The organism is Pseudomonas fluorescens (genome assembly GCF_001307155.1).
In the GTDB taxonomy this organism is placed as follows: Bacteria; Pseudomonadota; Gammaproteobacteria; order Pseudomonadales; family Pseudomonadaceae; genus Aquipseudomonas; species Aquipseudomonas helvetica.
This window is the reverse complement of sequence record NZ_CP012830.1, coordinates 4,306,968-4,364,638: the sequence shown is the minus strand read 5'-3', so window position 1 is coordinate 4,364,638 and position 57,671 is coordinate 4,306,968. Positions and strand designations below refer to the sequence as shown.

Below are 57,671 nucleotides of genomic sequence, written 5' to 3'. Positions count from 1 at the left end.
CGTTGATAATGACCCATCACACACCTCGGCTCGGCGCCGGTCGATCCCGCCGGCATGTTCCTAGACTGCGCTCATTGCCCCCAACGTGGTTGATTTACATCAAATCCGGGCCTTTGAGGACGCCTGTGCCGAGTGTCTGATCCAGATCAGATTCGAGTGCCGCCGTTGGCGTAAAAAGGTATGAACCGCGTGACCTTCTGCTACACGCGGACCTTTTTTCCATCAGAGGGAGGATTGCACCATGCTCACTGTCAAGGACCACAACGAACGGGCTGCCGCCGCCTATGCCGCGGTCTCCGGGCAATACTGGATCGAAGCACTCAGGGACGGTCGGCATGTACTGATCCGGCCATTGACGGATAAAGACCGCGAGCGCGAATACGCATTCATCAAACGCCTGTCCCCGGAATCCCGTCATATGCGCTTTCTGGCGCAAATCAACGAACCCGGCAAGGCCATGCTCGACCAGTTGATGGACATCGACGGCAAGAAGCGCATGGCTTACATCGCGCTGGTCCACGAAGACGGTAAATTGATCGAAATCGGCGTCAGTCGTTATGCCGCCACTGCCGAACATGAATGCGAATGCGCGATCACCGTCGCCGATGAATGGCAGCACCTGGGGCTGGGTACGCTGTTGATGGAGCATTTGATCAAAGCAGCCCGCAAGAACGGCTTTCATCAGATGTATTCCATTGATGCCTCAAGCAATGCCCCCATGCGCGATTTGGCAAAAGCCCTGGGATTTGAAGTCCATAACGATCCAGACGATGCCCGCCAGGTCATTCATCGCCTCATGCTGTAAGAAAAATTCCCCTTGGAGCACCAGACACTGGCGCGCCAAGGGGTAATTCAACACTACTGCAGCCGCTCGCCCGGCTTGATCGCCAGCACACTGCACGGCGCCCGATGCAAGAGATGTTCGGCGGTGCTGCCCAAGAGTTTGTTCAAACCCTTATGGTGTACCGTTCCCATGACGATGACATCGATCTGATGATCAGTCGCAAACTCGCAGATACTCTGCAGGGGCGCGCCTTCAATGAAGTGGCGATGATCGGCCGGCACGCCGTGGCGCTCGGCCAGGGCCGCAAATGCCTCATGTTGCGCCTCGCCCAATGCTTCGTAGATGCCGGTGGCGAGGGGCAATGCACCAACGCCCATGTCCGTGGCGTACACCGCTGCCCAGTCATACACATGGACCAAATCAAGCTCGGCGTTGCACTGTTCGGCCAGCTTCACTGCCGCGTCGACAATCTGATCGTTGAACACCAGGTCCTGGTCTTCACTGCGCAACACATCGATAATTGCCAGAATCTTGTGCGGCCGTGCGTAGCTGGCGTTGGTGACCAGATGCACCGGCACCGGGCAATCGCGCAGCAACTGCCAGTCCAGCGGAGTAAAGAAGATCCGCTTCAACGCGGACTCCTCCTGGGCGTCCTTGATGATCAGGGCCAGAGGCATCTCGTTGACGAAGTGAAGGATCTCTTCATAGGGGTGCTGGACCCAGACCACCTCACTGGTGACCTCGACCCCGTGCTTCTTCGCCAAACCGGCTTGCTGCTCAAGCCATTGTCGATGGTTTTCCAGGTAGCCATCACGGGCTTGCCGGATTTGCTCGGGGGCGAACAGACCGGCCACCGCCAAGGCTTCGCTGTAATCGAACGCCACGATATGCAACGGTAGTTGCGCCGCCAGAGCCAGCGCCGTAGCGCGCTCGAACGCCGGAGTACGGGTCATCGCGGGCGGGGCAATCAGCAATAAACGTTGAGTCTGAGACATAAGGCACCTCGGCGCTCGGCCATTTCAATGCTATCGGTAAGGCTACAGATTGAACGTTCCGGGTGCAGGCGACTTGATCTTTATCAGCTCTATGCACTGTTTGCAGGAGCTCGATTGATACGAGCCGCATCGAACGCTTCAGTGCAGCAAGGTGCCCGCCCACATCGCCGCCGTCATCAATACCTGACCCGGGATGACATAAGTGGCGAACGGCCGACCGCCGCTAACCCATGCCACCACACATTTGCTCAGCGAGTTGCTGCTCACCGCCATCAGCACGGGGCCGGCAATGGCGTCGAAAGGCAACTGACCGGCCTTGGCCAGAGAAGCAATGGATGCCGTTGAAGAGTGAGCATCGGCAAAACCGCCGAGGGCCGTCGTCAGCATCACACCCACCTGGCCAAAATGACTCAGCATTGCAGAAGACAGGAAGGTAATGCCGGTCATGGCCAGTACCACGATCAAGGCCAGTCTGAGATTGAACGCACCACCGACCTTGATCGGCTCGTTGCCGTCCCCCGTCGATCTTGGAAACATCAAGCAAACACCATACAACCCCGTGACGAAGAGTCCGGATAGCAACGGCCCCCACATGCTGCGCAACAGGCCGGGATCGACTGTTCCCAGGATCAGGCCCACCTGAATCACAGTCGCCAGATTGGACAGCATCGCAGCGCTGCTCAGGACTTTGATGTGCGCCGGCTCCTTGGCACTGATATGCCCCATGGCCGCAATGGTCACCGTACCGGAAACGAACCCCGAAGCGATCGCACTGATCGGATAACCGTAGCGGGTGCCCAGGGTGCGAACCGCGATATGCCCCACCGCCCCTATCGTCATCAACAGTACGGTCAAGGTACAAATGGTGCGCAAATTGATTGCAGCATAGGGCCCGATAAAGCGATCCGGCGCCAGGGGCAGCACCACCAATGCGGCGACCAGCAGCACCAGACCGTCGCGAATTTCCGCGTCGGTCAACTGATTGTGCGCAAAGTGATGCAACCGCTGACGATAAGTCAGCAACCCCGCCATCACCACGCCAATCGCAATGGCCAACTCCGGCGCGGTGCCACACAACGCCCCCAGTACCAACACCGTGAGCAAAGCCACTTCACTGGTAATGCCAGGATCCTTTTCAAGGTTTCGCCAATAAGCCACGGTGAGCAGCAGCGCCACACAGATCGCGATGATCCCCACCAGCAGACCGCCACCAACCTGGGGGGAGATATAGCCCAATAGCGCGGTGATCGCGAATGTCCGCAACCCGGCACAGGCGCGGCTGTCGCCCCCGCCCTTGTGGCGCTCGCGCTCAAGACCGACCAGCATGCCGATGCCCAGCGCAGCGGCTGCATTGGTCAGGCCGAAGGTTTCACTCATTGGGTACGCACCCGGTCATCCCCCTCCTGACCTCGGCGCTTATCTCGCGAGATCCGCCAGCACCCGTTGCTCGACCGCCGGGTCGGATCGAGAACCGGCGGGCTGTCGGGGCAATGGCTTGGTGACGGTGTTTGCCGGCCAGGCATGCGGCGCATTGATACGCGCCTTGAGCTGCCTGACGAACGCCTCAGCTTCATCCCGACTGTCGAAACCCACCTCCCACACATCCATCTGTACGAGCCAACGGTGTCTTGCCAGTTGTTCCGTTATTTCAATAATCATAGCCGGCCTCGGATCAAGCCTCGCAATCGGGTCTGTGGGCGATGCATCCTGGCGTGAAGCGCGCACCAGTTTCAGACTGCGCCGGGTTCGCGGACGAGAGATTGATCATGGTCAATAATCAGCAGATTGGAGGCGCAGCAAACGACCGTATGTCGGACGACAAGACTGGCCTCTCGCCGGTTTGACACAGATCAAGCTCGGGCACTTGGCCAGCGACACGATCAGGCCATGGTTTCAGGAGCTGACAACTCATCGTGCCAACCGTACAGCCGCCGACTTTGTGTCTACCCAGGAGAGATTTGTCATGTCTGATCAATCACGTTTCATGCTGATCGTCTCGCCGCTGATGGAGCACAGCCCGGCCTTCGACAGGGCCGCCGCACTGGCCAAGGCCGAGGGCGCGGCGTTGCACATCGTGGCTTTCGACTACCTGGAAGGCTTGGCGACTGCCAGCCTGGTCAACGACCAGGCCCGCGAAGAGATGCGCCTGGGTTATATCGAACGTCACCGCCTGTGGCTGGAGGAGCAGGCCAGGCCTCTGCGCAAGATTGGCCTGGAAGTCACCACCGAGGTGACCTGGGTCGAACGCCCGCTGCAGGAAATTCTGATCCACCTCAAAGAACAGCCGATCGAGTTGCTGATCAAAGCACTGCAACACGAATCGCTGCTCTCGCGGCTGATGTTCACACCGCTCGACGTGCATTTGCTGCGCGAATGTCCAGTACCGCTGCATTTCGTCAGTAACGCCATCCATGCGTTGCCTCGCAAGGTTGTTGCAGCGGTCGACCCCTTCCATCGCGATAAACAGTACCAAGGCTTGAACGACCGGATACTCCACGAAGCGGTCAAACTGGCGAGCGCCTGCAATGCCGAGGTCGACGTCGTCTATGCCTATGACCTTTCCTCCATCAGTGCCGACGAATTCGACTTCAACAACGTTTCGACCTTCTTCTCTTCAGGCAAAGCCAAGACCCTGTTCGACGCTCAGGGGGATGCATTCAACGAACTTGCCGAGCGCAACGGCATCCCGCCGCAACAGCGTCACATGATCATGGGCAACCCCGGCAAGGTCCTGGTCAACTATGCCGAGGTCAATCAGGTCGATGTGATTGTCATGGGCCGGATCAGCCATCGAGGGCTGGACCGGCTGGTCGGCAGCACGGCAGAAAGCCTGTTGTACAAAATGCCCTGCAGTGTCTGGATCGTATCGCCCGAAAAACTTGCTGAGTGAGGTATACGGCACGCTCTACGATAGCGAGCCGAGGGCGAGAATAACCGTGCCGCCATCAGAAGATTGAGCAACAGTGCGCTAAGATTGCCGCACTCGCCTCCTCCGACGAGGTTCTGCGTCAAACAGAACGACGGAAAGGAGAGCGATCTGACCCACAAACAAGGGTCTGTTGCTAAATTAGGGAGTCAACAATGGAAGATACGGTTAGCAAGGGCCCGGAAAGCATGAGCGCAGAGCCAGAGACGTCCACCGATGCACTGCAACTGAGCAGCACGGAGCTGCGCATTCTCGGCTCGTTGATCGAAAAACAGGCGACCAGCCCGGAGACCTATCCGCTGACCCTTAATGCACTGGTCATCGCCTGTAACCAGAAAACCAGCCGGGAACCGGTGATGAACCTCAGCCAGGGCCAGGTCGGGCAAAGCTTGCGCGCCCTGGAAGGTCGAGGCTTTACCAAACTGGTCATGGGCAGCCGCGCCGATCGCTGGGAGCATCGGCTCGACAAGGCGCTGGAGCTGGTCCCGGCCCAGGTTATTCTGAGCGGCTTGCTGTTTCTGCGCGGTCCGCAGACGGTCAACGAACTGCTGACACGCAGCGGCCGCATGCACGACTTCGAAGATGCCGAACAGGTTGTGCATCAGCTGGAGCGCTTGATTGCCCGCGGGCTCGCGATGTTGCTGCCGCGCCAGTCGGGCCAGCGCGAAGACCGCTACATGCACGCACTGGGCGACCCGGCAGATATCGAAGCGATCCTCGCCGCCCGCCAGAACCCGGCGGAGCGTGGCGCCAGCGGCGGCGTGTCGGTGGAGCGCATCGAAGAACTCGAAGCGCGGATTGCGGCGCTCGAAGAGCGTCTGGCGCGCCTCGAGTAACCTGGCCACCCTGGCCCGCAGCGCCTGATCAGCTGCGGGCGAACGCCACGGCCTTGTGGAACTGCTCATCGCTGGGACGCACGCCGGTGTACAGCACAAACTGCTCAAGCGCTTGAATGGCGATGACTTCAAGCCCGGTGATGACCCGTTTCCCTGCGGCTCGAGCATGCACGATCAGTGGTGTTTCCGAGGGGATCGCCACCACATCAAAGACAGTTTCTGCGTAATCGATGGCATCAGCGTCAAAAGCCAGCTGATCGGCCTCCGCGCCACCGCTCATGCCAATCGGCGTGACATTGACCAACATCCGCGGACGCTCACTGCCCAGTTCTGCTTGCCAGCGATATCCCAGCGAGTCGGCCAAGGCGCGACCCGCGCTTTCGTTACGCGCCACGATCAGGCCGTTTTGATAGCCACCGTCGCGCAAGGCACTGGCCACCGCCTTGGCCATCCCGCCGCTGCCGCGCAAGGCGAACGTCGAGTCCTGCGGCACCGCATGGGTTTTCAACAGTTGCTCGATAGCGATGTAATCGGTGTTGTACGCCTTGAGGCGACCGTTGGTGTTAACGATGGTATTGATCGAGGCAATGGCTTGCGCCGACGCGTCCAGCTCATCAACCAGTGCGATGCAGGCTTCCTTGAAGGGCATCGATACGCCGCAGCCGCGAATACCCAGGGCACGAATCCCGCCAATCGCCCCCGGCAGATCCTGACTGCTGAACGCCTTGTAATAGAAATTCAGGCCCAGTTGCTCATACAGATGGTTGTGGAAACGCAGGCCGAAATTCCCGGGGCGCCCAGACAGTGACATGCACAGTTGGGTGTCTTTATTCGGGTTCATCAGCATGTGGATCTCCTTCAAATTGCACTTTCAGATGGACGGGATTGGCCATGGCATCGGGTTTATCCGATCATAACGAGGCCTCTGGCCCGGCGGGTAGGTAAAGGTAAAGAAGCCGGTACAGACCTTACACAATATTTACTCTGACGCGTCGCAGATTCGCCAAAAAACGCTGTCTTAGAGTTATCCCCGCAACTATCCTTGGATCTATTGAAGGCTCAAGCGCGTTGGGGCGAAAACACGAGGAATTATCATGATCCGCAAACTCCCTGTAATAGCCTTGCTGATCGGTGCATTTGCTGTCGCAGGACAGGCACAAGCCCATGGCTACTATTATGGTCATGGCCGTGGCGGCGGCTGGGGCTGGGGTGCACCGCTCGCCGTCGGCGCGGTGGTAGGCGCGGTGGTCGCGGGATCAGTCATGTCCAACGAGCGTCCGGTTTACGTACAACAACAACCGGTCTACGTTCAACCGCAGCCAGTCTACGTTCAACCGCAGCCGGTGTATGTCCAGCCAGCACCGGTTTACGTCCCGCCACAACCGGGGTACTACATTCAGCCTCGCTACTAAGGCTCCGGCTGGTCATCACTGCAGATTACACAACACAGGCCCCGCCTCGAAACGGGGCCTGTTTTCGTTTTAGCCGTCGAACCATGTCTGAATAAATCTCGCCAAGGTCGCTACCGGGACAGTGACTGCGGTTAAATTTGGCATGATTGATCCGACGAATGCCCTGGCTTGCGCGCAACAACCGTCATATTTATGTCATGACAGTTCCGCAAGCTTTGAATTGTCCGTAATAAACGGTTCATAAAAACAAGGACGCCCTTATGCCCACGCAAAACCCGCACCGCATTGTAGGACTCTGTACCTCAAGCAAGGTCTATAACGCACTGACCGAGCTCAAACACCTGGAAGGCCATCGCAGCGCCAAGTTTCTCTCGCTGCTCGCCGAAAACCTGGTGCGTAAAGGCCTGCTCAATGATCATGAAGTGATGAACATGCTCGACCAGGTCGTCGACTGACAGCGGCCATTCGCCACGTTGTTGTCAATGTCCACTATCGAGCGCGTTGATTTTCCGTTGAACTGTCGGGTCAGTAAGGTAGCTCCATAGATTGATGGAGGTACTTATGCCCAAGGTTCAGATCATGTCCGTTATCGGCAGCGCCGTTCCCGCACCGCTCAGAGAGCTGGGATTGCTCGCCTGTTGGTATCTGGTTCAGGACGGCGTCGCGATCAGCGGCCCGCTCACTTCACTGCCCGCCGCTCAGGCCCTGTCACAACGTATCGGCACCTACGCGCTGGGCGCTTAAGGCAACTGCACGCGTGGCCTGGTTTCGATGTACAAGTCCCAACTCGACATGAACAGCGCGGCAATCAACGGCCCAATGACAAAACCATTGAGACCGAAGATCGCCAGACCGCCCAAGGTCGAAACCAGGACCAGGTAATCCGGCATCCTGGTGTCCTTGCCCACCAGGGTCGGACGCAGAATGTTGTCTACCAGACCGATCACGAACACCCCGAACAGCCCCAGCACCACGCCCTGCCAGATCGCGCCGCTGAGCAGGAACCAGGCTGTCACCGGCGCCCAGACAATCCCCGCCCCCACTGCGGGTAGCAGCGATAGAAACGCCATAACCACCGCCCAGAGCAATGCACTGGGAATATCCAGAAACCAGAAAATCAACCCACCCAGCGCGCCTTGCGTAATCGCCATCAGCAGGTTGCCTTTGACCGTGGCTCGCACCACGCGGTTGAACTTGAGCTGCAAGCAGCGCTTTTGGTGTTCCGCCAATGGCACGGCAGCACGAACCTTGCGCGACAGTTCGGCACCGTCACGCAGAAAGAAGAACAACAGGTAGAGCATGATGAAAAAGCTCACCAAGAACTCGAACGTGCCCTGGCCGAAGCTGAACGCCTGACTGGCGAAAAACTCGCTGCCCTGCATCGCGCTCTTGACGATCTTCTCGCGCAAAGTGCTCAGATCACCCATGCCAAAGCGGTCCAGCAGGTGCTGAAAATACGGCGGCAGGCTGTGTTTGAACTGCGCCAGATAGCCGGCGATGTCCAACTGGCCACTCTCGATATTCTTGTAGAGGGTCGCCCCCTCTTGTACCAACAGGACGCTGGTAATGATCACCGGCAAAATGGCAATGACCAGGCAGATGCCCAGGGTGGAGAGCGCCGTCAGGTTGCGGTGCCAGCCAAACTTCACTTGCAGCCGGCGCTGCAAGGGCGCGAAGACAATCCCGAGAATCACCGCCCAGAACACCGCGCCGTAGAACGGCAGCAGAATCCAGATGAAAGCGGCGGTCACCAATACCAGCAGCACCAGCAGCGATCTGTCTCGCACAACGGTTTGGTTCATGTCCGCTCCCCGCCAGTAACCCGCAGACACTGACTGCCTGTTCTACGTTAGTCAGCCACCACGCGCCCGAGTGCCCTGCTTTTTTCACCCGACATAGATCCAGATCAATAAACGCTTCACACGACTGCTCTACCCTCGCGAGCTTTTGTGATCGAGCCCCTCATGCCCCTCGCCACGCCTGAACTGCTTGCCCCTGCCGGCACCCTGAAAAACATGCGTTACGCCTTCGCCTACGGCGCCGATGCGGTCTACGCCGGCCAGCCGCGCTACAGCTTGCGTGTGCGCAATAACGAGTTCGATCATGCCAACCTGGCCCTCGGTATCCGCGAGGCCCAGGCCCAGGGCAAGCGTTTCTATGTGGTGGTGAACATCGCCCCGCACAATGCCAAGCTGAAAACCTTCCTCAAGGATCTTGAGCCGGTCATCGCCATGGCTCCGGACGCGTTGATCATGTCCGACCCGGGGTTGATCATGCTGGTGCGCCGGCATTTCCCGCAGATGCCGATTCACCTCTCGGTGCAAGCCAACACAGTGAACTGGGCCAGCGTCGAGTTCTGGCAGCAGCAAGGTCTGAGCCGGATCATCCTGTCGCGGGAGCTGTCGCTGGAAGAAATCGCCGAGATTCGCCAGCAAGTCCCCGCCATGGAGCTGGAAGTGTTCGTTCATGGCGCGCTATGCATGGCCTATTCCGGGCGCTGCCTGCTGTCGGGTTACATGAACAAGCGTGATGCCAATCAGGGCACCTGCACCAACGCCTGTCGCTGGAAATACTCCGCACAGCCGGCCACGGAAAACGTCGTGGGCGAGATCGTTCAGGCGTTCATCCCGGAGCCAACGCTGGGCATCGGCACGCCTACTGATCAAGTGTTTTTGCTCCAGGAAGCCAACCGCCCCGATGAACTGATGCCGGCCTTCGAGGACGAGCACGGCACCTACATCATGAACGCCAAGGACCTGCGCGCGGTGCAACATGTCGCTCGCTTGACGCAGATGGGCGTCCACTCGTTGAAGATCGAGGGCCGGACCAAATCGCACTTCTACTGCGCCCGGACCACTCAGGTCTACCGCCGCGCCATCGACGATGCCGTGGCCGGCCGCGAGTTCGATCGCAGCCTGATGACCGACCTTGAATCCCTGGCCCAGCGTGGCTACACCGAAGGTTTCCTGCGCCGCCATGTGCATGACGAATATCAGAACTACCAGAACGGCAGCTCGGTGTCGGAGCGTCAGCAGTTCGTCGGTGAGCTGACCGGTGAGCGCCGTGATCGGCTGGCCGAGGTCAAGGTGAAGAACCGCTTTGGTTTGGGCGATCACATGGAATTGATGACGCCCAAAGGCAATTTCCACTTCGACTTGCATCAATTGCAAAGCGCCAAAGGCGAAGCAATTGAAGTGGCACCGGGGGACGGGCACACCGTGTATCTGCCGATTCCGGATGCGGTGGATCTGAAGTTCGGGTTGTTGATGCGCGATGTCCGTGGGGATTAACCCGCAATTGAGGGTGCCTGAGCGGGCCTCATCGCGGGCAAGCCTTGCTCCTACAGATATCACACAACCGTAGGAGCAAAGCTTGCTCGCGATAGCGGTCTGTCAGGCGCTTAGATCCTGAACTGCCCGACCAATTTACCCAACCGCTGGCCCAAATCCGCCAGGCTGCGGGAGGTTTGTGCGCCGAGCTGGGTTTCGTCGGCGACGCTGTCCACGGCGACGGCGATCTGATGCACGCTGCGGTTGATCTCTTCGGCCACCGCGGTTTGCTCTTCGGCGGCGCTGGCGATCTGCGCGTTCATCGAATTGATGGTGCCGATCAACTGGGCCATGGTGTCCAGCGAAGCGCCCGCCTGATTGGCCTGCGCCGAGGTGCCGTCACCAGCTTCGCTGGAGCGGCGCATGGCATCGACCGCCGACTGGGTGCCGGCCTGCAAGCGGTCGATCATGCCCTGAATTTCCTGAGTGCTTTGCTGCGTGCGACTGGCCAGCGCGCGCACCTCATCGGCGACCACCGCAAAACCTCGCCCGGCCTCACCGGCGCGAGCGGCTTCGATGGCAGCGTTCAGCGCCAGCAGGTTGGTCTGGTCGGCAATCGAACGGATCACCCCCAGCACGCTGACAATCGACGACACGTCCTGCTGCAAACTGTCGAGAGAAACCCCGCTGCTGCGAATATCTTTCACCAGCGCATGGATCTGCGAAATACTCCCGGCCACCACGCGTTTGGCCGCCTGACCTTCTTCGTCGGTTTGCTGGGCCGCCACCGCAGCGCCCTGGGCGCTTTTCGCCACTTCCTGCGCTGCCGCCGACATTTCGTTGATCGCCGTGGCCACCTGATCCGTCTCGTGACGTTGGCGCTCCATGGCCTGATCCGAACGCTGGGCCTGATCGGAGACCTGATTGACCAGCCCGGTCAGCTGCGACGTCATCTCGGTAATCTGCCGCACCAGGCTGTGAATCTTGTCGACAAAACGGTTGAACGAACCGGCCAGCTCGCCCAGTTCATCTTGAGAGGTAATCGCCAGACGCCGCGTCAAATCGCCCTCGCCTGCCGCGATGTCGTCCAGATTGGCCTTCATCAGGTGCAACGGACGCAAAATGGTATTGGCCACAAACAGACCGACCGCCGCGATCACCAGCAGCACCACCGCTGCGACGCCGACGATGCTCAGCAGCACGCCTTCCATGCGCTCGCGAACCTCGGTCTGGACCACGGCGACCTGGGCTTCGACACCATCGAGATTCACCGAGGTACCAATAGCCATGTCCCACTTGGACAGGTATTCGGTGTAACCCAGCTTGGGCACCAGTACTTTGCTGTCGCCAGGCAACGGCGAGCTGTATTGCAGGTAGTGCGTACCGTCCTTGGCGACTTTCACCAGGTCGCGGTTGACGTACACGCCGTTCGGATCGCGATTGTCCTTGAAGCTCTGGCCGACGCCTTCCGGGCTGTTGGCCTTGAACAGGCGCACGGTATTGGAGTCGTAGCCGAAGAAGTAACCGTCCTTGCCGTAGCTGATGCTCGAGAGCAATTTGACCACTTGCGCGCGAGCCGCCTCATCGCCAGGCGCTGCGGCGTCATACAGCGGCTTGATCGCCGTCATCGCCACCGCAACGTAACTTTGCAGGGTGGCCTTGGCATCGTTCATCAAACGCTGACGGGTTTCTTCAACTTCTTTGCGGGCCTGCTCTTGCAAAATGAAGGCAGTGGTCAGACTGATCACCAACGCAAAGAGCAACACCGGAAGGACGGAGAGGGACAAGACTTTGGCTTTAAGGCTCAGGCGCATGTGTTGTTCACTCTGGATATTATTGGCGTGGTTAAAGCATTAACGGCACGTCAACGCAAAACTGTAGGAGCAAAGCTTGCTCGCGATGGTGTCCGTGAGATCGCTATCGCTAGCAAGCTATGCTCCTACAGGGGCAGAGGGCTTGACGGGGGATCAGAGGATCATCGCTGCTACCCAGCCAAACGCCAGCAGCGGCAGGTTGTAGTGCAGGAACGTCGGGACCACGGTGTCCCAGATATGGTGATGCTGACCGTCGATATTCAGACCAGAGGTCGGGCCCAGGGTCGAATCGGACGCTGGCGAACCGGCATCGCCCAAGGCACCGGCAGTCCCGACGATGCAGACGATCGCCAACGGGCTGAAACCCAGTTGCACGCACAACGGCACGAAGATCGCCGCGAGAATCGGCACCGTGGAAAACGATGAACCGATGCCCATGGTCACCAGCAGCCCGACCAGCAACATCAGTAATGCACCGACACCTTTGCTGTGACCGATCCACGACGCCGAGGCCTCGACCAGGGTTTTCACGTCGCCGGTGGCCTTCATGACCTCGGCGAAACCCGAGGCGGCGATCATGATGAAACCGATCATCGCCATCATCTTCATGCCTTCGGTGAACAGGTCATCAGTCTCGCGCCAGCGTACGACGCCTGATACCGAGAAGATCAGAAACCCGGCCAGCGCACCGATAATCATCGAGTCCAGCAGCAACTGAATGATGAACGCAGCGGCAATCGCCAGCCCCGCGACCATCAAGGTCAACGGGTTGTACTGCACCGCGACCTGCTCGACCCGCTCGATTTTCTCCAGGTCATACACGCGCTTCTTACGGTAGCTGACGAACGCCATCAACAACCCGAACACCATGCCCAACGCAGGAATCCCCATGGCATGAGTGACGTTGACACCACTGATGTCCACCCCGCTTCTACTGACGTTGGCCAGCAGGATTTCATTCAGGAAGATGTTGCCAAAGCCCACCGGCAAGAACATGTACGGCGTGATCAGGCCGAAGGTCATGACGCAGGCAATCAGTCGGCGATCCATTTGCAGCTTGGTCAATACATAAAGCAGTGGCGGCACCAGCAGCGGAATGAAAGCGATGTGGATCGGCAGGACATTCTGTGAAGCGATGGCCACGACCCAGAGCAACGCGATCAGCAGCCATTTGACCTGCCCGCCACCCGCGGCGTCCTGCCGGTCGACCAGCAGCAAAGCTTTGTCCGCCAAGGCGTGGGCCAGGCCGGATTTGGCAATCGCCACCGCGAAAGCGCCGAGCAACGCGTAGGACAAGGCCACGGTCGCACCGCCACCCAGGCCACTGTTGAAGGCCTTGAGCGTGGCATCGATGCCCAGGCCGCCGGTCAAACCGCCCACCAACGCGCCGACGATCAGCGCGATCACCACATGCACGCGGGACAGGCTGAGCACCAGCATGATGCCGACCGCGGCAATTACTGCATTAATCATCGTTACCTCAAAACAGGGCGACGGGTAAATCCGGCGCAAACAGGATGAGTCCGTCCAGCCAGCTGCATGAGCCGACGGCGGATTAAAGAGAGGGTTTTATTAGAGGGCACGCACTGTGCAACAGCAGGCCTGGCTTGTCAAAACCAACACCGATCCCTGTAGCAGCTGGCGCAGCCTGCGTTCGAGTGCGCAGCAGTCGTGAATCCAGGCGATGCGGTGTTTCAGGAATACCATGCAGGCAGGGTTTACGACTGCTGCGCACTCGAACGCAGCCTTCGGCAGCTGCTACGGATTTATGTCGTTTTTTATTGGCTTCCATGGATAAAGAAAGTCGAATCGACGCCGTTACAGTGCAAAGTCTCAAATAAATATCGAATAAGGACATCTCCATGCAGCTCCGACAACTTTCCATTCAATGGAAAATCACCCTGCTCGCCGGGCTGTGCCTGGCCGGCATTGTCACCTTGCTGGTCGGTCTTTCGCTGTATCGCATGGAGCACAGTTCGCAGCTGGTCAAAGCCTCGAGCATGGAGATGCTCACCGAAGCGGCTCAAGCACGCATTGAGGCGCAGGGTGAAGTTCAGGCGCTGGGGATTCGCCAGCAGTTCATGGACGCCTACCAATATGGCCACGGTTTCGCGCGCCAGGTGCTGTTTTTGCGTGAGCAGGCCGAGAAGCGCTTCCTCGACGCCTTCGACCTGCGCGAAGACCTGACCCGTCAGGTCAAGTCGGCGCTGCAAGCCAACCCGCAACTGCTCGGCCTGTCGCTGGTGTTTGAAGCCAACGCACTGGACGGCAAGGACGAACTGTTCAGCGGCCAGAAAGAAATCGGCAGCAACGACAAGGGCCGCTTCGCCCTGTATTGGTCGCAACCGACCGCCGGCAAGCTGAACTCGATGGCGCTGCCGGAAAGCGACATGGCCGATACCAGCACCGGCCCCAGCGGCGAACCCGCCAACGCCTGGTTCACCTGCCCGCGGACCACCCTCAAGCCGTGCGTGATCGAACCCTATTTCTATGAGATCGACGGCCAGAACGTGCTGATGACCAGCATCGTCTTCCCGCTGCTGGTCGACGGTAAGGTCATTGCATCGCTGTCGGTCGATATCAACCTCAACAGCCTGCAAGCGGTCAGCCAACAAGCCAGTAAAAAGCTCTATGACGGCCAGACCAGTGTCAGCATCCTCAGCCCGGTGGGCCTGCTCGCCGGTTACAGCCCGGACGCCAGCAAACTCAGCCAGCGCCTGGACAGCGTGGACAAGGACAACGGTGCCGAGCTGATCCGCAGGCTCGCCGCCAGCACTCAGACCCAGAGCTTGTACAACAACCAGTTGCTCAAAGTACTGTCGCCGTTCCAACCGATTCCCGGTGGCAAATCGTGGGGCGTGTTGCTCGACGTGCCAGAGAAAGTCCTGGTCGGCCCCGCCGAAACCCTGAAGCAGCAACTCGACGAACGCAACACCGCCGGCACCCTGATCGAGCTGAGCCTTGGCGTACTGGCAGCCGTCATCGGTCTGTTGCTGGTGTGGCTGATGGCACGCAGTGTGACCCGGCCGATTCTTGGCGTGGCGCGCATGCTGGAAGACATCGCCAGCGGCGAAGGCGATTTGACCCGCCGTCTGGCCTACGACAAGCAAGACGAACTCGGGCAACTGGCCGGCTGGTTCAACCGTTTCCTCGACAAGCTGCAACCGATCATCGCGCAAGTGAAACGCTCGGTGCAGGACGCGCGCAGCACGGCGGATCAATCGTCGGCCATTGCCACCCAGACCAGCGCCGGCATGGAGCAGCAATACCGTCAGGTCGATCAGGTAGCCACCGCGTCCCATGAAATGAGCGCCACCGCCCAGGACGTCGCCCGCAGCGCCGCCCAAGCAGCTCAAGCGGCACGCGATGCCGATCAGGCGACTCGTCAGGGCCTGACCGTGATCGACCGCACCACCGCCAGCATCGACAGCCTGGCGGCAGACATGAGCACGGCAATGACCCAGGTCGAAGGCCTGGCCGCCAACAGCGAGAAAATCGGCTCGGTGCTGGAAGTGATCCGCGCCATCGCCGAACAGACCAACTTGCTGGCGCTGAACGCTGCCATCGAAGCGGCCCGCGCCGGTGATGCCGGGCGTGGTTTTGCGGTGGTCGCCGATGAGGTACGCAACCTGGCACGGCGTACGCAAGAGTCGGTGGAAGAAACCCGTCAGGTGATCGAGCAACTGCAGAGCGGTACGCAAGACGTGGTCGGCTCGATGAACAACAGCCATCGCCAGGCCCAGGGCAGCGTCGAGCACGTCAGCCAGGCGGTCACCGCCCTGCGGCAGATCGGCGACGCGGTGACAGTGATCACCGACATGAACCTGCAAATCGCCAGCGCCGCCGAAGAGCAGAGCGCCGTGGCCGAGGAGATCAACAGCAACGTGGCGACCATTCGTGACGTGACGGAATCGCTGTCGGGGCAAGCCAATGAATCGGCACGGGTCAGCCAGTCACTCAATAGCCTGGCGAATCAGCAGCAGGGCTTGATGGATCAGTTCAGGGTTTGATCCACAACCTTGTGGCGAGGGAGCTTGCTCCCGCTGGGCTGCGAAGCGGCCCCAAAACCAGTCACTGCGGTGCTTCAGCTAAACCGCATTGACCGGATTTACGACTGTTGCACAGTCGAGCGGGAGCAAGCTCCCTCGCCACAAGGTTTCAGCGCCTGGGCAACTCGACCACAACCTTCAACCCACCCCACTCGCTTTCCTGCAAGACCAACTCCCCACCCCACGCCTCGACGATATCGCGCGCGATCCCCAGCCCCAGGCCATGCCCGTCAGTCTGCTCATCCAGCCGCGTGCCACGACTGAACACCTGATCACGCTGCGCTTCGGGAATGCCCGGCCCATCGTCTTCTACCGCCAGCACAAACCCTTCAGCCGTCTCGACGATGCTCAAGCGCACCTCGGCATCCGCCCATTTGCAGGCGTTATCCAGCAGATTGCCGAGCAGTTCCAGCAGATCCTCACGATCCCAAGGCAAGTGCAAACCGGACGGTGCCGTGTAGTCGAGGTTCAAGTGGTCGCCGTGGATCATGTTCAGGGTCGCCAGCAATCCCGGCAGTTCGGCAGCGCAATCGAACTGCGCACCCGGCAAGGCATCGCCGGCCAGGCGCGCGCGGTTCAATTCACGATTGAGTCGCTGCTGAACCTGTGCAAGTTGCTCGCGAAGGATCTTGCGCAGTTCGGGATGGGCGTCGAGTTTTTCGCCCGACGCCAGGCTCAACAGCACCGCCAGTGGCGTCTTCAGCGCATGACCGAGGTTGCCCAGGGCATTGCGCGAGCGCTTGAGGCTGTCTTCGGTGTGCGCGAGCAAATGGTTGATCTGCGCCACCAAAGGCACCAATTCCAGCGGCACTTGATCGTCCAGTTGCGAACGTTGCCCTTGTTGCAGCTGAGCGATCTGCTCGCGGGCGTTTTCCAGCGGTCGCAAGGCGCGCCGCACGGTGACCCGCTGTAACACCAGAATCAGCAGCAACCCTGTAAGGCCCAACCCGAGCCCAACCTGGCGCATACGCTGGAAGCTCTCGCGCACCGGGGTGTAGTCCTGCGCCACGCTGATGGAGATTGACTGCCCCAACCGCCGATAGTCCGCGCGCAGGACCAGCAATTGCTGGCCTTCCGGACCCAGTTGCAGGTTGCTGTGCAGTCCGGGATGGTCGAGCAGCGGTAATTCCTGATCCCACAGCGAACGTGAACGCCAGTGATTGTCGGCAAAGTCGATATGGAAATAATGCCCGGAGAACGGTCGCTGGTAAGCCGGTGACAGGCGCCGTTCGTCCAGTTGCAAACCCAGCGGCCCCCGCACCAAGGCCATCAGCAGGCTTTCACTGTCATTGCGCAACCCGGCTTCCAGATAACGCTGCAAGCCCACTTCGAACAACCACAGACTGGTTTGCGCCAGCACCAGACCAACCACCACCATGACGCTGATCAGTCCCAGGCTCAAACGCCGTTGAATCGACCTCACCGGGTTTGCCCACCGAACAGGTAACCCTGACCGCGCCGGGTGTCGATCACGCTGCGGCCGAGTTTGCGGCGCAGGTGATTGACGTGAACTTCCAGCACGTTCGAGTCGCGTTCGGTTTCACCGTCGTAGAGGTGTTCAGCCAGGTGGCTTTTGGAAAGGATCTGCTCCGGGTGCAACATGAAATAGCGCAACAGGCGGAACTCGGCAGCGGTCAGCTGAATGTCGGCGCCGTCGCGAATCACGCACTGACGGCCCTCGTCCAACTGCAACCCGGCGGCCTTGAGCGTCGGCTGATTGGCCTGGCCGTGGGAGCGGCGCAGCAGCGCTTGAATCCGCAGGTGCAGTTCTTCCGGGTGAAACGGTTTGCTCAGGTAGTCGTCGGCGCCAGCCTTGAGCCCTTGAATGCGTTCGGCCCAGGAGTCGCGCGCGGTCAGCACCAGCACTGGCGCGGCCAGGCCCGCGGCCCGCCATTGGCCGAGCACCTCAAGCCCCGGCAACCCTGGCAGGCCCAGATCGAGAATGATCAGGTCGTAAGGTTCAGAGCGGCCCTGATACAGCGCATCGCGGCCATCGGCCAACCAGTCGACGGCGTAACCCTGGCGATCGAGCCCGGCCATCAATTCGTCGGCCAGCGGTACGTGGTCTTCCACCAGCAGCAGGCGCATCAGTCATCGTCCTTGTCTTTGATCAAGCGCCCAGTGGCGGCTTCCAGGTCCAGCTCGCGCACCACGCCGTCGGCGGTCAGCAACTCGACTTCGTAAATGTAGACGTCATGCTTTTGTTCAAGCCCGGCTTCGAGCAATTTAGCGCCGGGGTGGCGGTCCATGGCCTGCTGCAACAGCTGTTCAAGCGGTAGAATCACGCCTTTCTGACGCAGGCGAAGCGCTTCGTCCTGATCCAGGTCACGGGCCACCACCACCGAGCAAAATGCCAGGAGCGTCAGTGTCGCCAGGCCATAGGCGCGCAGATTAACCTTCATTACATATCCTGAGCATGGAGTGCCTGCGTATTCTTCATAAATTACCCGGGGCGTCACCCTAGCTGCATCAACTTAACTGAAACTGAATTGCCATCATTGATGCATTTACACTTCATTCCTGTGTAAACACATCCGGAAAAAATCGAGACCGGTATGACCGCCATCCACATCAAATTCCCTGCCCTGACCCTCAAGGCCGGCCCACGAGCCTTTACGCGGATTCGCGAAAACGGCTTGAGCGCCCTGGAGGTCGGCACGCTGCCGGGTGCTGCCGGTGGCCCGAAGGCCTTGGGGATTCAAGGTCTGGACCTGGCGCTGTTCGGCCAGTGGCTACCGGCCGCACCGCGTGAGCGCTCGCTGATCGGCGCTTCGGTCGGTTCCTGGCGCTTCGCCAGCGCCTGTTTGCCGGACGCTACCGAAGGCATCAGGCGTCTCGGTGAGCTGTACAACGCGCAGAGTTTTGCCAAGGGCGTGAGCATGGCGCAGATCAGCCAGAGCTCGCGGCGCATGTTGCATGACTTGCTCGACGGGCACGATGCGCGGCTGCTGGACAACCCGCTCTATCGGCTGAACATCATGGTTGTGAAAAGCCACGGCCTGCTCGCCGACGACCATCGCGGACGGCTCGGGCTGGGCTTGTCCTCGGTGATCGCCGACAACCTGCGCGGGCGCTCACGGTTGTCGCGACACTTCGAACGGCTGATCGTGCATGACCCACGCCTGGCGCCGCCGCTCAACACGCTGAATGACTTCCCGTCGCGTTTCGTCCCGCTGAACGCCGGCAACTTGCGTCAGGCCTTGCTCGCGTCGGGTTCGATCCCGATGGTCATGGAAGGCGTACGTGACTTGCCCGGTGCGGGCGCGGGGACTTATCGCGATGGCGGCTTGCTGGATTACCACCTCGACTTGCCATACAGCGGCGACGACATCGTGCTCTACCCGCACTTCACCGATCGGGTGATTCCCGGCTGGTTCGACAAAACCCTGCCATGGCGACGCGGCAATTCCGGGCGCTTGCAAGATGTGCTGCTGGTGGCGCCGTCGAAGGCCTACCTGTCGCGCCTGCCCTACGGCAAATTACCCGACCGGAACGACTTCAAGCGCTTCATGGGTGACCCGGCCAGCCGCCAGAAATACTGGAAAACCGCCATGGACGAGAGCCAGCGGCTCGGCGACGAGTTCCTCGAACTGGCTGCCAGCGGGCGTTTGGGCGAGCAGCTGTTGACCCTTTAGTCAGTGTTTTCCCGCAACCCCGAACCCAAGCTGTTAAACTCGCGATCTGCCCCATCGCCGCGGGCGATAGCCACCTGACAGAGCTCAAACCACTGTGGAAATCTTCAAAGAGTTTACCTTCGAATCCGCCCACCGCCTGCCTCACGTCCCGGAAGGCCACAAGTGCGGCCGCCTGCACGGTCACTCGTTCAAAGTGGCGATTCACCTGAGCGGCGACCTCGATCCGCACACTGGCTGGATCCGCGATTTCTCGGAAATCAAGGCGATCTTCAAGCCGCTCTACGAGCGCCTGGACCACAACTACCTGAACGATATTCCCGGTCTGGAAAACCCGACCAGCGAAGTCCTCGCCAAGTGGATCTGGAACGAGCTGAAGCCGTTGCTGCCTGAACTCAGCGCCATTCGCATCCACGAAACCTGCACCAGCGGTTGCATCTACCACGGCGAATAAGCCTGGGGATCAAAAAAACCACCGAGACCGGTGGTTTTTTTATGCCTATGATTCAGGCATTCACTGACGCTATCGATCGAGAAAAGGACCCGCCCTCATGCACATCATCAACGCCCGCCTGCGCAACCATGAAGGCCTGCATGAACTGCACCTGGAAAACGGCCTGATCGCCAACATTGCCCGTCAGACCGAAGCGCCGACCCTCGGCCCCGAAGACCTCGATGCAGGTGGCAATCTGGTGGTGCCACCTTTCGTCGAGCCACACATCCACCTCGACGCGACGCTGACCGCCGGCGAACCGCGCTGGAACATGAGTGGCACGTTGTTCGACGGCATTGAATGCTGGGGCGAGCGCAAGGCGACCATCACCGCTGAAGACACCAAGACCCGCGCCAAAAAGACCATCAGCGCCCTCGCCGCCCACGGCATCCAGCATGTGCGCACCCACGTCGACGTTACTGACCCGCAGTTGACCGCGCTCAAGGCGATGCTTGAAGTGCGTGAAGAGAGTCGACACCTGATCGACCTGCAAATCGTCGCCTTCCCTCAGGAAGGCATCGAGTCCTATCGCAATGGCCGCGACTTGATGGAGGAAGCCATTCTCCTCGGTGCCGACGTGATCGGTGGCATTCCGCATTTCGAGTACACCCGCGATCAAGGTGTCAGTTCGGTGAAGTTCCTGATGGACCTCGCCGAGCGCACCGGCTGCCTGGTGGATGTGCATTGCGACGAAACCGACGACCCGCATTCGCGCTTTCTTGAAGTGTTGGCCGAAGAAGCCCGCAGCCGCGACATGGGTTCACGGGTGACCGCCAGCCACACCACGGCCATGGGCTCCTACGACAACGCTTATTGCGCCAAGCTCTTTCGCCTGCTCGGGCACTCGGGGATCAGTTTTGTTTCCTGCCCGACCGAAAGCATTCACCTGCAAGGTCGTTTCGACACGTTCCCGAAACGCCGAGGTGTCACCCGGGTCAACGAGTTGCTGGAAGCCGGGATGAACGTGTGTTTCGGTCAGGATTCGATCGTCGACCCGTGGTATCCGCTGGGCAACGGCAACATCCTGCGGGTGCTCGAAGCCGGCCTGCACATCTGCCACATGCTCGGTTACCGCAACCTGCAAACCGCGCTGGACCTGGTGACCGACAATAGCGCCAAGGCCATGGCCCTAGGCGATCGTTACGGACTGGAGCCGGGGCGTCCGGCGAACTTGCTGATTCTGTCGGCGGACAGCGATTACGAAGTGATCCGCAGCCAGGGCTTGCCGCTGTACTCGATTCGTGGCGGGAAAGTGTTGATGAAGCGGCAGATGCCGGTGGTCGAGTTTTTTGGCTGACCGGGCTGACGCCATCGCGGGCAAGCCTTGCGCCTACAAAGTTTGCGTGAACCTTCGTCATCCCCCGATCCGTAGGAGCAAGGCTTGCCCGCGATGGCGATTTCAAAATCAGGACATCAACCGCGCCGTCCCGAACAAACTGACTCGGCTGAGTTCGCCACCCTGCTCTTCGAGCAACACCGGTGCCGTACCGCCGGGCATAACCACCGCCACAGTCCCTGCCGTCACCCAACCGACACTCCACGCCGCGCAAGCCACCGCGCTGGCGCTGGTGCCGGACGACGCGGTCGGGCCTTCCCCACGCTCGAAGACCCGAGCAGCAATTCGACGCTCGGATTCCAGCCTCGCCCATTGCAGATTGACGCCTGCCACACAAGGCTCGCCAGTCCCGCACGGTGGCGCAAAAGCGATGCGCGTGAGGTCAGTCAACAACCCGGGTTCGCGCATCTGCTCATTACTCGGCAACGCCTCGGCATCCGCCACCAGCGTCACACAATGGGGATTGCCGATCCGCACGAACTGACTGTGAGCCCAAAGCGGATTCAGTTGTGCGAGCATCGGCACATGGCTCAACTCACGTTGATTCAGTGTCCGCGTCTCGAGCGCCTGAGCCCCCAGCGCATTCGGCCCGAAGGCCGGTTTGCCGAGGTCCAGCCAGAAACCCTGCACGCCGTCGACCTGCGCAGGCTCGACCGAGGTTTCGACAGGCGACACGGCATCGCTTTTGTCATGGTGAACCTTGAGCAGGCAACGCCCGTGCGCCGGCATCAAGCCCTGCTCGGTCAGCGCCTGGGCAAAAATCGTCAGGCCGTTGCCGCTGCGCTCGGCCAACGTCCCATCGGTGTTGACGATCAACAGGTCAAACGGTGGCGCCGCCTGAAACGGGCCGACCAGCAAGCCATCCGAACGGTGTTCCTTGGCACCGGCCGGTTGGGTGCCGGGAGCCCAGCTGCAAAACGCCTGGATGGCCGCAAGCGTCCAGTCGGCGCGCTGTTTAGCTGCCAGATCGGCCTGATCAGGCAGTTCAATACCCCGTTGGCGCAGTGTTTCAGGCGCCACAACCGCGTAGATATTCCCGCGAGCATCGTAAAACGTCGTCATGCAATGATCCTGAACCCGGCCAGAAAGGAACCGTTACTTTAGGCCCCGGCGCTCCGGATCGCACGTCTTCAGCAGCGATGATTGACAGCAACCGACAGGCAATCAGCGACTCGCAAACCGGCTCTAGCGCAGCCTGTATCGACCGATGAAAATGTTGCAGCGCCGGCTCGTTTTTACCGAAGGTCAAATGCTCCTGAGCCCCGGACGTGAAGCCTTTCTGCAGATGCTCACTGAGCTTGAAGTCTTCACCGTCCACCGTATCGATCAGCAGCGCCATATTCTTGTCCCAGAACTTACGCTCGCGCTCAGTCGTTGCAGCCCGTGGGGTATAGAGTGAAACCTCGGCTACACACTGGTCCACAGCCCCTGATCTGGATGGGAAGGCCCGCCAGATCTCAAGGTGATCGCCCTGCCAGAGTAAAAGCGTGTTGGGGAACAGCAGGTAGATGACGAGCGAATGCTTGAGCAAATTCCAGCGCTCCTCGGGACCGTCACGCATCTGGAGGATCGAACGCCGCGGCATGATCAACCGAGCGTTAAGGCCAAAGGCCTCGAACTGGCTGATAGCCGGCAAAAATATCGATAAAACCGTTGCCCGGTGCACAAACGGGAAATGCCAGTTTTCAAGAAAGGTATCAATCACGATTTTCCAGTTGAACGACCGGTGCAGGAGACGCGTTTCATAGTGCGCAAAACGCTGGAAATCGTACCCGGCGAGCTCATCATTCAGCGCGCCCCATCGAGCGTCGATATTGATCGTCATTCCCGGGGTTGGATGTACCCAGATCAAGCCATTGCGCTCGACCACCGACAACGCGACCAGATTGCGTTCGGTACGCTCCAGGCCATCAAAGCCGCCTGAGGGAGCCAACTGTACAAGCTTGCCATGCAAATCGTAGGTCCAGCCGTGATAGGGACAGGACAGCGAGGATGCCAAACGACCAGTGCCTTCCAGCAGTTTCGCCCCGCGATGCCGGCAGACATTGATCAAAGCGCTCAATCTGCCCTCTGCGGTTCGCACAACCACTATGGGCACACCAGACAAATCATCAGTCAAATAATCGCCCGGGTGAACCAGCCGGCAACTCAGCCCCATCAGCAACGGCCGTGCCCGAAACAACGCACGTTGCTCACGCTCCAATTGCTGCGTGCAGGTGTAAGACGACACCGGGTTCAACGACACCGAGTCCGCCATGCTGGTACCCCGTTCGTCGATCAGGCTGAAAATCTTTCTGGAAAGGGAAACCTGCGTTTGATGATCCATCATCGACTCCCGCTACTGGAGAAACGCAGACTCTTCTTGAGTCAGCGCGATGAAGCAGGCTTTGTTCTATGCGCAAAAACCGTCGCCGTAAACTGTAAGAAGTAACAGGTGCTTGTACGCTGACCTCGCCGGACTGCACCTGATATGCAAGGATGTTGCACTTTGCGCAGCGCCATAGCGCGGCAACAGCCCGCAGGATAGGCGCTGACGTTTTGGCCAAGGACTTTCATGACTGCCATCAACACCCAAACCCCACTCATACCCGGGCGCCTCGAACAGATGTCGACGCGCATCGCCTTCTTTATCGCAGGCTTCGGCGTCGCCGCATGGGCGCCGCTGGTGCCTTACGCCAAAGCCCGGGCCGGGCTCGATGACGGCACGCTCGGCTTGTTGTTGCTGTGCCTGGGAGTCGGTTCGATTCTGGCGATGCCGATGGCCGGTATGCTGGCCTCGCGCTTCGGCTGTCGACGGGTGCTCAGTGGCGGCACGCTGTTGATCTGCCTGGCACTGCCGCTGCTGGCGACGGTGTCGTCGATCCCGCTGCTGATCGCTGCGCTGTTCCTGTTCGGTGCCGGGTTGGGCACGGTGGATTCGACGGTAAACCTGCAAGCGGTGATCGTCGAGCGCGCCAGCGGCAAGACCATGATGTCGGGCTTTCACGGCTTGTTCAGCCTCGGCGGGATCGTTGGCGCGGCCGGTGTCAGCGCGCTGCTCGGCCTGGGCATTTCGCCGTTGGGCGCGACAGTGGTGGTGATCGTGTTTCTGCTGGTGTCGTTGCTCAAGGCTGCGCCCCACCTGTTGCCCTACGGCAGCGAAAGCTCGGGGCCGGCGTTCGCCATTCCCCATGGCGTGGTGCTGTTTATCGGCAGCCTGTGCTTTATCGTGTTCCTGGCCGAAGGCGCGGTGCTGGACTGGAGCGCGGTGTTCCTGACCTCAGAGCGTGATCTCGACACCGCGTATGCCGGACTGGGCTATGCCGCGTTTGCCTTGACCATGACGGTCGGACGGCTGATGGGCGATGCCATCGTGCATAAGCTGGGGGCCACGCGCGTGATCGTGTTTGGCGGTTTGACCGCGGCTGCCGGTTTGCTGCTGGCAACCTTGGCACCGGCCTGGGAAGCCGCGCTGATCGGTTATGCGCTGGTCGGGGTCGGGTGCTCGAACATCGTGCCGGTGCTGTACACCGCTGTCGGCAAACAGAACGTCATGCCGGAAAACATCGCCGTGCCTGCCATCACGACATTGGGGTATGCGGGAATCCTGGCCGGGCCTGCGGTGATCGGCTTTATCGCCCATGGCAGCAGCTTGAGTTTTGCCTTCGGATTGATCGCGGTGCTGCTGCTGGCAGTGGCGGTCGGTGGCAAGGTGTTGAAGGTTTGAATCAATAAAGCAAAAGATCGCAGCCTGCGATCTTTCACACCATCACCCGCCACAATGCACTGGCGGGTGAGGTGAACTGAACAGCCGGCTGTTTAAAAACGCAGCGTGGCACCGGTGGCCAGCCACCGTTCGCGGTCGTTGTTCAGGTGGCGTCCGACCACCAGATCGATATCAACCTTTTTGCCCAGATGCAGACGAGGTCCGGCCTGCCAGCCCTGATCTGCACCCTGCTGGCCGAAGCGTTCGGCAATCAGCGTCAGGGATTCGGCCAGCGCGTACTCAACGCCTGTGCCCCAGGTCCAGCTGCGTTTCTGTCTGCCGTCGTCGTATTCATGGGTCCAGCCGGTGCTGACGTTCAGGCGCAACGACTCGACAGGTTGATACGTCATGGGCAGGGTCAGGTCGGCGCCATCGAAGGAGTGGCGGCGGTTGAGGGCGAAGTTCGCGCCTGCGGCAAGGGCCACTTCCAGCCCCAGTTCGTCATCGCTGAACACCTGTGCCTTGATCTTCGGGCTGACTTGGGTCTCCCTGTCGCCATCGTCGTGGCCGTGGGACACCGCGGCGCCGAACTGCACCGAGGGCAGCGCCTTGAACGTGCAGTCCTGGGACAGCTCCGTTTCATGGTTCGACTGTTGGTGGCGCTGGCTTTTGTACCAGACGTCGACGTTGCATTCGCCGGGGGCGTTGATCGAACCGTCGTCGACCACATAGGGGCCGCCGGCGGCGTGGGCTTTGGAAGCGAGAGTCAGCAGGAGGGAGACGCCAACGGCCACTCCGACAAACACCAGGTTTTGTCGCATGACCCCGCGTTTGTGGGGAGACAGATCTTGAAGAAAAGCAGTGAATGAACCGGCCTCAACGGCCTGCGCAGTGATTTTCGAGTGGGCGGTCCGGACGGTGCGGCAAGGTGTGTAGTTTGGCATGATCGACCTTGAATACGTGTTCACGCAAATGCTCCTCATGCCTATAACGAGGAGGGTTTGCGACGGCTAAAGTTAATGTCTTCAACAATAAGGCAGTGCTCGGGCATTGAGAGTTACAACTAGGTTCTTCGGTCATCTTCGACGCTCCTGATCTTTCATTAATGGCCATGACGAGGCATGACTACCCAACTTGGCCGGACAGAATTCATTTCAACTTATGACAACTTTATTTCATCCGAAAACGTCTGCCACCGGCAACCAAACCTGCCTTGAAACCCATGCAGGCCGTCACCAACAGCGTTCACCATCAAAAAACCGGTTACACACTGATACACATCACGAAACATCAGCACACTTATTTCTGATAGGCGCACGTACAAACAAACACTACAAAAGTGCTTTATCAGCGATATCCTCCCAACTAAGGAGTCGCTCTTCGGATGCGCCGGAGTATATCCACCGAGTTACAGACTTGTCCGCACTCAACAGAGAACACGCACTGTTTTCTGAATGATGTTCAGGTAGCCGACAGAAATAATAAGTGAACTTATTAGTTACCGCAGTCGAAAGCAAAGCCCCCCTCCTGTTGCCAGGAGAGGGGCTTTGTCGTTAGCGCAGGCCAGTGATACCGGTCACCGGCCTGATCCGGTTTAGAGGCTTTTCTCGTCGATACCGGCTTGCAGCACCTGAGTCTCGTAATGGCCACCGGCGCTCAGCGGGCCGAGGTTGAACTTGCGATCCTTGGCCGTGGCGGCGTCAGGCGTTTGGGTGAGTTCGTCCTTGGCGCCGGTCGCCAGGTTGACCGCAGACTTGGACAGATTGAGGCCAACATCGGCCCGGTAGTCGCTGCCGCTGAGGCTGGTACTGGTGACCCTGGAACCGCCCAGATCCACCGAACCTTCCTTGGCAGAAATCCGTGCACCGGTCAGTTGTGTTTCCCCACCGACCCGAAGGTCGACGCCTTGGCTGCCGCTGATGCCGGACGCCTGGGTAACGCTGTTTTTGCTGGTGTGGCTGACGTCCAGGTACAGCGTCGGGGTGTACGAGGTTGCACCGCTCTTGTCGCCGAACAGCGCGCTTTGGGTAGCGTCGGCGACCTTGCTGCCGGCGGAGTCTTTCGCGTTGAGCGAATAACTGCCACTGCGGGTCAGTGAGTCCTTGGCCGAGGCCAGCCCCTCGACACTTTTATCGACGGCAGTTTCCAGTTTGTCGCGATGGCTGTCGAAAGCCTCCTGGGCCTTGCCCTCAACCTTGTCCTTGAGCGGGCCGGTGGTCTTGGCCAGTTTGCCGACGGCGCCTGGCTGATTTTTCTCTGCATTCAAACGCAGATCGATACCAACCTTGACGCTGCTTTCATGGTCTTGACGACTTTCGAGCGTGAGATCACCACCAACCTGGCCGCTGACCTGTTTGGCGTCGATGCGGGCACCGGCCAACCGGGTGTCGCCAGCGCTGTTCAGCACCACGCTGTCAGCCTGGATGTGGCTGTTTTTCTGGGTGGTGCCGTTGCGGTTGTCGACGTCGATTTTCGCTCGCGCGTCGAAGCCATGGCCGCTCTTGGCAACGTCCTGATCGTTGGTCGCCGACGGTGTGGACTTGCTCGCATTACCGCCAGCGCCGAGGGTCAGTCCCCAATTGTTGATGGCCTGAGTCGATTGCGTCGACTCCAGATAGATCCCGCCCTGCTGAGCATCAAGGGTCACGCTTGGCGCACTGACCTGAGTGCCTTGCAGGTGGATCGCATCAGCAGCGCTGGAGCCGCTGCTCAGCAGCACCGGGCCCTGGCTGTTCAGACTGCCACCCTTCAGGCTCTGGCTGTTTTCGCCGACCCGGCCGATGTTGAAATTGGCACTCAGGTTGCCATTCAAGCCGCTGCTTTTCTCGGTACTGCTTTTACCGCCACCGAGATTGAGGCCACCGCCCAGGTTGCTGCCATTGGCGCTGTGAGTGTCCGTCGCGGCTTGCAGATCGAGCTTGCCACCGGAATTCAGCGAGATGTCAGTCGCCTTGTTCACCACCGTGCCGATGGTGGCGCCTTGCAGCACTTGATCACCGCCACTGCTCAACTGCACCGGACCTTTGCCCTGAATACTCGCGACCCGGGCCTGGCTGTCGTCGGTCTGGTTGGCCTTGTGATCGAGTTGGAAACCGGCGCCCAGATTGACGTTGCTGCCTTCGGCGCCGGGATTGGTGCCGACCGTCAGCGAGCCATCGCCACGCAGGCTGGAGGTGTTGCCGCTCTGATGGTCATTGGCCTGATTCAGCGCCAGATTGCCGCCGGTCTTGATCGCCACACCGCCCTGCCCGCCGTTGAACTGACTGCCTTCGTACTGGCCATCACCGCGCAGATCGATCTTCACGCCCTGATTGCCGGCATAGCTGCCGACCACGGCTTTGGAGCTGGTCTCGGAAGTCTGGCGACTACCACCCGCCCCGCTGCCGCGCACGTTCACGTCTTCGCCGGTGGTGGTGTAGACGCGAACGCCGACCTTGGCATCCACCGATTGCTCGCTGCTGCTGTGAGTGTTGGCGGCCGCCGTCGCGACCTGACTGTCAGCCTTGATCGTCAACGCGCCGTCGGTTGCACGGTATTGGCTGCCCTGATCCTTCAATTCACCGGCCACCTGAACGCCAACCGCCCCGCCCTTGAACTGGCTGACCACAGCGTTGCTGTTTTGCTCGCTACGGCTGTTGTTCGAATGACCGACCTCGACATCGATGCCGACATTCGGCTGCGTGAGGTTATCCAGCAAACCCGGTTGCTGAACCTTGCTCTGGGCCACGCCTTCAATGGCTTTGGCAACAGGCCGGGCGATGCCTTTGTACTCGACGTTGGCACCGACATCGACCGACCAGTTGTTCTCTTTGTGGGAGCTGCTGTCGGTGTTATCGGCAGCCTGATTGTCGACCCGCCCCGCCGTAACCTGAAGCGTCGAACCGGCGGCAACCTGCGCGCCCTGGGTGGTCAGCGTGCCGTTGCCGGCGTTGATCTGCAGCTTGCCGCTGCTCTCGACACCGGTGGTGCGAGCCGTGGTTTTGGCGGTGTTGTCCTGACTGCTGCCGTGGGCGAAATCGACGCCGCTGCCGGCGCGATCCAGACCACCGGTGTAGTAGAAACCGCCAGCGTTGCGAGTGGTGTCCGTGGTGCTGGAGGTGCTGTCGTGTTCAGCCAACAGCGCAACGTTCTGCCCACTGAGGCTGACATCCCCGGCACTGGCTTTGACCTTGGCGCCGTTGAGGATCAGGTCGCCGCCCGCCGCCAGTTGGACGTTGGCACCGGTCAGGCTTGAGCCCTGTTGACGGGTGTCGTTGGCAGTGGTGGTTTGTTGTTTGTCTTCATAGTGAATGCCGGCGCGGTACTGACCGGCGCCTGGCGCGTTCTCCCTGGCATAAGCGTCGAAACCACGATTCTGGCTCGAGGTGCTGCTGTCGGAAGTGTCCTGGGCCGAGCTGACTGTCAACGTGCCCGTCGCGTCCGCACTCAGCGAACCACCGGCCGAGACCGTGGCGCCGACCACGTCGATGTCCTTGGCGCTCTTGAGTGCAAGGTTACTGTCGGAACTCAGCTGGCTGCTGACGGTGGTGCTGCCCTTGAGGTTCTGGCGGCTTTCATCCTTGGCGATGCCAAAGAATTTGCTGTCCTTGTCATGGCTGTTGCTGTGCGAGGTGTTCTGCACGCCATCGATAGTCAGCGAGCCTTTGTCGCTGATGACACTCGCCTCGGTCCGGCCACGCACCTGGCTGCCGCTGATACGCACGTCGTCAGCCTTGACGATCAATTTGCCGTCGGCGTTGATCTTGCTGCCCTGATTCAGGGTCTTGCCCTGATCGGCATCGCCGGTCTTGCCGAAGAACCCGCCACCGACCAGATCGCCCGAGTACCCGTTCTTGCTGCTGCGTTGCGTACGGCTGGCGCTGCCGATCTCGACCTGTTTGCCAGCAAGGTGAATGTCGCCCTTGCTGCTCAGCTCCGCGCCTTGGGAAGACAGCAACTCGCCGCTGCTGATCGCAATGTTTTTACCCGCCTTCAACTGGCTGGTGACGCTGCGTTGCTCTTCGCTGCTGTTGTTCCAATCGGCCTTCCACAAGTGCTTGCGGTGCTTACCCTGATCGGTCTGGGTACGGGTTTCGATGGCTGCTGTCAGGCGCAGATCAGCACCGCTGTCGACCTTCAGGGTTTCGCCGGCCTCGACCTTGGCGGCCTTGAGTTCGGTGCTGGCGCCGGCCTTGAGTTCGGCAGTGTGACTGGCCACGACCTGGCTGCCGTGCTGACGCGAGTCGCTGTCGGTCTGGGTTCGGTCGTAGGTTTCCCAGGTGATGCCGATGGTGTTGTTGTTCCAGTTCTCGCGTTTCTCCTGAAGCTTGCGCGCTTCAACGCTGCTCAGCGTGAGGTTGCGCCCGGCGTCGAGCTTGACGTTGCGGCCACTGACATCCGCCGCCGCCAAGGTCAGGTCCTTGTCACCGCGCAACGCAACATCACCCTGGCTGCTGCGTACCGCGCTGCGGGTGACGTCGAGGCTGTTGGGCAGTGCCTGGCCGCTGATCTGCAAGTCACCCGCGGATTGAATCTTCACGCCGTCATGGCCTTCAACCTGGACCGGGCCGACCCGCACACCCGCGCCTTCGGCGGTGCTGACAATGTTGATGCGTCCGGCCTGCATGGCACCGAACAGGCTGGCATCGATGCGCGAATCCTGAGTGGCGCCGGCAGGATCGACGCTGCGCACCTGACCACTGGGGTAATCCAGCTGATTGCGGCCGGCAGTCAGGTTCAACTGGTCGCGCGCATCGATGCGGCCCTGGCTGTCGATGCGCGGGGCGATCAGGTTGATGCTGCCTTCGCGGTTCGTCAGGCCCTGGCCCTGGATCTGCAATTGGCCGGTGGCGTCACGGGTGTTGAGCCCCTGCAATTTACCGTCGTTCAGCTCGGGACGACCGACCACCAGGTTGGCATTCGGAGTGTTGATGAAGCTGCCGCCATTGACCGAGATACCGTTCGGGTTGGCCAGCACATAGTCGGCCGGGCGCCCGAAAATCTCCTGCGCGCCGTTGACGGCCGAGGCATTACGGCTGATCACTTCGTTGAGGATCACGCTCGCTGCTTGACCCTGAAACTGCGGGTTGGCGGCCAATTGCCCGGCGAGTTGCGATTGCCCGGCTTGCAGGGCGTTGTTCAACACCAGCCCCTGCCGGTCGACGTTGTAATCGAGAAACTGGTTATGCGACAGACCGGCGCCATTGGGTGCAACGATATTGACGATTGGTACACCAGCCTGATTTTGCAGCTGCGGGGTGCCGCCTGGACCGGGTGCGACCGTCAAGCCACCGGCAAACGCCTGAGGCAATTGGGCAACGAGAAACAGGCTGGCAATCGCCCAACGCAACTTGCCCCGAGGGGAAAGGTGAAACGCGAACTTTTCTATCGGCATGAGAACCTCTCAATAAATTGACTGAATCAAGTTGCGCGTTGGGGAGTGCGCCGCTGCTGTCGCGCTCAGATACCGCGGCTGTTTCAGGCTGTCGGGGATGACGGTTTTCATATCTGCAGGCCCAGGCGCATCAGCCAGGTTTCGGGTTCATTCCCAAAGCCTTTGGGTGTGTTGAGGCTGCGTTGGTAGTCGATGTCGACTTGCAGGTTTTTCCAGCTCAGGTTGAGCCCGGCACTGGCACCGCTCAGCCGTTGGCCTGGAGCGCCGTGCTCGGCCTTGAGCCAACCGTTGTCCAGGCCCAGGCGTGGGGTGATTTGCACCGGCAGGCCGCTGTTCAGTGGCAAGCGCAAGGTGTTGCGCCAGATCGCTCCGCTGGCGCCGGATGCGCTGTTCTCTCGGTAGCCACGAACAGCGGAGTCGTCGGTACCCAGCAGTTGTTCGATGGCCGGCAGCGGGTCGGGGCTGTATTGCAGCGAGAGCTGGCTCTGCCACTGCCAGGCTTGCCCGGCGAACTGGCCATTGCGCCACTGGCTGAGGTTCGCGCGGTATTTGCGAAACTGCGCCTTGGGCAGGTTGCTGTTCTGGCGCTGGGCATCGTCGTCCGCCCCCAACCAACGCAGCCCCTGGGCATAGTTGATGTCGAGGTTCCACACCGCGCTGTTGAGCCAGAACAGGTTCAACCCGGCTTCGGCCACGGTCAGCGTCGGGCTCTGAATGCCGAGGCGAATGTTCTCCAGATAACTGTCGACGTCCTTGTGCGCCAGTTGCAGGCTGGCGCTGAGCTGATGCCCCTGATCACGCCACAACACACGGTCGGCGCGCAGGCTGAGCTGGTCGGTCAACCCGCGGCTATACAGCGTGGTGCTGCTGAGTTTGAACGGTGCACGGTATTCGGCATGGCTGGCGAACAGGCTGTACGTCCAGTAACCGTACGGAATGGCGTAATACAGGCTGGCGTTGCGGCTATATCGCGGGCCGTGGTTGAGGGTGTCGCTGAGATTGATGCTGAGCAAATCGTTGAGCTGCAACGGGCTGTCCAGACTCAGGCTCAAGGTGTCGCGATCGCGCCCGGTGCTGGCGCTGCCAAGGTTGTCCAGTCCCAACCCCAAGGCCCAGCGTGAGGCGGCGCTGCTGCGCGAACGCAAAATGATCCGCGAGGCACCGGGCTGGCTGCCGGGGGCGATGTCGGCCGTCAGATCGAGTGAGCGCAAGCGGTTCAACTGATCCAGGCCCTGCTCCAGATCGCGCAGGTTCAGCGGCTTGCCGAGCATGCCGGGAAAGGCCCCGCCCAGTGCGACCGGCAAGCTCTGATCCTGCAGTTCGATGGACTCGACGTAACCTTCATCAACCCGGATATCCAGCGACTGGCCGGCTGCCGGGGCGCTGACCAGGTACGGTCGACTGGCGATGTAACCGGCGTCGACGTACAAGCGGGTAATGGTCGCCAGCAGATGATTGATCTGGCCGACACCCATGCACGAAGCGATCTGTGGCTTGAGTTGCTCATTCAGTTCATGACGGTTCAACAAGGTGACGCCGCCAATGCGCGTCCCGCTCAAGGGCCAGCAACGTTCATCGGCAGTGACCTGCGCGGGCAACGCCGGAGTACTTGGCGCCGGCCCAAAGCTGCCGCGTTGCAATTGGCGGCGACGTTGTTCCAGTTGCAGTTGTTGCAGATCGCGTTGTTGCTGCTGTTGCTGGCGCAGCCCTTCCTGGCCGAGTGCCGAGGGTTCTGCAGCCTGGAGCGCAGCGATGCTCAGGCTCAGCAGCGCGGCCAACAAACGTGGAAAGAAGGGGGTGGAAAAACGCGGGACAACGGAAAGCGAAAACGGCACTCAACATCCTTGCATTCGATTAACCGGCCTAATGCCACGCTATCAATTGGCGTGATAGTCAAACCCTGACTACACAAATGCAAGACGTTGCCTACGTCGTATTTAATAATTAAACATCACTACAGTTTTTGCCGATCAGGCCGTGCGGCTCGCACGCCCGCTCAAAAACACCGCCTATAAAAAGTCTCCACCCAGATGACCGGCAACCGACGAGCGGCCGGAAAAATCATTTGTCAGAAAATATTACTTGCATCATATTATGATCGTAATAACGACTGCTACCCCATAGGGGATTGCCATGACCAACCTGAACGCCGTTGATCCTTCCCTTGCCGTGCAACCTGCGCGCCCGCCTCTGCTCAAGCGCCCACTGCTCGCCGTTGCGGGCCTCTTTGCCCTGGCGTTGATCGCCCTCTACGGTTCGCACTGGTGGACCAGCGGCCGCTTCATCGAAGAAACCGACGACGCCTACATCGGTGGCGACGTGACGGTGATCGGGCCGAAAGTCGCCGGTTATGTCGAAGAAGTGCTGGTGACCGACAACCAACGCGTCAAGACTGGCGACCTGCTGATCCGCCTTGATTCACGCGACTATCGCGCCAGCCTGGCCAAGGCCGAAGGCGCCGTTGCGGCGCAAGAAGCGCTGCTCGCCAATCTCGATGCCACGGAGCAATTGCAGCATGCAGTGATCGGTCAGGCGCGTGCCGGGATCGATGCCGCCGGTGCGGAAACCGCCCGCTCGCGGGATGACAATGCCCGCTACAAAAAGCTGGTCGGCAGTAATGCAGTGTCGGTGGAAAGTGCGCAACGCGCCGATGCCACCTTCAAGACGGCTCAAGCGCTGAGTGCCAGGGCACAAGCCGAGTTACTCGCAACGCAGCGGCAGCTCGACGTGATCGCCACCCGCAAGCAACAAGCCAAGGCGGCGTTGATGCAGGCGCGTGCCGAACGTGATTTGGCCCAGCTGAACCTCGGCTACACCGAACTGCGCGCGCCGGTCGACGGGGTGATCGGCAACCGTCGGGCGCGGGTTGGCGCCTATGCCCAGGCCGGTTCGCAACTGCTCTCGGTGGTGCCGGCCAGCGGACTCTGGGTCGACGCCAACTTCAAGGAAGATCAGCTCGCGCACATGGTGCCGGGGCAGCGCGTGAGCATTCATGCCGATGTGCTTTCGGGCCGAGAATTCCATGGCCATCTGGACAGCCTGGCGCCAGCCACTGGCGCGCAGTTCAGTGTGTTGCCACCAGAAAACGCCACCGGTAACTTCACCAAAATCGTCCAGCGAGTGCCGGTGCGGATCCTCCTCGATCCGGCCGACGGCGTGCTCGGCCAATTACGTCCGGGGCTGTCGGTGACCGCCTCGGTTGATACCAAAACCGCGCCCAAGGAAACCACCGTTGCCATAGCCCGGGCCAGCGCACCATGAGCCGCGCCCTCACCGCCCAGGCAGTACCGTTCAATGCCGCGAACATGGCAACGGCGACCAAAGTGTTTGCCTTCGCCACGATGTGCATCGGCATGTTCATCGCGCTGCTGGATATCCAGATTGTTTCAGCCTCGCTGCGTGACATCGGCGGCGGGCTCTCGGCCGGTACCGACGAAACCGCCTGGGTGCAAACCAGCTACCTGATCGCTGAAATCATCGTGATTCCGCTGTCAGGGTGGTTGTCGCGGGTGTTTTCCACCCGTTGGCTATTCTGCGTCTCAGCGGTTGGTTTCACCCTGGCCAGCTTGCTCTGCGGCGCGGCCTGGAACATCCAGAGCATGATCGCCTTCCGCGCCCTGCAAGGTTTTCTTGGCGGCTCGATGATCCCGCTGGTGTTCACCACGGCATTCTTTTTCTTCACCGGCAAACAACGGGTGATCGCTGCCGCGACCATCGGTGCAGTGGCCTCATTGGCGCCGACCCTGGGGCCGGTGATTGGCGGCTGGATCACCGACGTGTCGTCCTGGCACTGGCTGTTCTACATCAACCTGGTACCGGGGATTTTCGTCGCCGTCGCGGTGCCGATGCTGGTGAAAATCGACCAGCCGGAATTGTCCCTGCTCAAGGGCGCGGATTACCTGAGCATGGTGTTCATGGCGCTGTTTCTCGGGTGCCTGGAATACACCCTGGAGGAAGGTCCGCGCTGGAACTGGTTCAGCGACCAGACGATTCTGACCACCGCGTGGATTTCCGGGCTGGCGGGCCTGGCGTTTATCGGCCGGAGCTTGCACGTCAACAATCCAATCGTTGATCTGCGGGCGCTGAAAGACCGCAACTTTGCCCTCGGCTGCTTCTTTTCATTTGTCACCGGGATCGGTCTGTTCGCGACCATTTACCTGACACCGCTGTTCCTCGGCCGGGTGCGCGGTTATGGGGCACTGGACATTGGTCTGGCAGTGTTTTCCACCGGGGTGTTCCAGATCATGGCGATTCCGCTGTATGCCTTTCTGGCCAACCGCGTCGACCTGCGCTGGATCATGATGACCGGCCTTGGGCTGTTCGCATTATCGATGTGGGACTTCAGCCCGATCACCCATGACTGGGGCGCGCGGGAGTTGATACTGCCGCAAGCGTTGCGCGGAATTGCCCAGCAATTGGCGGTGCCACCGGCGGTGACGCTGACCCTGGGCGGGCTGGCCCCGGCGCGGTTGAAGCACGCATCGGGGTTGTTCAACCTGATGCGCAACCTGGGAGGTGCGATTGGTATTGCCGCCTGCGCGACGATCCTAAATGACCGCACCAACCTGCACTTCACGCGACTGGCCGAGCACCTCAACAGCAGCAATGAAGCCATGAACCAGTGGCTGTCACAGGTCGGCAGCAACTTCGCCGCCCTGGGTCAGAGCGGCGACGCGGGCGTGACAGCCAGCCTGCACCAACTGTGGCTGCTGACCTACCGCGAAGCCCAGACGCAAACCTATGGCGACGCGTTTTTGATGATCATGCTGTGCTTTATCGTCGCCACCGCCATGGTGCCACTGATGCGCAAGGTGGCACCGCCCGCGGCGCCCGTGGCCGATCACTGAGACGCTTCAACTGGCTGGAATGTCGCCACCGGCGGCCTGCAAGTGCTGGTATTGCAGGCACAGGTAGTGGGCAATGATCAGCCGCGCCGGCACCCCGGCCTCCGGCGCCATGCGTTCAAAGGCGCTGTAGCCCGCCGCGCGCAGGGTCAGGCCGCGCTGCTGCAAGGCCTGGTCGACACCCGACGCCACTTGCGGGTCCACCCCGCGCTCGGCCTGCTGGCACAACCAGCCGGCGAACTCCGGCAGCAGGTGGCAGCTCGGCAGCAACACCTCCTGCACCGGCGAGTCCAGTGCCTCATCCACAGCCGCCAGCGGCGTCGCAGTGGCAGGTGCCAGATCGAAATGCAGCGCATCGAGCAACGGCTGGCCTGGGGCGGCATCGGCTCGAATCAGGCTCAAGGGCTCGGCAATCAGCCGACCCGCGTGTTCATAGACCCGCGCCACCAGCTGTGAACCCTCGATCCAGGGTTCGCCAGCCACTTGCTCGATCCGGCCGATGGCGTGCCGGGTGTAGGCCGAATAGCGCAATTCGACCCACAGGGTCGCGCCCTGATGGTCGTGCAGCGGCCAGACCAGGATCTGGCGTGTGCTGTCGAACTGCACCGTCCCCACGGCGGCCGGTTGCAACAACGCCCAGTCGTTCATCGGCCGCGCCGGGGTCAGCAGGCTGCGGCGCTGGGCCGAACGCGCCAGGAGCAAGGCGCTCCAATCCGCTGCCGCCGGTAGTTGCTGCCACTGCGCCGCGGTCAATGGCTCAAGCACTGCGGCCTGTACCGACTCGGCCACCGACAGGCGCCCGTCGCCATTGACCTGGGCGCCCATCAACGACAGCCGCCGGCCGCTGGCATGGCCCGGCGACAGCAGACCACTCCAGGGGCCCGGATTGCGGTAGCGCAGCAACGGGTTGAAGCCGCGTTGCAGCTCGGGCCGGGCCTCGGTGCAGGACAAAAAAACCTGCTGCGCCGGGCTCCAGAACACCAGGCTCAAACCCTGGTAACCGGACGCCGAGCGCCAGGCATTGGCGCCCAGCCCCCACAGTTCCAGGGCCGTCGACGGCGTGTACTGGCTGCGCGCCTGGCCCAGCAGGCGTGCCGGCTCTTCGCCACGTTGCGCGGCGCTGGTCAAGGCCTGGAGCAAGGCATAACAGCGGCTCAGTTCATCGAACAGGCGCTGGCCATCGGCCCCGGCCGCCCGCTCCAGCAGCAGTTGCACCTGATCCGCCAGACGCCGCAGCGACAGGGCCAGGCGCGGGTAATCGGCGCCCTGGGCCCACACCGCCAGGGTCACGTAGCGCTGCTGCATGGCCTGGGACAAATGGGCCAGGCCCACCGCCACCGACTCTTCCAGCAACTGCCGCGCGCCCTGGCGCAAACGGCTGCGCGTGGCCTCCCGAAGGGTCGGGCTCGACTCGGCATTGGCGCCGCCCAGGGGGACGGGCGCGATCAGCTCCAGCCCTTGCATGCGGCGCAGCGCCAGCACCGCTGCCACCTGGTACTTCTCCAGGGCGCCGCTGCGCTGGTCGGCGAGCATGCCGCCCAGGGGGCCGCCCATATAGCGCAGGGTCAGAGGTGGCGTGCCCAGGGTCAGGGTCAGATTGTGCTCGCCCCCCAGGTGCAGCTCCTGCTCCAGATCCAGGTCCATGACGAACTGCCAGGCCCAGCGATAACCCGGCTTGCCCCCATGCTTGAGCAACTCGGCATGGGGCAGCGTGAGCAAGCTGTTCAACAGTGCCTGACGCTGATCCGGCGCGGGTTCTGGCTCGGCTCCAGGCGCCAGCGGCGGACCCTGCTCGGCCAAAATCTCGCGCAAGCCCAGGGCACAGGCCAGGATGTGCTGGCACACGCCGCTGGCCGGGCAACTGCACTGGGCAAAGGCCGGCCCGCGCGGATCAAAGCGCAGTTGATAAGGACCGCACTCCAGCAGCAAGTGCTCCGCGCCCTCCTCCAGCAGCCGTGGCGGGTTGCTTTCCAAATCTTTATAGGCGCGGCGCAACAGGCCGCGATTGGCCAGGGCAACAAAGGCTTCGTCGTCAAAACTCAGCAGTTGCGCCAGCAGCGCCGGGCGCAGGCTCATGAGATCACCTTGAGCAGCCAGTGGGCCAGGCGCTGCGGGCTCATGGCGGCGATCTGCATGCCGTAGGCGGCAAGGTTGGTGGCCATCTGCCGGTCGTAATTGGGGTTGGCCTGGTCGTCGAGAGCGGCCAGCCCGAGCAGGGTCACCCGAGCCTCGGCCAGTTGCTTGACGGTGCGCAGCAGCTCATTGGGCGGTGCCCCTTCGTAGAAGTCACTGACCAGCACCAGCACCGTGCGCTGGGGGTTTTCCAGCAACTGGCTGCAATAGCGCAGGGCCTTGCCGATATCGGTGCCGCCCCCCAGTTGCACGCGCATCAGGGTTTCCACCGGGTCGCCTGCGTGCTCGCTGAGGTCGACCACGTCGGTGTCGAACACCACCACCTTGACCCGCAGCGCCGGCAGCCCGGCGAGAATCCCGGCCATCACCGCGCTGTGGATCACTGAGTCGGCCATGCTCCCGCTCTGGTCCACGCAAAGGATGATGTCCCACGGCAGGCGCCGGCTGTTGCGCTGGAAAAAAAACAGCTTCTCCACCACCAGCCGCTGGCGTTCGACATCGTAGTGCTTGAGGTTACGCCGCAGGGTGCCCAGGGCATCGAAATTGCGGGCCACGGCCATGGGGGAATGGCGCTGGCGGTTGAGGCGCCCGGACAGCACCTGGCGCACCTGCGGTTCCAGCCGCTTGCGAATCTCTTCCACCACCTGGCGAATGATGCGCCGCACCATCACCAGCACATCGCCCTGCAAGTGCCCGCGCAGGGCGAGCAAGGTGCGCAGCAGCTGTTGATTGGGTTCCAGGCGCTCCAGGGCCTGGGGATCGGTGACCAGCTCGGTCAGGCCGTAGCGGTCCAGGGCGTGCTGCTCGATCACCTCCACGGTGTCCACCGGGAACAGCTCGCGCACCTCACCCAGCCAGGTCACCAGGGTCAATTGGGTCGGGTCGAGGGAACCGGCGCGAGCGTCTTCGCGTAAGCCCCGGCCCTGGTATTCACGGCCGTAGAGGTATTCCAGTGCCACGTCCATGCGCGCCGCCTGGCCTTCCAGCCCGGCGCCGCCGGCGGCGTCATGCAGAGGTTTATCAGCATATTTGCCCAGCACCAGGCGCCAGCGTTCGAGGGGGGTCATGGCGTCATCCAGGGGGCGAGGCCGTCGCCTTGCAACACCAGGGCCAGGCTTTGCGACAGGCGCAGGTTGGCCTGGACCTGATCGGCATGCAGCATTGCATGGCGTAGCCGGCCCAGATCATCGGCGCCATGCAACTGGGCGACTCGGGTTGCTATACGGTCGGTTTCACGCGGGGTCATTTCGGCAAAGGCCAGGCGCAGCTCCGGCAGGCAGGCGACAAACTGCGCCTCGCCCCACTGGTTGAGCAATTGGTCCAGCACCTCTAGCAGGCTGGGGATCTGCCAGGCGCTCTCGCGGGCGGTGGACAGCAAGCCGCGCAGGTAGGCCACGGCTTCCTGGGGTTGACGCAGGCCATGCAGGTGCCCGGCCAGTTCAGTGGCCAGTTGTGCTTCGGACAAGCGCCCGGCCAGGTACAGCAAGCCGGCACAGGCACCCCGCAACAGCAGGTTGGGCTGCTGGTGCAACTGGCTGACCAGGGCCCAGTACAACGCCTGATCCAGCTCCGCACCCGCGGCCCCGGCCAGCAATTCGCGCAACTGCACCAGGCAGGCCACATGGCCCGTGGCCTCGGCCTCGCTCACGCCTTGGGCGCCAAGGTAGGTGGCGCGCTGATAAGCACTACGCAGCAACCCCGGCAAGCCCGGCAGGTGCGCGGCCTGCAACGGCTCGTGGGACTCCAGCAGCAGCGACAGGCTGGCCGTGGCCGCCACCAGCGAGGCGAATACCGGGTCGGCGCCAATGGCTTCCGCCAGGCGCTGCAAAGGCGTGGCCAACTGCTCATGCAGCCCCAGCACACAGGCCTGCACCAACAGCACCGCCGCGCCCCGGGCATCGGCCACGCCGTCGCCGGCCTGTTGCTCCAGGCGCTGGGCGAAGCGATTGGCCACCGCCTGGGGCAGGGTCGCGCCATACACCGACGCTTCCACCAGCGCACCTTCGGTGCTGGCCGTCCAGGCGTACTCCCAGTGTTCCTGGAGCAGATGCAAACCGTGGCCGTTGACAAAATCCGGGCCGCCGGTGCGCCAGGCAAAGGGGATGCCCAACAACAGCAGGCCATGCAGCAACTGGCTGCTGCGCCGGTGTTCGGCGCGCCGGTACAGGTCCAGCACCACCCGGCGCGGCTGCGAGTCGTGCAGCTTCAGGCGCTGGTGCCGGGCACGGTATTCCACGTCCCTGACCAACGGCGGCGTGCCGGCCCCGGGCGGCACCCGCCCCAAGGCCTGGCCGGTGAAACAGGCGCGGGCCACTTGCCGCACCCGAACGCCGTCGGCGTCGGCATTGCCCTGGATAAAACAACTGAGGATGGCGTCGTCGACATCCACCCGGATCGGCGCATCGCGCCCGCGCAGGGTGGCCAGGCGCAGCATCTGTTCGTAGGCGGCGGTGAGGGTCGGCAAAGGCAGCGCCACGTCCTGCTCGCGGAGTTTTTCCGCGACCTCGAACAACAGCTCCAGGGCCGCTGCCTGCCGTGGCCGAGCCGGGGCCTGCGCGTTGCGTTGCGGGTGCTTGAGCTGGGCGTGCCACAGCCGCTGGTGCCAGGCCGGCGCGGTCATGCCGGCGGCGTAACCATTGAGGCGCTCCAGGCGGTCGAAGCTGTAGCGGATCAGCGCGCTGGCTTCATCGGTCAGCCCGGCGCGGCTGATGGCCGGCCGCTCGACCCCGGTCGCCAGCAAGCCCGGCAGCGCCACCGCGTGCAAGCCACCGACCACCACCAGCACCGGCCCCTCTCCCGGACGCCGGGCGGCCAGGGCCTGCTGGATATGCCAGGCCATTTCCGCCTCACGGGCCAGGGTGCCGTCGACGTGCAGCTCGTCGTGGCTGCAATCCAGGCGCGCCAGTTGGCAATAGGCCGCGACCCGGGTCAGGTGCTCGGGCCAATCGAGCCGGGTAGCCGGCACCTCGAACAGGTGCTCCCAGAGTTCTTCGTGGTCGCGGCAGCCCAGCTGGCTGGCCAGGCGTTGCAGGTGTTCGCTGCGCCGGTAATGACCCTCGTCGAGCAGCGAATCCTGGCGGAGTTCCACCTCAGGCGGCGACGCCTCCAGGGCGCATTGCTCGGCAAAGTCGAGGTCGATAAAGCGTGCGGGAATGCCCTGGGCCGCTGCGGCGCGCAGGGCCACCAGCTCCGGCGAATAGTCACAGAACGGGTAATAGGCTGCGCGCCGCGAATCCGCCGCCGCGCCGCCCACGGCGTAGGTGTAGATCGCCAGGGGCATCTGCGCTTCGGGGTGTACCAGCAGCGGCAGCAACGGGTCGAAGGACCGCGGCCCTTCCACCAGCACCACGCTCGGCGGATGGCTGGCGAACAGTTGCTGCAATTGCCAGGCGCAACCGGGGCTGTGGTGGCGCACGGCAAACACAATCAACTCATCGCTGGCCAGGCTCTGGCCCAGGGCGCGCAGGCTGGCGCTGTCTAGCCCGGTGCCGGCCAGGGACGCATCAGCGATCAAGCTCACGTCGCGCCTCGAGCACCCGCTGCCATTGCGGTTGGCGCTGGGCCCGCTGGCGCACCACCACGTCGAAATAGTGACGCAGCTTGCCGCCGTCCTCGGGGTTGTCCTTGAGCACGGTGCCGATCAGTTGCCGGGCAATATGCTCGCCGCCGACCACGCCGTTGCCGAAGTAGTGGGCATCCAGGCTGGCGGCGTACCCCACTGCCACCGCTTCGGCGGCCGACATCACCGCGCTGGGTTTCTCCAGCACCGTGCCTTCGGCGGTGGCACCATGGCGCAGGTCGTTGAACGCGGTCACCAGCAGTTCGAGCACGTCAGGGCTGAAGTCGACCTTGACCTGGGCCTGTTGCAACAAGGCTTCGGTCTGCTCGCGCACCAGCTGGGTTTCAAGGCGCCGGTCGCTGATGGGGCGCACGGTTTCGAAGTTGAAGCGGCGCTTGAGGGCGCTGGACATTTCATGCACGCCCCGGTCACGCAGGTTGGCGGTGGCCAGGATATTGAACCCCGGCGCGGCAAACACCGTGGCCTCCTCGTCCTTGAGTTCGGGCACGTGCAGCACTTTGTCCGAGAGCAGGCTGATCAGGCTGTCCTGGATCTCGGGCTGCATGCGGGTGATTTCTTCGATCCGGCACAGGCTGCCGCTGCGCATCGCCTCATACATCGGGCCGCGCACCAGGGCGCGCTGGGTCGGACCTTCGGCCAGCAGCAAGGCGTAGTTCCACGAATAACGGATCTGTTCCTCGGTGGTCCCGGCCGTGCCCTGCACCGTGCACAACGACTGGCCGCTGATCGCCGCCGCCAGCAGCTCGGAGAGCATCGACTTGGCGGTCCCCGGCTCGCCCACCAGCATCAACCCACGGTTGCTCATCAGGGTCACGATACAGCGGTCGATCAGGGCATCGTCGCCATAGAACTTGCGCCGCACCTGCAACGGCCCGTCGCCGAGGATAAACCCGCGCACCGCGCGCGGTGACAGGCGCCAGCCGATGGGGCGCGGGCCGCTGTCGTGCTGTTGCAGGCGCGCCAGTTCAGCGGCGTGGGCCTGTTCGGCCGGGGCCTTGAGCATTGCGCCAGGCGCAGGGGTCATGGGCGTGGTCCTTTACGGTGGCGTGCCAGGCTTTCAGTATTCACTTTTCTTTTCCCAGTCCGGGTCGAACCCTGTGCCCTGGGCGGCGATCGAGCGCAGGTCGTGGTAGCACTCCGAGAGCAGAATCGTCGGCACCTCGGCCAGGGGCATGCTGTAGCGGCCGCGGTAGAACGTCAGGTCGACCAGGGCCACGGTGCGGTTGCTCTCCGGCAGCGGGTTGCCGGTAAAGCGGATATCGGCCGACAGCCCGAGGCTGACAAAGGACTTTTCATAGGTGTAGAACCAGCCGGCATCCTCGGTCGCGCCCCGGGTATAGCCGAGCTTCAGCGCGTGACCGCGCAGGGCGAAGGCTTCCAGCAGGTGGCCCTTGAAGTCTTCGATGGAATGGGCGTCGCCCTGCCCTTCGGGCAACTGATAGACGCCCTTGCCCAACTGCTGGAACAGCGGCGTCACTTCGTAGTCCGCCAGGTGCTGCTGCCACTGGAGCAGTTCCTCGGCGCCCAGCAGCGAGTCATGAGCCAGGCGCACCTGGGCGTCGTCGGCCAGGGTCAGCGGGTTGTCCTCGCAATCGGTCAGGCTGCCATCGTCCAGCGGGCGGAAGCTGGCCAGTACCCGGTCCCCCTCGACCTGCACCCAGACCAGGCGCTGCAACAGCCGGCGCATGATCGGGTGCTGGTTGAGGTAACGCTGCCAGTCGGCGTACGGCCACTCGCGGCCGGTGCACAGGGCTTCGTAGAGGCGCTCGGTCTGCTGCTTGACGATGCTGGCCAGGGACTTCTTGGCACTGGCGAACTGCTTCTTCGCCTCCTTGGCTTCGTCGGCGTCGTCGTCCTGGCGCGGGTCGGGCAAGGCGGCGATTTTCTTGCCGTCGGGGTTGTACAGCTCGATCTTGAAGTCAGCCAGCAAGCGCGCGCTGAACAGCCGTTCGCCGTAACTCAGCTCCAGCAGGCCGTGCTCGTCGAAGCCGGCCGAAGGCAAGGTGCGGTCCGCCAGCTGGGCCAGGGTCCAGTGGTTGCGTTCGGCCAGGGCCCGGGCTTGCAGGATGGCTTCTTCCTGAAAGCCTGCGGTGCGGAAGCGACTGGCAATGGACAGCAACAACTGGGTCGCGGACGGGTGCTCGATCCAGGCCAGCATGGCGATCAGCGCCTTGCCCTGGGACGCGCGGGTGCCATAGAACTCCTTGAGGTAACGCCCGGCCGGCGCCGCTGCATCGGCCCCGGCGCAGGCCGCCGCCACCGCCAGCAAGCCTTTGCTGGCCGCCGCCGAGCCTTGGGGCTGGCGCATGAAACGCGGCAGGAAGCTCGCACTCAGCTCGTCCAGGCTCTTGCCCAGGTGCGGGCTGTCCTTGTAGTCGTCCGGGTAGCGCTGGATGAAAAACAGGGTGCTCGTGGCATGCCGCTCGGCCAACTGCTGGGCCTGCTCCAGCGGGATCGGCCGGGTGTCTTCGGCCAGCCAGGTGTCCAGCACGAACTGGCCGAAACGCTCGCGGCCGCGGGCTTCGAACATCCCGCAGAAGCGCCGCAGCAACGCCCCCGGCTGCGCCGACTTGAGCTTGACCGCCTGGGCCAGCAGCCCCTGGGCCGCCGGGGCCGGAACCGGCTCCTGAGTATCGGCCCAGCGCAATTCGGGCAAGGCGTCCCAGGGGAACCATGCCAGGTCCTTGGGCGCGCCCTTGGCCATGGCCTTGCTGGTGTCGATGACCCATTGCTCGCGGTCCAGGTACTGCTCCACCGGCTGGCCCATTTGCTCCAGAGCTTCGATCATGGCGGTGCGCACGCCGTCGTTCTTGTCCTTTTTCAGGGCCTGTTCCAGGGCCGGGATCGCCGGCTGGTGGCCCAGGTTGCCGAGCCATTTGGTGGCCAGCAGCCGGACCTCGGACTTGCCCGAGCCGAGGGCGGCAATCAGGTGCGCCTCCTTGCCCGGCAGCTGTTCCAGGGCGCGCTGGGCCTGGGCCCGCTCACCCTGGTTGGAGCCCAGGGCGATCTCGAACAGGCGGTTGATCAACGATGCGGGCGGCGGTGCCATCTTGACCACCGCGGCATACAACGCGTCGGTGCGATACACCTCCAGGGCCGCCAGCGCCTGCTCCAGCCAGCCCTGGTGCAGGGCAAAATACGGCGCCACCGCGTCGGCATCCCAATCCTCGGCGAACCCGCCATTGAAGCAATCCTGCAGCAGGCTGTCGCCGTTGCGGCCACGGTCCTCGAGCATCTGTGCCAGGGCCATCAGGCTCAGCGAGTCGTCCTGTTGATAGGCTTGCTCCAACGCGCGACAGCTGATGTTGCTCAGGCAGCCCTCGCCACTGCCCAGGGCGTTGCAGAAATCCAGGACCTTGAACGCCATCACCCCCGTCAACTCCTCGCTGTCGGCGAAGGCCTGCATCGCCGAGCGGGAAAAGTACTCGCTATGGTCTTGCGGCAGATCACGGGACGCCGGCGGCACCACCTCGGTCGAGGCCAAAAACGCCTTGAGCTGGTTCAGGGCTGCGACGCTGTAGTTGGGCCACAGCTCCGGCTTGCCGGCGGTTTTTTTCTCCGGGTGGGTGGCGTAGTACTCGATGTTGCTCTCGTTATCCCGGTCGATCAGATGATTGAGGTCGGCCCACAGTTGGTCGACGACCTCCAGGCGTTCAGGGGTCAGCACCACCGCCCAATCAATCACCGGGCCGCTGTAGTGGACCGGCCCCTGCTCGTGGGCAGGCTCGGCGTCCCACTCAGCGAGCAGGCCGCGCACCGAGGCCGCACGGTCGGCTTCGGCCAGGGCCCGGGCCTCGGCGCGCAGGGGCGGGTCAGCCAACTGGTTGGCCAGGGCCCACAGCAGGCGCAGGGCATGGGCGCGCTGCTCGGGCTTGCCGCCCTGGATCATCAGGGTCAGGGGTTGCAGGGCGCCGCGCTGGCACTTGAGCAGCAGCGGAGCCGCCTGTTCACGCACTTCGCGATTGCCGCCACAGGCCATTTCACACAGCTCACCGGCCATGGCGGTCATGACCGGCGGATCGAGGTCGCTCATCAGGTTCAGGACCTGGTGCTTGAGGTACATGTCCCCCGCCAGCAGCAACGGCCGCAGCGCCTCGACATGGCGCAGCACCCACTGCGAATAGCCGTCCATATAGGGCACCAGGTAGATGCCGTAGCCCTGACGGTAGGCGTCATTCGAGCCGCTGAAACACGCGGTCAGCAGCGCCGAGGGCGGCAGGTGCGCCTCCAGCAGCAGGGTCTCCATCAAGGGGGCGCTGATGCGCTGGACGATGCGGGTTTCATCGGTCTGCGGGTCGCGCAACAGCTCGACGCTGTGGGTCAGGAGCAGCTCCGGCCAATGGCTGCCGTCGGCCATGGCGATGCCGAAGCGGCGTGCCGGACAGGCTTGCAGCACTCGCGCCCAGCGCAATAGCTGGGCCGGGTCGACATCGGTCAGATCGTGATACAGCTGCGGCCCGAGGCTGCCGACCCGGCACTCGTGCCCGCTCAATATGTGGAGGTAGTTGGCGACGGCGTAGCGCTGGCCCAGTTCGGCCAGGACCTGCGGCCCATCGCCCTGGCGCACATAGGTCAGGATTGCCTCGGCCAGGCCGGCGCGGCCGCCGTTATCGGGCAAGTGGTCAAGGGGTTCGAGGTAGGTCTGCAGGCGCTGCAGCCAGACATCGCCCGGCACGTTGCTCGCCGCTGCGGCCGGCGTTGCGCTGGCCCCACCCAATACCTTGCCTATCCATTTGAGCATGCGTCGTCCTGTTCGCTATCGGTCCGTTTCGGGCGCGCAGGATACAACACAATTTCCCTTGGCGGCAGGGCGGCCTGTGCAGCCGGGGCCCTGCCCGGGCCGGTTGCTTATGCCTGCGGCAGCTTGCGGAAGCCCACGGCCAGGCGGTTCCAGCTATTGATGGTGGAGATTGCCACGGTGAGGTCGACCATTTCGCTGGGGCTGAACGCGCTGGCCAGCAGCTCGTAGTCGGCGTCCGGGGCGTGGGTCTGGCTGATCAGGGTCAGCGACTCGGTCCAGGCCAGGGCGGCGCGTTCACGCGGGGTGAAGAACGGCGTTTCACGCCAGACCGACACCGCATACAGGCGGCGCTCGGTCTCGCCCCCTTTGCGCGCATCGGCGGTGTGCATGTCGACGCAGAAGGCACAGCCGTTGATTTGCGAAGCGCGCAGTTTGACCAGTTCGATCAGCGACTTTTCCAGCGGCAGTTTTGTCACCGCGCTTTCCAGCGCGATCATGGCTTTGAGGGCATCCGGCGAGGCGGTGTAGAAATCGACGCGAGATTGCATGGTCAGCTCCATAGCAAGTGGGGATGCGCTATACGGTAGCGCTGCCGGCGATTGGCATAAATAGCCAATTGTTCAGAAGTCGAGGTAGCCAATGACTGACCCGCCCGTCTTTTGGCGCGACCGTTTCTGCGGCCGGATTGGCGGTGAATCGAGCGCTGGATCACCTTGATTCATCGGATTCACCGCAGTAATAAGCAACACCGTGGAGCTCTTGCGGCGTTCCGACAAGCCCCCTCGCCACAGGTTCTCGACCGTGTCTGCGAACAACGTGAAGGCGCCGTAACGTCCTACGCCCGGCTACGCAACCACTGCAGAAAACCCTTCTTTTCCACCACTTTTGGTACTTCCTGAGTCAAGGTTTGTGCAGTGTGCAAGCGGAAATCCAGTAACGCCTGCATCGCTTCGTTGATGTCGTGGCGGGCGTCGAGACAGGGTTTGAGGTATTCCTTTTCGATCCGGTACAGGGTGCAGAAGGTCTTGGCCGAAAAGTCCGCCGGCACCGATTCATCCGAGAGAATCCCGGCCTCGCCGATCACCTCGCCCGGCCCCATGCGCCCGGCTTCGAACTTTTTGCCGCCACGGCTCAAGGCCACTGACACCACGCCCGATTCGATGATGAACAGGTGATCGCTGACCTCTCCCGCCGGCAGGATCATTTCCCCGGCACGGAAGGTGATGAGCGTCATGTTCTGGCTGAAGGTGTCTTTCTCTTCCGAACGCAAGGTCGAAAAAATACTCGAGCTTTCGAGCAGCGCCCGTGGCCGTGAAAGGCCCGGCAGTGTTGTGGTTTCTGCGGTCGACAACAGGCTCACGCCCGATGCACGCAAATGCCGGAAGGCCAGATCGAACAGCAGATTGCGCACCTCACGCTTTTGCCCCATGGACGATACAAATCCGATGATCTCGTATTCCACGCCACTGGCGCTGGAGCTTTTCAAGGAGACGCTCGGTGCCGGTTTGCTGAGCAGTGGCCGGCAACCCTGCATCGCCCGCTCCAGTGCTTCGATCACCGTGTGCGGGCGCGCATGAGGGCTCAGTTGCAGGCTGATGGTAATGCCGAAAATGTCGCTGGGCCGACTGAAGTTGATGATCTTGGCCTTGGCCGCCAACGAGTTGGGGATCACCGCCATGCTGCCCTGTGAGGTTTGCAGCCGCGTGGCCCGCCAGTCGATGTCGGTGACCCGGCCTTCGGTGCCGTCGATGGAGATCCAGTCATCCAGTTGATAGGGTTTGGTGGTGTTGAGCACGATGCCGGAAAACACATCGCTGAGGGTGCTCTGCAATGCCAGGCCGACGATGATCGCCAGGGCACCGGAAGTCGCCAGCACGCCTTTGACCGGCAAATCGAGCACATACGCCAGGGCGGCAATGATCGCGATCAGGAAAATTACCGCACCAAGCAAATCCTGCAACAGCCGGCCGGTATGCCCGACCCGTTGCATCATCACCGTGCCAAGCAATACCGTCAGGGTTCGCGCGCCAAACAGCCACCAACCGATCTGCAATCCGGTCGCGGCCAGGTGCAACGGCACGTTCTCCGGCCAAGGCGCCACGTCCATCGGGTTCATGCCTTCGTTGAACAGCACGGCGCTGAACAACGCAAAAATCACCACCCGCACGACCAACTGCCAGTGACTGACACTGACCAACCGCCACAGCAGGATGTCGAGCAAAATCAGCGCCAGGGCACAAAACAGTGGGTGATCGGTGAGCAGTGACAACATCAAGCAACTCCAGCAAGGCCAATAGCATGAAGATCGCACGAAAAACCCAGATGGAGTTATAGCTTTAAAAACTAAAACAGGGGCCTCCATTGAGGCCCCTGCTTGTACGGTTTCCCGTAGCAGCTGGCGCAGCCTGCGTTCGAGGGCGAAGCACTCGCAATCCAGACGACGCGATCATTCTGAATGACCGTGATCGCAGGTTTTACGTCTGCTGCGCAGCCGAACGCCGCCTTCGGCAGCTGCTACAGGTTAAGCATCATTTGCTATTGGTCAGCGTGTTGTAGCTGGTCATCAGGTTCCGGTAGTCCGGAATGTGGTTGGAGAACAAGGTCGCCAGCCCTTCCACGTCGTTGCGCCAGTCGCGGTGCAACTCGCACGCCAGGCCGAACCAGGTCATCAGTTGTACGCCCGAGGACGACATGCGGTCCCAGGCCGACTGGCGAGTGATTTCGTTGAAGGTGCCGGAAGCATCCGTGACCACGAACACCTCAAAACCTTCTGCCAGTGCCGACAGCGCCGGGAACGCTACGCAAACTTCAGTCACCACACCGGCGATGATCAGTTGCTTCTTGCCGGTGCCCTTAATCGCCTTGACGAAGTCTTCGTTGTCCCAGGCATTGATCTGACCTGGGCGAGCGATGTACGGCGCGTCCGGAAACAGTGCCTTGAGCTCCGGCACCAGCGGGCCGTTGGGGCCGGTTTCGAAACTGGTGGTGAGGATGGTCGGCAGCTTGAAGTATTTGGCCAGATCAGCCAGTGCCAGCACGTTGTTCTTGAACTTGTCCGGTTCGATGTCGCGTACCAGCGACAGCAGGCCAGCCTGATGATCGACCAACAGAACGGCGGCGTTGTTTTTGTCCAGGCGTTTGTAAGAGGTAGTCATTGCAGTAGTCCTCGCTTTTTATCGATGCCGAGTGGAAGTCGGCGTGGGTGTTGCTCGGTTAGCGCTGTGAATCCAGCACTTCGTGTTCATTCGCCACTTGCTGGGCCTTGAGGTAGCTCTCGATCAGCAATTGATAATGCGGCATGGTCTGGGCGTAGACGGCGGCCCACTGCTCGGCGTCCGGGCGGTTCCACGAACCTTGCAGCTCAGAGAGCGTGGCCATGATGTCGATCGGCACCACGCCGGCCTGGGCCAAACGGGCAATGGTCAGATCAGTGGCGAGTTTCGAGTGGTTGCCGGAGGCATCGACCACCGCGAAAACTTTGTAGCCTTCATGCACCGCAGCGATCGACGGGAATGCCAGGCAGACGCTGGTCAGCGTGCCGGCAATCACCAGGGTTTTCTTGCCGGTGGCTTTGACCGCCGCGTGAAACTCAGGGTTGTCCCAGGCATTGATTTCACCTTTGCGCGCCACGTATCGGGCGTGCGGTGCTTCTTGGTGAATTTCGGGAATCAACGGTCCGTTCGGCCCCTGCGGTACGGAAGCCGTGGTGATCACCGGCATCTTCAGCAGGGTTGCAGCCTTGGCCAGGGCGATGGCGTTGGCACGCAGTTGCGGGACGTCCATATCCTTGACGATCTGGAACAGTCCGCTTTGGTGGTCGATCAACAGCAATGCGCTGTCGTTCGGGTCGATGGTCGGTTTCAGGCCATTGAAGTTGGCCGCATTGATCGTGCTCATGAGCGTTTCCTCTTTTTTCAGGCAACAGCCATCCCTGGCCCGTGAACCGGCCTACGTATCCTGTGTAGAGCGGGATTTTTTTGAAGGTGTGTGCGTTAACTGCGCATCCGGCCGAACTGACCGGACTGGAAGTCGGCGAAGGCCTGATGAATCTCTTGCTCGGTGTTCATCACGAACGGCCCGTGACCGACGATTGGCTCGTCAATCGGTTCACCACTGAGCAGCAGCACCACCGCATCGTTGTTGGTTTCGAGGCTGAGCTGGTCGCCATTGCGTTCGAACAACGCCAACTGCCCTTCGCGAACCAGCTCCAGGCCATTGACCTGAACCGTACCGCGCAGCACCACCAGCGCCGTGTTGCGCCCTTCGTGCAGGTCCAGGTTCAGCAACTTGCCGGCATTCAGGCGCAGGTCCCAGACGTCGATCGGGGTGAAGGTCTTCGCCGGTCCCCGCTGGCCGTCGAACTCACCGGCAATCAAGCGCAGGCTGCCGGCCTTGTTCTGGAGGGCAATGCTTGGGATATCGCCATCGAGAATCGTCTGGTAACCGGCGTCGGCCATTTTGTCCTTGGCCGGCAGGTTGACCCATAGCTGGACCATTTCCAGGGTCCCGCCACGCTTGGCGAATGCTTCGGAGTGAAACTCTTCATGCAGAATTCCGGACGCGGCGGTCATCCATTGCACGTCGCCGGGACCGATCTTGCCGCCGCTACCGGTGGAGTCGCGGTGCTCCAGTTCGCCCTTGTAGACGATGGTCACGGTTTCAAAACCGCGGTGCGGGTGCTGGCCTACGCCACGACGCGCCGTGGTCGGGGTGAATTCAGCAGGGCCGGCATGGTCGAGCAGCAGGAACGGGCTGATGTGTTTGCCTAGGTTGTCGTAGGAAAACAGTGTACGAACCGGGAAACCGTCGCCCACCCAGTGCGCTCTTGGGCTGGTGTAGATACCGATGATGTTTTTCATGGTGCCTCCGAATGTGGGTGAGTCAGAACATGGACAAAGCTTAAATCCAGCACCTTTGATGCGATAGACTGCGAAAATCACCCTTAGCGTTCTATTTGGAGAACGACAGTGGAAGACCTGAACACCCTGTACTACTTCACCCAAGTGGTCGAACACGGAGGTTTTGCTGCTGCCGGACGTGCGCTGGACATGCCCAAGTCGAAACTCAGCCGACGGATTTCCCAACTCGAAGAACGCCTAGGCGTACGGCTGATCCATCGGACCAGCCGACATTGCTCCCTCACTGAAATTGGCCAGGCCTACTACCAGCGTTGCCTGGCCATGCGCGTGGAAGCCGAAAGCGCCGCGGAGCTGATCGAGCGCAACCGCTCCGAACCTCAGGGTCTGGTGCGCATCAGTTGTCCGACGGCGCTGCTCAATTCCTGGGTCGGGCCGATGCTGACGCGCTACATGCTCAAGTACCCGCTGGTGGAGTTGTTCATCGAGAGCACCAACCGCCGTGTGGACGTGATCCACGAAGGTTTCGACATCGCCCTGCGGGTGCGCTTTCCGCCGCTGGAAAACACCGATCTGGTGATGAAAGTGCTGGGCAACAGCACTCAAAGTCTGGTCGGTTGCCCGGTGTATATTGAGCATTTGTCATCACCGGCCTTGCCCGCCGACCTCAGTGGCCTGCCAAGCCTGCACTGGGGCGCCGCACAACGTGAATACCAGTGGGAGCTGTTCGGGCCGGATGCCGCCACGGCATTGATCCGCCATCATCCCCGACTGGTCACCGACGACTTGATCGCCCTGCGCCAGGCAGTGCTGGCCGGTGTCGGTATCGCCCACCTGCCCACCGTGGTGGTGCGCGAGGATCTCGCTGCGGGCCGGTTGGTCGAATTGGTGCCGGGCTGGGCCCCCAGGTGCGGGATCGTCCACGCCATCTTCCCTTCGCGCCGTGGCTTGCTGCCGTCGGTACGAACCCTGATCGACTTTCTGGGCGAGGAGTTCAGCCGCAGCGATATTGCGTAGGAGCACGGCTTGCCGGCGATGGCGTCCTTGAGATCGCTATCGTCGGAGCGCCGCCCGAAGCAGCTGCGCTCCTGCAGATTCGTGATTTTCAGTAAAAAGTGCTTTGCCGATTCAGCGGTTTTTCTCAAGGATGCAGACCGGGATACTCGCAGCCATTCCCGTCACAACCCCTGGAGTCACACATGTCTGTTCCCGCCTTCGGCCTCGGTACGTTTCGCCTGCAAGGCCAGGTGGTCATCGATTCGGTGAGCACCGGCCTTGAACTCGGTTACCGGGCGATCGATACCGCGCAGATCTACGACAACGAAGCCGATGTCGGCCAGGCCATCGCCGCCAGCGGCATTGCCCGCGAAGAACTGTTCATCACCAGCAAGATCTGGATCGCCAATTTTGCCAAGGACCAGCTGATCGCCAGCTTGAAAGACAGCCTGCGCAAACTGCAAACCGATTATCTGGACCTGACGCTGATCCACTGGCCGTCCCCGGAAAACCAGGTGCCGGTGCATGAATTCATGGGCGCCCTGCTGGAAGCCAAGGCGCTGGGCCTGACCCGGCAGATCGGTGTGTCGAACTTCACCGTCGACCTCATGCAGCAAGCCATCGACGCGGTCGGCGCAGACAACATCGCGACCAATCAGATCGAGCTGCACCCTTACCTGCAAAACCGCACAGTGGTCGAGTTTGCCCAGAGCCAGGGTATTCAGATCACCTCCTACATGACCCTGGCCTACGGCGAAGTCCTGAAGGACCCGGTCATCCAACAGATCGCCGAGCGGCATCAGGCAACTCCGGCACAAGTCACGCTGGCCTGGGCCATGCAGCAGGGTTACGCGGTGATTCCGTCGTCGACCCAACGGGCCAACCTCGACAGCAACCTGGCGGCCCGCGAGCTGACATTGAGCGAAGCCGATATGACGCTGATCGCAGGACTTGAGCGCGGCCAGCGCCTGACCAGCCCGAAAGGTATCGCTCCCGATTGGGATTGAGCGTAACCGCTCAGCATTATTGCTCCAGGTGCAGAGCCAAACGCTCCATGGCGAATTGCAGGGCCCGCACCGCCTGGTTCAATACGTTGTTGTCGCGCCCACCGCAGGCGACTTCCAGTTGTTCGCAACAGTGGACCACGCGCCGGGCCTTGACCATTTGCGCGCCGCCCTTGATCCGATGGGCCAGCTCCCGCAAGCCTATGCGGTCACGCTTGCGGTAAAAGCCCTGTAACCGTGCCAGATCCTTGGCATTACTGCTGGCCAGTTCAGCCAGCAGTTTATTGATCAGGCTACGGTCAGGCCCGGCCAGTTGCTCCAGGCTGCCGAGATCGATCTCGGCAGCGCTGGCCGGCAGCGTTGTGATCGGCGGTCGCGAGTTCATGCCCGGTGTCACGCCAGTCAGACGGGCACTCAGGTCCTTCAGGCCGATGGGCTTGAACAGGCAATCGTCCATCCCGGCTTCCATGCAACGGATCTTTTCTTCGGGCTGGGCATTGGCAGTGAAACCGAGAATCAGGCAAGGCATGTCCCCATTGGCCCGCTCCTCGTCACGAATTGCCATGGCCAACTCGTAACCGCTGAGGTTCGGCATGTTGCAATCGGTGATCACCACGTCGAACGTGTGTTCACGCCAGCATTCGAGCCCCTGCTCACCGTCCTGGGCATCACACACACGGTGCCCAAGACGGCTCAGTTGTTGCACCAGCAACAGGCGATTGGCCGGGTAGTCGTCAACCACCAGAATGTTCAACGAGTGCCCTCGCTCCGGTGGCACAGTCTCGACCGGCGGCGCGGCCAGCGGCTGCAATGCCAGTACATCGAGGCTGACGTCGATTTGCGTGCCCGCGCCCAGCTCGCTGCGCAATTGCAATCGCCCCCCCATCATCTCGCACAGCGAACGGCTAATGAGCAAGCCCAGCCCGGAGCCACTGCGGCCATCCTGCGGGCTATTGCTAGCCTGTACAAACCGACTGAACAATCGCTGCTGGTCGAATTCGCTGATGCCTATCCCGCTGTCCTTGATCCGCAGGCTGATCGCCAGGTACCCGTGAACGGCAGCGGGCTCTACTCGCAGCGTCAGGCTGATCTGTCCGGCGCGGGTGAACTTGATCGCGTTGCTCAGCAGGTTGGAGACGATTTGCTTGAAACGCATCGGGTCGATCAACACATCGCGGTCACTACGGGCATCCAGTTCGACCTGCCAAAGCAGGTTCTTTTGCCGTGCCAGGCCTTCAAATACTTTGCTCACCGAGCTGACCAGCGCCAACAGATTCGCGCGTTCCGGGGTCAGGGACAAATGCCCCGACTCGATCCGCGCGATGTCCAGAATATCGCCGATCAGCTCCAGCATCTGCTGCGCTGCATTCCACGCCACCTCTATCGCAAGATGGTCCGTGACGCCCTCTTCAGCTCGCAACATCGCCAGTTCGAGCATGCCAATCACAGCGTTCATTGGCGTGCGGATTTCATGGCTCATGGTTGCCAGGAAGGTGGTTTTGGCACGGTTGGCATCGTCCGCCGCGTCCCTCGCTTGCTGCACCTGTTGCAGCAATTGCTGGCGCTTGCGGATCAGGTTGCGCTGGTAGGCAATCCAGCCCAGCGCCAACAGCAGCAACAGTCCTGCGGCCAAAAACCCCTGAAGGATGGACGTGCGGTGACGCGACCAGTAGCTGTCATCCACCGGCAGCTCATTGCGCCAGCGGTTGGCCAATTCGTCCATTTCTTCCGGGGGAATGCTTAACAGGGCTTTATTGAGGATTGAGTAGAGTTCAAGGGCTCCACGGTTGGTCGCGAAGCTGATGTGTGCCGGTTCAGTGCCCACGGTGCTGGTTATAGCCAGAACGTGACGGTACTCCCGAGCAATCAGGTAGCGGGCAATGATCAATGAGCTCAATGCCGCGTCGGCTTGCCCCTTGGCGACCAGCGCCATACCTTGGGCGGGGGTTTGCACATCGACGAAGCGCACACCGGGAACGCGCGCAAGGATAAACTCACGTAGCGCATGACCGCTGTAGATCGCCAACCGCTTACCGGCCAGGTCGTCCAGTGTCGCAGGGTCCCCAGTACCGCCTGCACTGACCAGGACAAAGGGATTGATCAGATACGGTCGAGTAAAACGCAGTTCCGCCTGACGCTCGTTACTCGGGGTAATCACGGCCAGCAGGTCGATCCCGCCTTGCTTGATCTGCTCTATTTGCTGATACAACGAATGGCCGCGCACGAGCTCGAACTTCAGCCCGGTATGCAGGCTGATCCGGTCCAGTACCTGAGCGCTGAGGCCTCTGAACTCACCCTTATCGTCAAAAAATGACAACGGTGCAAAGTTGTCGATGACACCGACTCTGACCGATGGGTGGCTATCCATCCAACGTTGTTCGCGGGTACTCAATTGCAAGCGTTGCGCACCGCTGAAACGACTGCCGGCACTCCAGCGGCGCAGGACAGTCATGCGCTCCTGCACAGGAATCACCGCCAACGCGGCATCGATAATCCGCCGCAATCGAGGGTTGTCAGCACTCACTGAAAACCCGAATGCGTTGACCTCCAGGCGGGCAAATCCCGCCAGCTGCACATTGTTCAGGTAACTGTTGTTGATCAGGTAACCGGCACTGAGGGAGTCGCCCAGGTAGAGATCAGCACCGCCAAAAGCCACGGCGCCGATTGCACTCAATGTCGAGTCATACAGTTGCAAATGTGCCTTGGGATAAACCGCTTCGACCGCTTCGGGTCGCAAGTAATGGTCGAGCATCGCCACCCGCTGGCCCGCAAGGTCGGCTGTCAGCCTGACGCTGTCGCCCAAGCGGGTGACCAGGGCCGGTGCGTCTTCGGCATAGGTACGCGACATCAAAAGCTGCGGATCGGCCACTTCAAAGTCGTTGGCGGTGCCCAACAGATCGACATGACCCTGCTTCAACGCCGCAATCACCTCGGCTCGGGACCGGTAGCGTTTCACCTCGATCGGGATGTGCAGTAGCTGGCTGAGCAGGACCGCAAAATCGGCGGTGATGCCTTCCAGGTACCTGTCGCTGATGGTGACCTCGAACGGCACGTAATCCGGCGCCGAAGCGCCCAACCGCAAACTGCCCTGCTCGCGCAGCCAGCGCCAGTCGGCCTCTTCCAGTTCGACCTGATAACCGTCGACGGCCGAACGCCCTTGCAGTTTCAGCAGCTGTGGCTTTGCGGCGAAACTGTCCACTGACCAGAGTGGACTGAACAGCATCAACACAATCAACCAGTCACGCAGGCGCATATGCATTCAGATCAGCTGATTGCGTATGGCGAATTCTCTCAAGTGAACCAGGGATTTCACATTGAGCTTTGCGATCAAACGGGTTTTGTAGGTACTGATGGTCTTGTGGCTGAGGTTCATGGCTTTAGCGATTTCCTTGTTGCTAAAACCGAGCGCCAGGTATCGAAAGATGCTCAGTTCACGGTCGGAGAGTTTCCCGATCATCTGCAATTCGTTGAGTTGCAGCGGATCCCGACTCACTGAGCTGGAGTCCAGTTGAGGGAAACACATATAGCCAGACATCACCGCTTGAACGGTTTTACGCAGCTCTTGCAGGTCATTGGTTTTCGAGACAAAGCCCAAGGCCCCGGCTCTCATGCAGCGGTCGACATAGAACCTCGGCTCACAGGAGGTGAAGACCACAACCCGGGAAAGTGACTGATCGCGCTGCAGACGACTCAGCAGTTCCAACCCGCCAAGCCTGGGAATATTCAGATCCAGCACCACCAGATCAGGTGACTGGGTAAGGATCGTTTGCAGGGCCTCAACACCATTGAATGACTCCAGAATGGTCTGGAACATCTCTCTGCCATTGGAATCCTTGAGTGCCGCAAGCAGCATTTTGACGGCGGCCACAACAACCGGATGATCATCCGCGATCAGCGCTGAACTCATGGCAAC

The 57,671-nt window shown here is 61.5% G+C and carries 44 protein-coding genes and 2 pseudogenes (1 of these 46 only partly in view); 17 read left to right on the top strand and 29 right to left on the bottom strand.

The window, feature by feature from the left end:
• Window positions 1-17, bottom strand: partial view of a universal stress protein gene (locus AO353_RS19860; protein ID WP_054596486.1) — the 5' portion only. Its footprint begins 904 nt before the window's first position; 17 of the gene's 921 nt are visible here — the first part of the coding sequence; it begins with the start codon at window positions 15-17; its stop codon lies off the left edge, out of view.
• 224 nt (window positions 18-241) lie between these two features.
• On the opposite strand from AO353_RS19860, the gene AO353_RS19855 reads away from it, so the two are divergent.
• A complete protein-coding gene (locus tag AO353_RS19855) occupies window positions 242-805 on the top strand; it encodes a GNAT family N-acetyltransferase (RefSeq protein WP_054596485.1) in 564 nt (187 codons plus the stop codon).
• A 53-nt stretch (window positions 806-858) separates the two neighbouring features.
• Here the strand turns inward: AO353_RS19855 and AO353_RS19850 are convergent, their stop codons facing one another.
• The 3 genes from AO353_RS19850 to AO353_RS19840 form a co-directional block, all read right to left on the bottom strand.
• Window positions 859-1,779 (bottom strand): universal stress protein, encoded by a 921-nt coding sequence (locus AO353_RS19850; RefSeq protein WP_054596484.1) that lies wholly within the window; start codon window positions 1,777-1,779, stop codon window positions 859-861.
• 138 nt (window positions 1,780-1,917) lie between these two features.
• The gene (locus AO353_RS19845) at window positions 1,918-3,156 is read right to left on the bottom strand and encodes an MgtC/SapB family protein (protein WP_054596483.1); all 1,239 of its coding nucleotides are present in this window, start codon (window positions 3,154-3,156) and stop codon (window positions 1,918-1,920) included.
• A gap of 39 nt (window positions 3,157-3,195) precedes the next feature.
• A complete protein-coding gene (locus tag AO353_RS19840) occupies window positions 3,196-3,438 on the bottom strand; it encodes a hypothetical protein (RefSeq protein ID WP_054596482.1) in 243 nt (80 codons plus the stop codon).
• Between the two features lie 304 nt (window positions 3,439-3,742).
• Between AO353_RS19840 and AO353_RS19835 the strand changes: the two genes are divergently transcribed.
• On the top strand, window positions 3,743-4,669 hold the full coding sequence (locus AO353_RS19835; protein WP_054596481.1) for a universal stress protein: 927 nt from the start codon (window positions 3,743-3,745) through the stop codon (window positions 4,667-4,669).
• Between the two features lie 224 nt (window positions 4,670-4,893).
• Window positions 4,894-5,541, top strand: coding sequence for a YceH family protein (locus AO353_RS19830; protein ID WP_054598279.1), 648 nt, complete (start codon window positions 4,894-4,896; stop codon window positions 5,539-5,541).
• A gap of 28 nt (window positions 5,542-5,569) precedes the next feature.
• Here AO353_RS19830 and AO353_RS19825 read toward each other — a convergent pair whose 3' ends face one another.
• Complete coding sequence (locus tag AO353_RS19825; protein ID WP_054596480.1) at window positions 5,570-6,388, bottom strand: shikimate 5-dehydrogenase; 819 nt, start codon at window positions 6,386-6,388, stop codon at window positions 5,570-5,572.
• 247 nt (window positions 6,389-6,635) lie between these two features.
• Here AO353_RS19825 and AO353_RS19820 point away from each other — a divergent pair, with 247 nt between their 5' ends.
• The 3 genes from AO353_RS19820 (at window position 6,636) to AO353_RS19810 (ending at window position 7,697) form a co-directional block, all read left to right on the top strand.
• The gene (locus AO353_RS19820) at window positions 6,636-6,953 is read left to right on the top strand and encodes a hypothetical protein (protein WP_019692815.1); all 318 of its coding nucleotides are present in this window, start codon (window positions 6,636-6,638) and stop codon (window positions 6,951-6,953) included.
• 260 nt (window positions 6,954-7,213) lie between these two features.
• Complete coding sequence (locus AO353_RS19815) at window positions 7,214-7,408, top strand: hypothetical protein (RefSeq protein ID WP_054596479.1); 195 nt, start codon at window positions 7,214-7,216, stop codon at window positions 7,406-7,408.
• 106 nt (window positions 7,409-7,514) lie between these two features.
• Complete coding sequence (locus tag AO353_RS19810; protein WP_019692817.1) at window positions 7,515-7,697, top strand: hypothetical protein; 183 nt, start codon at window positions 7,515-7,517, stop codon at window positions 7,695-7,697.
• Here the strand turns inward: AO353_RS19810 and AO353_RS19805 are convergent.
• A complete protein-coding gene (locus AO353_RS19805) occupies window positions 7,694-8,755 on the bottom strand; it encodes an AI-2E family transporter (RefSeq protein ID WP_054596478.1) in 1,062 nt (353 codons plus the stop codon). The two genes, AO353_RS19810 and AO353_RS19805, sit on opposite strands and share 4 nt — an antisense overlap.
• 162 nt (window positions 8,756-8,917) lie before the next feature.
• Here AO353_RS19805 and yegQ point away from each other — a divergent pair, with 162 nt between their 5' ends.
• Entirely contained in the window at window positions 8,918-10,243 is a 1,326-nt protein-coding gene (gene yegQ, locus AO353_RS19800; RefSeq protein ID WP_054596477.1) for a tRNA 5-hydroxyuridine modification protein YegQ, read from the top strand.
• A 110-nt stretch (window positions 10,244-10,353) separates the two neighbouring features.
• On the opposite strand, the gene AO353_RS32235 is transcribed toward yegQ, so the two are convergent.
• From AO353_RS32235 to AO353_RS19790, 3 genes and pseudogenes are all read right to left on the bottom strand, one after another.
• On the bottom strand, window positions 10,354-11,109 hold the full coding sequence (locus tag AO353_RS32235; RefSeq protein ID WP_371917732.1) for a methyl-accepting chemotaxis protein: 756 nt from the start codon (window positions 11,107-11,109) through the stop codon (window positions 10,354-10,356).
• Between the two features lie 102 nt (window positions 11,110-11,211).
• Window positions 11,212-12,036 (bottom strand): annotated as a pseudogene (locus AO353_RS32230) (cache domain-containing protein); the annotation flags it as partial.
• Between the two features lie 153 nt (window positions 12,037-12,189).
• Window positions 12,190-13,506: a Na+/H+ antiporter family protein gene (locus tag AO353_RS19790; RefSeq protein ID WP_162491290.1), complete on the bottom strand. Its 1,317-nt coding sequence runs from the start codon at window positions 13,504-13,506 to the stop codon at window positions 12,190-12,192.
• A gap of 392 nt (window positions 13,507-13,898) precedes the next feature.
• Between AO353_RS19790 and AO353_RS32225 the strand changes: the two are divergent.
• Window positions 13,899-15,188 (top strand): annotated as a pseudogene (locus AO353_RS32225) (HAMP domain-containing protein); the annotation flags it as partial.
• 102 nt (window positions 15,189-15,290) lie between these two features.
• The gene (locus AO353_RS32220) at window positions 15,291-16,046 is read left to right on the top strand and encodes a methyl-accepting chemotaxis protein (RefSeq protein ID WP_371917731.1); all 756 of its coding nucleotides are present in this window, start codon (window positions 15,291-15,293) and stop codon (window positions 16,044-16,046) included.
• A 148-nt stretch (window positions 16,047-16,194) separates the two neighbouring features.
• Here the strand turns inward: AO353_RS32220 and AO353_RS19780 are convergent, their stop codons facing one another.
• Genes AO353_RS19780 through AO353_RS19770 form a run of 3 tightly spaced genes read right to left on the bottom strand, consistent with a single transcriptional unit; the run spans window position 16,195 to window position 18,487 of the window.
• Window positions 16,195-17,508 (bottom strand): sensor histidine kinase, encoded by a 1,314-nt coding sequence (locus AO353_RS19780; protein WP_054596473.1) that lies wholly within the window; start codon window positions 17,506-17,508, stop codon window positions 16,195-16,197.
• Window positions 17,505-18,173 carry a response regulator transcription factor gene (locus AO353_RS19775; protein ID WP_054596472.1) on the bottom strand — a complete coding sequence of 223 codons (669 nt, stop codon included), beginning with the start codon at window positions 18,171-18,173 and terminating at the stop codon, window positions 17,505-17,507. Before AO353_RS19775 ends, AO353_RS19780 begins: the two co-directional genes overlap by 4 nt.
• The gene (locus AO353_RS19770) at window positions 18,173-18,487 is read right to left on the bottom strand and encodes a PepSY domain-containing protein (RefSeq protein WP_054596471.1); all 315 of its coding nucleotides are present in this window, start codon (window positions 18,485-18,487) and stop codon (window positions 18,173-18,175) included. The genes AO353_RS19775 and AO353_RS19770 overlap by 1 nt, the downstream gene beginning before the upstream one ends.
• 153 nt (window positions 18,488-18,640) lie before the next feature.
• Here AO353_RS19770 and AO353_RS19765 point away from each other — a divergent pair, with 153 nt between their 5' ends.
• The 3 genes from AO353_RS19765 (at window position 18,641) to codA (ending at window position 21,507) form a co-directional block, all read left to right on the top strand.
• Window positions 18,641-19,720, top strand: coding sequence for a patatin-like phospholipase family protein (locus AO353_RS19765; protein WP_054596470.1), 1,080 nt, complete (start codon window positions 18,641-18,643; stop codon window positions 19,718-19,720).
• Window positions 19,721-19,814: 94 nt separating this feature from the next.
• Window positions 19,815-20,171 carry a 6-carboxytetrahydropterin synthase QueD gene (queD, locus tag AO353_RS19760; RefSeq protein ID WP_019692825.1) on the top strand — a complete coding sequence of 119 codons (357 nt, stop codon included), beginning with the start codon at window positions 19,815-19,817 and terminating at the stop codon, window positions 20,169-20,171.
• Window positions 20,172-20,268: 97 nt separating this feature from the next.
• Window positions 20,269-21,507, top strand: a complete 1,239-nt coding sequence (codA, locus tag AO353_RS19755; protein ID WP_054596469.1) for a cytosine deaminase — start codon at window positions 20,269-20,271, stop codon at window positions 21,505-21,507.
• A 108-nt stretch (window positions 21,508-21,615) separates the two neighbouring features.
• Here codA and AO353_RS19750 read toward each other — a convergent pair whose 3' ends face one another.
• On the bottom strand, window positions 21,616-22,608 hold the full coding sequence (locus AO353_RS19750; protein WP_054596468.1) for a hypothetical protein: 993 nt from the start codon (window positions 22,606-22,608) through the stop codon (window positions 21,616-21,618).
• Window positions 22,556-23,872, bottom strand: a complete 1,317-nt coding sequence (locus tag AO353_RS19745; protein WP_081013768.1) for an aromatic ring-hydroxylating oxygenase subunit alpha — start codon at window positions 23,870-23,872, stop codon at window positions 22,556-22,558. The genes AO353_RS19750 and AO353_RS19745 overlap by 53 nt, the downstream gene beginning before the upstream one ends.
• 228 nt (window positions 23,873-24,100) lie before the next feature.
• Between AO353_RS19745 and AO353_RS19740 the strand changes: the two genes are divergently transcribed.
• The gene (locus AO353_RS19740) at window positions 24,101-25,252 is read left to right on the top strand and encodes an MFS transporter (protein ID WP_054596467.1); all 1,152 of its coding nucleotides are present in this window, start codon (window positions 24,101-24,103) and stop codon (window positions 25,250-25,252) included.
• 92 nt (window positions 25,253-25,344) lie between these two features.
• On the opposite strand, the gene AO353_RS19735 is transcribed toward AO353_RS19740, so the two are convergent.
• The 3 genes from AO353_RS19735 to AO353_RS19725 form a co-directional block, all read right to left on the bottom strand.
• A complete protein-coding gene (locus AO353_RS19735) occupies window positions 25,345-26,052 on the bottom strand; it encodes a transporter (RefSeq protein ID WP_081013871.1) in 708 nt (235 codons plus the stop codon).
• A 773-nt stretch (window positions 26,053-26,825) separates the two neighbouring features.
• Window positions 26,826-31,604: a hemagglutinin repeat-containing protein gene (locus AO353_RS19730; protein WP_054596466.1), complete on the bottom strand. Its 4,779-nt coding sequence runs from the start codon at window positions 31,602-31,604 to the stop codon at window positions 26,826-26,828.
• Window positions 31,605-31,711: 107 nt separating this feature from the next.
• A complete protein-coding gene (locus AO353_RS19725) occupies window positions 31,712-33,439 on the bottom strand; it encodes a ShlB/FhaC/HecB family hemolysin secretion/activation protein (RefSeq protein ID WP_054596465.1) in 1,728 nt (575 codons plus the stop codon).
• Window positions 33,440-33,737: 298 nt separating this feature from the next.
• Here AO353_RS19725 and AO353_RS19720 point away from each other — a divergent pair, with 298 nt between their 5' ends.
• Together AO353_RS19720 and AO353_RS19715 are read left to right on the top strand one after the other, a co-directional pair.
• The gene (locus tag AO353_RS19720; RefSeq protein ID WP_054596464.1) at window positions 33,738-34,865 is read left to right on the top strand and encodes an HlyD family secretion protein; all 1,128 of its coding nucleotides are present in this window, start codon (window positions 33,738-33,740) and stop codon (window positions 34,863-34,865) included.
• Complete coding sequence (locus AO353_RS19715; protein WP_054596463.1) at window positions 34,862-36,451, top strand: DHA2 family efflux MFS transporter permease subunit; 1,590 nt, start codon at window positions 34,862-34,864, stop codon at window positions 36,449-36,451. The genes AO353_RS19720 and AO353_RS19715 overlap by 4 nt, the downstream gene beginning before the upstream one ends.
• 6 nt (window positions 36,452-36,457) lie before the next feature.
• Here AO353_RS19715 and AO353_RS19710 read toward each other — a convergent pair whose 3' ends face one another.
• The 10 genes from AO353_RS19710 to AO353_RS19665 form a co-directional block, all read right to left on the bottom strand.
• Window positions 36,458-38,524 carry a hypothetical protein gene (locus tag AO353_RS19710; RefSeq protein ID WP_054596462.1) on the bottom strand — a complete coding sequence of 689 codons (2,067 nt, stop codon included), beginning with the start codon at window positions 38,522-38,524 and terminating at the stop codon, window positions 36,458-36,460.
• Window positions 38,521-39,648, bottom strand: coding sequence for a VWA domain-containing protein (locus tag AO353_RS19705; protein WP_054596461.1), 1,128 nt, complete (start codon window positions 39,646-39,648; stop codon window positions 38,521-38,523). Before AO353_RS19705 ends, AO353_RS19710 begins: the two co-directional genes overlap by 4 nt.
• Entirely contained in the window at window positions 39,645-42,101 is a 2,457-nt protein-coding gene (locus AO353_RS19700) for a DUF5682 family protein (RefSeq protein WP_054596460.1), read from the bottom strand. The genes AO353_RS19705 and AO353_RS19700 overlap by 4 nt, the downstream gene beginning before the upstream one ends.
• Window positions 42,085-43,185: an ATP-binding protein gene (locus AO353_RS19695; RefSeq protein ID WP_054596459.1), complete on the bottom strand. Its 1,101-nt coding sequence runs from the start codon at window positions 43,183-43,185 to the stop codon at window positions 42,085-42,087. The genes AO353_RS19700 and AO353_RS19695 overlap by 17 nt, the downstream gene beginning before the upstream one ends.
• Window positions 43,186-43,218: 33 nt before the next feature.
• Window positions 43,219-46,902, bottom strand: coding sequence for a DUF4132 domain-containing protein (locus tag AO353_RS19690; protein WP_054596458.1), 3,684 nt, complete (start codon window positions 46,900-46,902; stop codon window positions 43,219-43,221).
• A 107-nt stretch (window positions 46,903-47,009) separates the two neighbouring features.
• Window positions 47,010-47,450 carry a carboxymuconolactone decarboxylase family protein gene (locus AO353_RS19685; RefSeq protein WP_054596457.1) on the bottom strand — a complete coding sequence of 147 codons (441 nt, stop codon included), beginning with the start codon at window positions 47,448-47,450 and terminating at the stop codon, window positions 47,010-47,012.
• Window positions 47,451-47,737: 287 nt separating this feature from the next.
• On the bottom strand, window positions 47,738-49,174 hold the full coding sequence (locus tag AO353_RS19680; protein WP_054596456.1) for a mechanosensitive ion channel family protein: 1,437 nt from the start codon (window positions 49,172-49,174) through the stop codon (window positions 47,738-47,740).
• A gap of 256 nt (window positions 49,175-49,430) precedes the next feature.
• Window positions 49,431-50,057, bottom strand: coding sequence for an isochorismate family cysteine hydrolase YcaC (ycaC, locus tag AO353_RS19675; protein ID WP_054596455.1), 627 nt, complete (start codon window positions 50,055-50,057; stop codon window positions 49,431-49,433).
• A 58-nt stretch (window positions 50,058-50,115) separates the two neighbouring features.
• A complete protein-coding gene (locus AO353_RS19670) occupies window positions 50,116-50,799 on the bottom strand; it encodes an isochorismatase family protein (protein ID WP_054596454.1) in 684 nt (227 codons plus the stop codon).
• A 95-nt stretch (window positions 50,800-50,894) separates the two neighbouring features.
• Window positions 50,895-51,761, bottom strand: coding sequence for a pirin family protein (locus tag AO353_RS19665; protein WP_054596453.1), 867 nt, complete (start codon window positions 51,759-51,761; stop codon window positions 50,895-50,897).
• A gap of 108 nt (window positions 51,762-51,869) precedes the next feature.
• On the opposite strand from AO353_RS19665, the gene AO353_RS19660 reads away from it, so the two are divergent.
• Together AO353_RS19660 and dkgB are read left to right on the top strand one after the other, a co-directional pair.
• Window positions 51,870-52,775, top strand: a complete 906-nt coding sequence (locus tag AO353_RS19660; RefSeq protein WP_054596452.1) for a LysR family transcriptional regulator — start codon at window positions 51,870-51,872, stop codon at window positions 52,773-52,775.
• A gap of 182 nt (window positions 52,776-52,957) precedes the next feature.
• Window positions 52,958-53,761, top strand: coding sequence for a 2,5-didehydrogluconate reductase DkgB (dkgB, locus tag AO353_RS19655; RefSeq protein WP_054596451.1), 804 nt, complete (start codon window positions 52,958-52,960; stop codon window positions 53,759-53,761).
• A gap of 16 nt (window positions 53,762-53,777) precedes the next feature.
• Here the strand turns inward: dkgB and AO353_RS19650 are convergent, their stop codons facing one another.
• Both AO353_RS19650 and AO353_RS19645 read right to left on the bottom strand, forming a co-directional pair.
• Window positions 53,778-57,017, bottom strand: coding sequence for a transporter substrate-binding domain-containing protein (locus AO353_RS19650; RefSeq protein WP_054596450.1), 3,240 nt, complete (start codon window positions 57,015-57,017; stop codon window positions 53,778-53,780).
• Window positions 57,018-57,665, bottom strand: a complete 648-nt coding sequence (locus AO353_RS19645) for a response regulator transcription factor (protein ID WP_054596449.1) — start codon at window positions 57,663-57,665, stop codon at window positions 57,018-57,020.
• Window positions 57,666-57,671: the final 6 nt, after the last annotated feature.

Excerpts from the sequence above, each read along its gene's own strand:
- AO353_RS19855 (WP_054596485.1), top strand. The coding sequence starts at position 242 with ATGCTCACTGTCAAGGACCACAACGAACGGGCTGCCGCCGCCTATGCC.
- AO353_RS19850 (WP_054596484.1), bottom strand. The coding sequence starts at position 1,779 with ATGTCTCAGACTCAACGTTTATTGCTGATTGCCCCGCCCGCGATGACC.
- AO353_RS19845 (WP_054596483.1), bottom strand. The coding sequence starts at position 3,156 with ATGAGTGAAACCTTCGGCCTGACCAATGCAGCCGCTGCGCTGGGCATC.
- AO353_RS19840 (WP_054596482.1), bottom strand. The coding sequence starts at position 3,438 with ATGATTATTGAAATAACGGAACAACTGGCAAGACACCGTTGGCTCGTA.
- AO353_RS19835 (WP_054596481.1), top strand. The coding sequence starts at position 3,743 with ATGTCTGATCAATCACGTTTCATGCTGATCGTCTCGCCGCTGATGGAG.
- AO353_RS19830 (WP_054598279.1), top strand. The coding sequence starts at position 4,894 with ATGAGCGCAGAGCCAGAGACGTCCACCGATGCACTGCAACTGAGCAGC.
- AO353_RS19825 (WP_054596480.1), bottom strand. The coding sequence starts at position 6,388 with ATGCTGATGAACCCGAATAAAGACACCCAACTGTGCATGTCACTGTCT.
- AO353_RS19820 (WP_019692815.1), top strand. The coding sequence starts at position 6,636 with ATGATCCGCAAACTCCCTGTAATAGCCTTGCTGATCGGTGCATTTGCT.
- AO353_RS19815 (WP_054596479.1), top strand. The coding sequence starts at position 7,214 with ATGCCCACGCAAAACCCGCACCGCATTGTAGGACTCTGTACCTCAAGC.
- AO353_RS19810 (WP_019692817.1), top strand. The coding sequence starts at position 7,515 with ATGCCCAAGGTTCAGATCATGTCCGTTATCGGCAGCGCCGTTCCCGCA.
- AO353_RS19805 (WP_054596478.1), bottom strand. The coding sequence starts at position 8,755 with ATGAACCAAACCGTTGTGCGAGACAGATCGCTGCTGGTGCTGCTGGTA.
- yegQ (WP_054596477.1), top strand. The coding sequence starts at position 8,918 with ATGCCCCTCGCCACGCCTGAACTGCTTGCCCCTGCCGGCACCCTGAAA.
- AO353_RS32235 (WP_371917732.1), bottom strand. The coding sequence starts at position 11,109 with ATGGAGCGCCAACGTCACGAGACGGATCAGGTGGCCACGGCGATCAAC.
- AO353_RS32220 (WP_371917731.1), top strand. The coding sequence starts at position 15,291 with ATGGAGCAGCAATACCGTCAGGTCGATCAGGTAGCCACCGCGTCCCAT.
- AO353_RS19775 (WP_054596472.1), bottom strand. The coding sequence starts at position 18,173 with ATGCGCCTGCTGCTGGTGGAAGACCACGTACCGCTGGCCGACGAATTG.
- AO353_RS19770 (WP_054596471.1), bottom strand. The coding sequence starts at position 18,487 with ATGAAGGTTAATCTGCGCGCCTATGGCCTGGCGACACTGACGCTCCTG.
- AO353_RS19765 (WP_054596470.1), top strand. The coding sequence starts at position 18,641 with ATGACCGCCATCCACATCAAATTCCCTGCCCTGACCCTCAAGGCCGGC.
- codA (WP_054596469.1), top strand. The coding sequence starts at position 20,269 with ATGCACATCATCAACGCCCGCCTGCGCAACCATGAAGGCCTGCATGAA.
- AO353_RS19750 (WP_054596468.1), bottom strand. The coding sequence starts at position 22,608 with ATGACGACGTTTTACGATGCTCGCGGGAATATCTACGCGGTTGTGGCG.
- AO353_RS19745 (WP_081013768.1), bottom strand. The coding sequence starts at position 23,872 with ATGGATCATCAAACGCAGGTTTCCCTTTCCAGAAAGATTTTCAGCCTG.
- AO353_RS19740 (WP_054596467.1), top strand. The coding sequence starts at position 24,101 with ATGACTGCCATCAACACCCAAACCCCACTCATACCCGGGCGCCTCGAA.
- AO353_RS19735 (WP_081013871.1), bottom strand. The coding sequence starts at position 26,052 with ATGCGACAAAACCTGGTGTTTGTCGGAGTGGCCGTTGGCGTCTCCCTC.
- AO353_RS19730 (WP_054596466.1), bottom strand. The coding sequence starts at position 31,604 with ATGCCGATAGAAAAGTTCGCGTTTCACCTTTCCCCTCGGGGCAAGTTG.
- AO353_RS19720 (WP_054596464.1), top strand. The coding sequence starts at position 33,738 with ATGACCAACCTGAACGCCGTTGATCCTTCCCTTGCCGTGCAACCTGCG.
- AO353_RS19715 (WP_054596463.1), top strand. The coding sequence starts at position 34,862 with ATGAGCCGCGCCCTCACCGCCCAGGCAGTACCGTTCAATGCCGCGAAC.
- AO353_RS19710 (WP_054596462.1), bottom strand. The coding sequence starts at position 38,524 with ATGAGCCTGCGCCCGGCGCTGCTGGCGCAACTGCTGAGTTTTGACGAC.
- AO353_RS19705 (WP_054596461.1), bottom strand. The coding sequence starts at position 39,648 with ATGACCCCCCTCGAACGCTGGCGCCTGGTGCTGGGCAAATATGCTGAT.
- AO353_RS19695 (WP_054596459.1), bottom strand. The coding sequence starts at position 43,185 with ATGACCCCTGCGCCTGGCGCAATGCTCAAGGCCCCGGCCGAACAGGCC.
- AO353_RS19690 (WP_054596458.1), bottom strand. The coding sequence starts at position 46,902 with ATGCTCAAATGGATAGGCAAGGTATTGGGTGGGGCCAGCGCAACGCCG.
- AO353_RS19685 (WP_054596457.1), bottom strand. The coding sequence starts at position 47,450 with ATGCAATCTCGCGTCGATTTCTACACCGCCTCGCCGGATGCCCTCAAA.
- AO353_RS19680 (WP_054596456.1), bottom strand. The coding sequence starts at position 49,174 with ATGTTGTCACTGCTCACCGATCACCCACTGTTTTGTGCCCTGGCGCTG.
- ycaC (WP_054596455.1), bottom strand. The coding sequence starts at position 50,057 with ATGACTACCTCTTACAAACGCCTGGACAAAAACAACGCCGCCGTTCTG.
- AO353_RS19670 (WP_054596454.1), bottom strand. The coding sequence starts at position 50,799 with ATGAGCACGATCAATGCGGCCAACTTCAATGGCCTGAAACCGACCATC.
- AO353_RS19665 (WP_054596453.1), bottom strand. The coding sequence starts at position 51,761 with ATGAAAAACATCATCGGTATCTACACCAGCCCAAGAGCGCACTGGGTG.
- dkgB (WP_054596451.1), top strand. The coding sequence starts at position 52,958 with ATGTCTGTTCCCGCCTTCGGCCTCGGTACGTTTCGCCTGCAAGGCCAG.
- AO353_RS19650 (WP_054596450.1), bottom strand. The coding sequence starts at position 57,017 with ATGCATATGCGCCTGCGTGACTGGTTGATTGTGTTGATGCTGTTCAGT.
- AO353_RS19645 (WP_054596449.1), bottom strand. The coding sequence starts at position 57,665 with ATGAGTTCAGCGCTGATCGCGGATGATCATCCGGTTGTTGTGGCCGCC.